At 72.3% G+C, this 56,425-nt stretch carries 53 protein-coding genes (1 of these 53 cut by a window edge); 30 read left to right on the top strand and 23 right to left on the bottom strand.

Features of this window, described 5'->3' with window-relative positions:
- Nucleotides 1–158: 158 nt before the first annotated feature.
- The 3 genes from HNR20_RS06510 (at nucleotide 159) to HNR20_RS06500 (ending at nucleotide 1,430) form a co-directional block, all read left to right on the top strand.
- Nucleotides 159–461, top strand: coding sequence for a hypothetical protein (locus HNR20_RS06510; protein ID WP_184177326.1), 303 nt, complete (start codon nucleotides 159–161; stop codon nucleotides 459–461).
- Between the two features lie 135 nt (nucleotides 462–596).
- A complete protein-coding gene (locus tag HNR20_RS06505; RefSeq protein WP_184189382.1) occupies nucleotides 597–800 on the top strand; it encodes a hypothetical protein in 204 nt (67 codons plus the stop codon).
- An 81-nt stretch (nucleotides 801–881) separates the two neighbouring features.
- The gene (locus tag HNR20_RS06500) at nucleotides 882–1,430 is read left to right on the top strand and encodes a hypothetical protein (protein ID WP_184177323.1); all 549 of its coding nucleotides are present in this window, start codon (nucleotides 882–884) and stop codon (nucleotides 1,428–1,430) included.
- Between the two features lie 52 nt (nucleotides 1,431–1,482).
- Here HNR20_RS06500 and HNR20_RS06495 read toward each other — a convergent pair whose 3' ends face one another.
- A complete protein-coding gene (locus HNR20_RS06495) occupies nucleotides 1,483–2,073 on the bottom strand; it encodes a TetR/AcrR family transcriptional regulator (RefSeq protein WP_184177321.1) in 591 nt (196 codons plus the stop codon).
- A 126-nt stretch (nucleotides 2,074–2,199) separates the two neighbouring features.
- Here HNR20_RS06495 and HNR20_RS06490 point away from each other — a divergent pair, with 126 nt between their 5' ends.
- The 3 genes from HNR20_RS06490 (at nucleotide 2,200) to HNR20_RS06480 (ending at nucleotide 5,398) form a co-directional block, all read left to right on the top strand.
- Nucleotides 2,200–3,060, top strand: a complete 861-nt coding sequence (locus tag HNR20_RS06490; RefSeq protein WP_184177319.1) for an SDR family oxidoreductase — start codon at nucleotides 2,200–2,202, stop codon at nucleotides 3,058–3,060.
- Between the two features lie 157 nt (nucleotides 3,061–3,217).
- Nucleotides 3,218–4,444, top strand: coding sequence for an epoxide hydrolase family protein (locus HNR20_RS06485; protein ID WP_184177317.1), 1,227 nt, complete (start codon nucleotides 3,218–3,220; stop codon nucleotides 4,442–4,444).
- Nucleotides 4,445–5,398: a redoxin family protein gene (locus HNR20_RS06480; RefSeq protein WP_184177315.1), complete on the top strand. Its 954-nt coding sequence runs from the start codon at nucleotides 4,445–4,447 to the stop codon at nucleotides 5,396–5,398.
- Here HNR20_RS06480 and HNR20_RS06475 read toward each other — a convergent pair.
- Nucleotides 5,385–6,269 (bottom strand): transglutaminase domain-containing protein, encoded by an 885-nt coding sequence (locus HNR20_RS06475; protein WP_184177313.1) that lies wholly within the window; start codon nucleotides 6,267–6,269, stop codon nucleotides 5,385–5,387. The two genes, HNR20_RS06480 and HNR20_RS06475, sit on opposite strands and share 14 nt — an antisense overlap.
- Nucleotides 6,270–6,335: 66 nt before the next feature.
- On the opposite strand from HNR20_RS06475, the gene HNR20_RS06470 reads away from it, so the two are divergent.
- The 4 genes from HNR20_RS06470 (at nucleotide 6,336) to HNR20_RS06455 (ending at nucleotide 9,193) form a co-directional block, all read left to right on the top strand.
- Nucleotides 6,336–6,923: a GNAT family N-acetyltransferase gene (locus HNR20_RS06470; protein ID WP_184177311.1), complete on the top strand. Its 588-nt coding sequence runs from the start codon at nucleotides 6,336–6,338 to the stop codon at nucleotides 6,921–6,923.
- 85 nt (nucleotides 6,924–7,008) lie between these two features.
- Nucleotides 7,009–7,881: an AraC family transcriptional regulator gene (locus HNR20_RS06465; RefSeq protein WP_184188080.1), complete on the top strand. Its 873-nt coding sequence runs from the start codon at nucleotides 7,009–7,011 to the stop codon at nucleotides 7,879–7,881.
- A 20-nt stretch (nucleotides 7,882–7,901) separates the two neighbouring features.
- Entirely contained in the window at nucleotides 7,902–8,234 is a 333-nt protein-coding gene (locus tag HNR20_RS06460; RefSeq protein WP_184177310.1) for a PadR family transcriptional regulator, read from the top strand.
- Nucleotides 8,228–9,193, top strand: coding sequence for a hypothetical protein (locus HNR20_RS06455; protein WP_221309725.1), 966 nt, complete (start codon nucleotides 8,228–8,230; stop codon nucleotides 9,191–9,193). Before HNR20_RS06460 ends, HNR20_RS06455 begins: the two co-directional genes overlap by 7 nt.
- A 10-nt stretch (nucleotides 9,194–9,203) precedes the next feature.
- Here the strand turns inward: HNR20_RS06455 and HNR20_RS06450 are convergent, their stop codons facing one another.
- On the bottom strand, nucleotides 9,204–9,701 hold the full coding sequence (locus HNR20_RS06450; protein WP_184177308.1) for an NUDIX hydrolase: 498 nt from the start codon (nucleotides 9,699–9,701) through the stop codon (nucleotides 9,204–9,206).
- Nucleotides 9,702–9,761: 60 nt separating this feature from the next.
- On the bottom strand, nucleotides 9,762–10,862 hold the full coding sequence (locus HNR20_RS06445) for a M48 family metallopeptidase (protein WP_221309724.1): 1,101 nt from the start codon (nucleotides 10,860–10,862) through the stop codon (nucleotides 9,762–9,764).
- A gap of 340 nt (nucleotides 10,863–11,202) precedes the next feature.
- On the opposite strand from HNR20_RS06445, the gene HNR20_RS06440 reads away from it, so the two are divergent.
- The 4 genes from HNR20_RS06440 (at nucleotide 11,203) to npdG (ending at nucleotide 14,732) form a co-directional block, all read left to right on the top strand.
- On the top strand, nucleotides 11,203–11,406 hold the full coding sequence (locus HNR20_RS06440) for a hypothetical protein (RefSeq protein WP_130403226.1): 204 nt from the start codon (nucleotides 11,203–11,205) through the stop codon (nucleotides 11,404–11,406).
- Between the two features lie 83 nt (nucleotides 11,407–11,489).
- A complete protein-coding gene (locus HNR20_RS06435; protein ID WP_229687205.1) occupies nucleotides 11,490–12,389 on the top strand; it encodes a histone in 900 nt (299 codons plus the stop codon).
- Between the two features lie 100 nt (nucleotides 12,390–12,489).
- Entirely contained in the window at nucleotides 12,490–13,920 is a 1,431-nt protein-coding gene (locus HNR20_RS06430; protein WP_184177303.1) for an RNB domain-containing ribonuclease, read from the top strand.
- Between the two features lie 113 nt (nucleotides 13,921–14,033).
- Nucleotides 14,034–14,732: an NADPH-dependent F420 reductase gene (npdG, locus tag HNR20_RS06425; RefSeq protein WP_184177301.1), complete on the top strand. Its 699-nt coding sequence runs from the start codon at nucleotides 14,034–14,036 to the stop codon at nucleotides 14,730–14,732.
- Between the two features lie 211 nt (nucleotides 14,733–14,943).
- Here npdG and panB read toward each other — a convergent pair whose 3' ends face one another.
- Together panB and HNR20_RS06415 are read right to left on the bottom strand one after the other, a co-directional pair.
- Nucleotides 14,944–15,789, bottom strand: a complete 846-nt coding sequence (gene panB, locus HNR20_RS06420; protein WP_184177299.1) for a 3-methyl-2-oxobutanoate hydroxymethyltransferase — start codon at nucleotides 15,787–15,789, stop codon at nucleotides 14,944–14,946.
- A gap of 200 nt (nucleotides 15,790–15,989) precedes the next feature.
- Entirely contained in the window at nucleotides 15,990–17,747 is a 1,758-nt protein-coding gene (locus HNR20_RS06415; protein ID WP_184177297.1) for an NAD+ synthase, read from the bottom strand.
- Between the two features lie 238 nt (nucleotides 17,748–17,985).
- On the opposite strand from HNR20_RS06415, the gene glnA (HNR20_RS06410) reads away from it, so the two are divergent.
- The 4 genes from glnA (HNR20_RS06410) (at nucleotide 17,986) to HNR20_RS06395 (ending at nucleotide 21,167) form a co-directional block, all read left to right on the top strand.
- Nucleotides 17,986–19,335: a type I glutamate--ammonia ligase gene (gene glnA, locus HNR20_RS06410; RefSeq protein WP_184177295.1), complete on the top strand. Its 1,350-nt coding sequence runs from the start codon at nucleotides 17,986–17,988 to the stop codon at nucleotides 19,333–19,335.
- An 89-nt stretch (nucleotides 19,336–19,424) separates the two neighbouring features.
- Nucleotides 19,425–19,850 (top strand): DUF350 domain-containing protein, encoded by a 426-nt coding sequence (locus tag HNR20_RS06405; RefSeq protein WP_184177293.1) that lies wholly within the window; start codon nucleotides 19,425–19,427, stop codon nucleotides 19,848–19,850.
- Nucleotides 19,851–19,942: 92 nt separating this feature from the next.
- Entirely contained in the window at nucleotides 19,943–20,635 is a 693-nt protein-coding gene (locus HNR20_RS06400) for a helix-turn-helix transcriptional regulator (RefSeq protein ID WP_184177291.1), read from the top strand.
- Between the two features lie 154 nt (nucleotides 20,636–20,789).
- A complete protein-coding gene (locus HNR20_RS06395) occupies nucleotides 20,790–21,167 on the top strand; it encodes a VOC family protein (RefSeq protein ID WP_184177289.1) in 378 nt (125 codons plus the stop codon).
- Between the two features lie 185 nt (nucleotides 21,168–21,352).
- Here HNR20_RS06395 and HNR20_RS06390 read toward each other — a convergent pair whose 3' ends face one another.
- Nucleotides 21,353–21,844 (bottom strand): hypothetical protein, encoded by a 492-nt coding sequence (locus tag HNR20_RS06390; protein WP_184188075.1) that lies wholly within the window; start codon nucleotides 21,842–21,844, stop codon nucleotides 21,353–21,355.
- A 182-nt stretch (nucleotides 21,845–22,026) separates the two neighbouring features.
- Here HNR20_RS06390 and HNR20_RS06385 point away from each other — a divergent pair, with 182 nt between their 5' ends.
- Nucleotides 22,027–22,914 (top strand): Vgb family protein, encoded by an 888-nt coding sequence (locus HNR20_RS06385; RefSeq protein ID WP_229687204.1) that lies wholly within the window; start codon nucleotides 22,027–22,029, stop codon nucleotides 22,912–22,914.
- 115 nt (nucleotides 22,915–23,029) lie between these two features.
- Here the strand turns inward: HNR20_RS06385 and HNR20_RS06380 are convergent, their stop codons facing one another.
- Nucleotides 23,030–23,962, bottom strand: coding sequence for a S66 peptidase family protein (locus HNR20_RS06380; RefSeq protein WP_373291054.1), 933 nt, complete (start codon nucleotides 23,960–23,962; stop codon nucleotides 23,030–23,032).
- Nucleotides 23,963–24,092: 130 nt separating this feature from the next.
- Between HNR20_RS06380 and HNR20_RS06375 the strand changes: the two genes are divergently transcribed.
- The 5 genes from HNR20_RS06375 (at nucleotide 24,093) to mptB (HNR20_RS06355) (ending at nucleotide 32,580) form a co-directional block, all read left to right on the top strand.
- Complete coding sequence (locus tag HNR20_RS06375) at nucleotides 24,093–24,860, top strand: type 1 glutamine amidotransferase (RefSeq protein WP_184177285.1); 768 nt, start codon at nucleotides 24,093–24,095, stop codon at nucleotides 24,858–24,860.
- Nucleotides 24,860–27,904, top strand: coding sequence for a bifunctional [glutamine synthetase] adenylyltransferase/[glutamine synthetase]-adenylyl-L-tyrosine phosphorylase (locus HNR20_RS06370; RefSeq protein ID WP_184177283.1), 3,045 nt, complete (start codon nucleotides 24,860–24,862; stop codon nucleotides 27,902–27,904). The genes HNR20_RS06375 and HNR20_RS06370 overlap by 1 nt, the downstream gene beginning before the upstream one ends.
- Nucleotides 27,897–29,528: a hypothetical protein gene (locus HNR20_RS06365; RefSeq protein ID WP_221309723.1), complete on the top strand. Its 1,632-nt coding sequence runs from the start codon at nucleotides 27,897–27,899 to the stop codon at nucleotides 29,526–29,528. The genes HNR20_RS06370 and HNR20_RS06365 overlap by 8 nt, the downstream gene beginning before the upstream one ends.
- Nucleotides 29,529–29,599: 71 nt before the next feature.
- A complete protein-coding gene (gene mptB, locus HNR20_RS06360) occupies nucleotides 29,600–31,000 on the top strand; it encodes a polyprenol phosphomannose-dependent alpha 1,6 mannosyltransferase MptB (RefSeq protein WP_184177281.1) in 1,401 nt (466 codons plus the stop codon).
- A gap of 14 nt (nucleotides 31,001–31,014) precedes the next feature.
- On the top strand, nucleotides 31,015–32,580 hold the full coding sequence (gene mptB / locus HNR20_RS06355) for a polyprenol phosphomannose-dependent alpha 1,6 mannosyltransferase MptB (protein WP_184177279.1): 1,566 nt from the start codon (nucleotides 31,015–31,017) through the stop codon (nucleotides 32,578–32,580).
- Nucleotides 32,581–32,867: 287 nt separating this feature from the next.
- Here the strand turns inward: mptB (HNR20_RS06355) and HNR20_RS06350 are convergent, their stop codons facing one another.
- From HNR20_RS06350 to glnA (HNR20_RS06340), 3 genes are all read right to left on the bottom strand, one after another.
- Nucleotides 32,868–33,851 carry a hypothetical protein gene (locus HNR20_RS06350; protein WP_184177277.1) on the bottom strand — a complete coding sequence of 328 codons (984 nt, stop codon included), beginning with the start codon at nucleotides 33,849–33,851 and terminating at the stop codon, nucleotides 32,868–32,870.
- Nucleotides 33,848–34,213: a PadR family transcriptional regulator gene (locus tag HNR20_RS06345; protein WP_184177275.1), complete on the bottom strand. Its 366-nt coding sequence runs from the start codon at nucleotides 34,211–34,213 to the stop codon at nucleotides 33,848–33,850. The genes HNR20_RS06350 and HNR20_RS06345 overlap by 4 nt, the downstream gene beginning before the upstream one ends.
- 105 nt (nucleotides 34,214–34,318) lie before the next feature.
- On the bottom strand, nucleotides 34,319–35,743 hold the full coding sequence (glnA, locus tag HNR20_RS06340; RefSeq protein WP_184177273.1) for a type I glutamate--ammonia ligase: 1,425 nt from the start codon (nucleotides 35,741–35,743) through the stop codon (nucleotides 34,319–34,321).
- Between the two features lie 264 nt (nucleotides 35,744–36,007).
- Here glnA (HNR20_RS06340) and HNR20_RS06335 point away from each other — a divergent pair, with 264 nt between their 5' ends.
- Nucleotides 36,008–36,406 carry an RDD family protein gene (locus tag HNR20_RS06335; protein WP_268240289.1) on the top strand — a complete coding sequence of 133 codons (399 nt, stop codon included), beginning with the start codon at nucleotides 36,008–36,010 and terminating at the stop codon, nucleotides 36,404–36,406.
- 228 nt (nucleotides 36,407–36,634) lie between these two features.
- Here HNR20_RS06335 and HNR20_RS06330 read toward each other — a convergent pair whose 3' ends face one another.
- On the bottom strand, nucleotides 36,635–37,321 hold the full coding sequence (locus HNR20_RS06330) for a DUF4191 domain-containing protein (RefSeq protein WP_184177269.1): 687 nt from the start codon (nucleotides 37,319–37,321) through the stop codon (nucleotides 36,635–36,637).
- A 207-nt stretch (nucleotides 37,322–37,528) separates the two neighbouring features.
- Here HNR20_RS06330 and HNR20_RS06325 point away from each other — a divergent pair, with 207 nt between their 5' ends.
- Entirely contained in the window at nucleotides 37,529–37,699 is a 171-nt protein-coding gene (locus HNR20_RS06325; RefSeq protein ID WP_184177267.1) for a hypothetical protein, read from the top strand.
- Between the two features lie 131 nt (nucleotides 37,700–37,830).
- Nucleotides 37,831–40,722: a helix-turn-helix transcriptional regulator gene (locus HNR20_RS06320; protein ID WP_229687203.1), complete on the top strand. Its 2,892-nt coding sequence runs from the start codon at nucleotides 37,831–37,833 to the stop codon at nucleotides 40,720–40,722.
- A 55-nt stretch (nucleotides 40,723–40,777) separates the two neighbouring features.
- Here the strand turns inward: HNR20_RS06320 and HNR20_RS06315 are convergent, their stop codons facing one another.
- A complete protein-coding gene (locus HNR20_RS06315) occupies nucleotides 40,778–42,511 on the bottom strand; it encodes a hypothetical protein (RefSeq protein ID WP_184177265.1) in 1,734 nt (577 codons plus the stop codon).
- Between the two features lie 38 nt (nucleotides 42,512–42,549).
- Nucleotides 42,550–43,545 carry a lipoyl synthase gene (gene lipA, locus HNR20_RS06310; protein WP_184177263.1) on the bottom strand — a complete coding sequence of 332 codons (996 nt, stop codon included), beginning with the start codon at nucleotides 43,543–43,545 and terminating at the stop codon, nucleotides 42,550–42,552.
- 454 nt (nucleotides 43,546–43,999) lie between these two features.
- Here lipA and aspS point away from each other — a divergent pair, with 454 nt between their 5' ends.
- Nucleotides 44,000–45,286, top strand: a complete 1,287-nt coding sequence (gene aspS / locus HNR20_RS06305; RefSeq protein ID WP_184177261.1) for an aspartate--tRNA(Asn) ligase — start codon at nucleotides 44,000–44,002, stop codon at nucleotides 45,284–45,286.
- Nucleotides 45,287–45,349: 63 nt separating this feature from the next.
- Here aspS and HNR20_RS06300 read toward each other — a convergent pair whose 3' ends face one another.
- From HNR20_RS06300 to HNR20_RS06280, 5 genes are all read right to left on the bottom strand, one after another.
- Nucleotides 45,350–46,594, bottom strand: a complete 1,245-nt coding sequence (locus HNR20_RS06300; RefSeq protein ID WP_184177259.1) for an RNA polymerase sigma factor — start codon at nucleotides 46,592–46,594, stop codon at nucleotides 45,350–45,352.
- Nucleotides 46,595–46,598: 4 nt separating this feature from the next.
- Complete coding sequence (locus HNR20_RS06295) at nucleotides 46,599–46,943, bottom strand: YciI family protein (protein WP_184177257.1); 345 nt, start codon at nucleotides 46,941–46,943, stop codon at nucleotides 46,599–46,601.
- 159 nt (nucleotides 46,944–47,102) lie between these two features.
- A complete protein-coding gene (gene lipB, locus HNR20_RS06290) occupies nucleotides 47,103–47,744 on the bottom strand; it encodes a lipoyl(octanoyl) transferase LipB (RefSeq protein WP_184177255.1) in 642 nt (213 codons plus the stop codon).
- A gap of 82 nt (nucleotides 47,745–47,826) precedes the next feature.
- A complete protein-coding gene (locus HNR20_RS06285; protein WP_184177254.1) occupies nucleotides 47,827–49,083 on the bottom strand; it encodes a WD40 repeat domain-containing protein in 1,257 nt (418 codons plus the stop codon).
- A gap of 57 nt (nucleotides 49,084–49,140) precedes the next feature.
- Nucleotides 49,141–50,973, bottom strand: a complete 1,833-nt coding sequence (locus HNR20_RS06280; protein WP_184177252.1) for a DUF6311 domain-containing protein — start codon at nucleotides 50,971–50,973, stop codon at nucleotides 49,141–49,143.
- A 234-nt stretch (nucleotides 50,974–51,207) separates the two neighbouring features.
- Between HNR20_RS06280 and HNR20_RS06275 the strand changes: the two genes are divergently transcribed.
- On the top strand, nucleotides 51,208–52,443 hold the full coding sequence (locus HNR20_RS06275; protein WP_184177250.1) for an extracellular catalytic domain type 1 short-chain-length polyhydroxyalkanoate depolymerase: 1,236 nt from the start codon (nucleotides 51,208–51,210) through the stop codon (nucleotides 52,441–52,443).
- Nucleotides 52,444–52,497: 54 nt separating this feature from the next.
- On the opposite strand, the gene HNR20_RS06270 is transcribed toward HNR20_RS06275, so the two are convergent.
- The gene (locus tag HNR20_RS06270; protein ID WP_184177248.1) at nucleotides 52,498–53,397 is read right to left on the bottom strand and encodes a TIGR01777 family oxidoreductase; all 900 of its coding nucleotides are present in this window, start codon (nucleotides 53,395–53,397) and stop codon (nucleotides 52,498–52,500) included.
- Between the two features lie 165 nt (nucleotides 53,398–53,562).
- Complete coding sequence (locus HNR20_RS06265; RefSeq protein WP_184177246.1) at nucleotides 53,563–54,561, bottom strand: aldo/keto reductase; 999 nt, start codon at nucleotides 54,559–54,561, stop codon at nucleotides 53,563–53,565.
- Between the two features lie 56 nt (nucleotides 54,562–54,617).
- Between HNR20_RS06265 and HNR20_RS06260 the strand changes: the two genes are divergently transcribed.
- The gene (locus tag HNR20_RS06260) at nucleotides 54,618–55,022 is read left to right on the top strand and encodes a MerR family transcriptional regulator (RefSeq protein WP_184177244.1); all 405 of its coding nucleotides are present in this window, start codon (nucleotides 54,618–54,620) and stop codon (nucleotides 55,020–55,022) included.
- Here HNR20_RS06260 and HNR20_RS06255 read toward each other — a convergent pair.
- Entirely contained in the window at nucleotides 55,019–55,528 is a 510-nt protein-coding gene (locus HNR20_RS06255; RefSeq protein ID WP_229687202.1) for a hemerythrin domain-containing protein, read from the bottom strand. The two genes, HNR20_RS06260 and HNR20_RS06255, sit on opposite strands and share 4 nt — an antisense overlap.
- A 91-nt stretch (nucleotides 55,529–55,619) precedes the next feature.
- On the bottom strand, nucleotides 55,620–56,425 hold the 3' portion of the coding sequence (locus HNR20_RS06250) for a low temperature requirement protein A (RefSeq protein WP_184177242.1). 532 nt of this gene lie beyond the right edge of the window; the window shows 806 of its 1,338 coding nt (coding positions 533–1,338); its start codon lies off the right edge, out of view — the gene reads right to left on this strand; it ends in the stop codon at nucleotides 55,620–55,622.

Genomic DNA, 56,425 nt, shown 5'->3' with positions numbered 1-56,425 from the left:
CACGCCTCAGTGTCACCCACGGCCAGCGTTCGCACGATCGGTCATCGTGTACAGGTCGTCACTCGGTCAGAGGCTGAGGTCCGGACGCTCAGGGTGTCTGATACGGGAGAAGAGCACGCCCTACAACGAAATGGCTGTGGGGTATTACGGTCCGTGCCGTGGACGAATCAGAGCCCCAGGTCGGCGAGAGACGGAGACTGCCTGTCAAGAATGTTGGGGACCAGGTGGTGTGTCTCTTCGTGGAGCCGTTCGGCGAGGACTTCTGGATGCAGCCGGAGGAAACCTTCGTCGTGGTCGGCGGCACTGTCGATCCGGAGTTCTCGATCAGCGTGATGGCTGGACACGTGATCGTCTGGGCCAACGCGGGGGACCCGTACGAGGTGCAGGTCGTCGACGGCGCGTCGGGCGACGTCCTGAACTGCGGACATAGGCGACCCGACGGTTGGCCACAGGCAACCTGAACGCCAGCGGAAGCGATCGCAGAGTTCGTACACGGTGCCACGCCGGCGGACCACGTGCGCGCCGTGCCGGCTGCCCCCGTCTTGGTTGTCGCCCCCGGGGATATCCGGCGGCGAGACTCGGCCTACGGGCCTAGGGTGCGATTCATGTCGGGCCGGCAGGAACGAATACGTCGAGAGCTTGGCGGCTTCCTCAAGCAGTACGGCCGCAGCTCTCGGTCCCGCAACGGGATGGATCCCAACGATCGCAATTACAGCCGCAAGTTGGAGACCCAGGTCAAGCGGTTGCGCCCAGAGGATCTCGACCGCCTGATGCGGGACGACGAGGGCGACGACCAGTAGTCACCTACCATCCAGTCCTGTGGTGGAGGGATTGTGCTGGGCGGTCGCTGTGTCGCTCGGCCCTGAGGAGGCATTGCCACAGTGGACATCGAACGGTGGGCCTGGGCGGGGCAGGAGCGCTTTCCGGGCTTCTGCTTCACTTTCGTCCAGGATCGTGATCCGGGCACGGTCGCGGCAGCGGTCGGCGCTGACTCCCTGACCGTGCTGACGCTGATCGAGGCCGAAGAGGCCCATCCGATCAGCAAGCCCGGCGCGTTGCTCCGCTTCGGGACGTACGGCCAAGGGGTTTTCTGCTTCGAGGACCGGGCGCCGATCGCGAACCGGGAACCGGCGATCACACGCCTGGCGCAGGGCACGCGACTGTTGCAGGTCACCAAGAGTGGTGACGGGATGGTCGTCGTTCGTGAGGTGGTCGACGGGCGGAAGGTCCAGCTGTTCGAGCCTGGTGAGGCCGTCTACGTCGACGGACCGCTACGGCCACGGGTCGCGGCCCTCCTGCCGGAGCACTCCAGGATCGTCGCGGCGCTCGCCGTGGTCGCCGACGAAGTTGGCGCCGACCTGGATCGCGCGACCCTGGATGGTCCGCTCGCCACGGCGCTGAGCATGCTCAACGAGCGGGCCAGCCGGTGAGGCCGCGGGCGCGGCACACCAGACTCCCTTGTGTGGAAGGGAGTGGCGGGCATTAGCGGGGGCGCAGTCCGTCGAGGGCGGTGGCGACGACGAGGTCGGCGTACTCAGCGGTGAGCGGACCGCTGCGTTGCAGCCATCGGTTGAGGACCGGCCCCCAGATCATGTCCACCGCCACGCCGAGGTCGATGCCCTCGGCGAGTTGCCCCGCCTGCTGGGCGCTGCGCAGGCGCTGCCGCTTGGCCTCCTTCAGCGGCCCGTCCAACCGTTCGGCGTAGGCCGCGGCCAACTCGGGGTCGAGCGCTATCTCGGTGGCCAGCGCGCGCATCGGTTGCTCGTAGCGGGGATCGTTCATCTCCTCGACCGTGGCGCGAAGCACCAGGGTCAGGTCCGCCGCCAGGTCACCGGTGTCCGGCAACGTCGGCGGCTCACCCTCGGTGCCCTCGCTGAGCATGAGGAAAGCGTCGAAGATGACCGCGCCCTTCGACGGCCACCAGCGGTAGATGGTCTGCTTGCCGACTCCGGCGCGCGCGGCGATGCCCTCGATGCTGACCTTCGCGTACCCGATCTCCTGCAGTAGCTCGAAGGCCGCGGTGAGGATGGCGCGTCGGGAGGTCTCTCGCCGGCGTGCCGTGTTGGGCGTCATGAACGAGCACCCTACCACCAACGAGACGAACCGTCTCGTCTTGACGGTGAACGCACGGTGGCCTAATCTCCTCCCTACAACGAGACGAACCGTCTCGTCTCGTATCAACGAAGCGGAGACGCCACCATGCGCACCTCATCCCACGCCGCCCCCCGGACCTGGTTCATCACCGGCGCCAGCCGCGGCCTCGGCCGCGCCTTCGCCGACGCCGCGCTGGAACGTGGTGACCGGGTGGTCGCCGCCGCCCGGACCATCGCCCGGGACGACTTCGACGAGCGGCACGCGGACCGGCTGCTTGCCCTGACCCTCGACGTGACCGACCGGGCGGCGGTCGTCGCTGCCGTGGCCACCGCCGTCGAGCACTTCGGACGGCTCGACATCGTCGTCAACAACGCCGGCACCCTGTCCATGGGCATGATCGAAGAGTTCACCGAGGCCGAGGCGCGAGCCCAGTTCGAGGTCAACCTCTTCGGCGCGCTCTGGGTCAGTCAGGCCGTGCTGCCGCACCTGCGCGCCCAACGGTCCGGTCACATCGTGCAGGTCTCCAGCATCGCCGCGCTCGGTGGCTTCCCGAGCACCGGCATGTACAGCGCGAGCAAGTTCGCCCTGGAAGGCATGAGTGAGGCCCTGGCCATGGAGGCGGCGGCCTTCGACGTCAAGCTCAGCATCGTGCAGCCGGGCGGGTACTGGACCGACCTCTACACCAGTCTGAGCGCCACCACCCCGCTGGAGGCCTACGCGCCGCTGCGCGCCGAACTGGAGCGACAGTGGGCGGAAGGCTCGATCGACAGCCAGCCACGGCTGGCGGCCGAGGCGCTGCTGCAACTGGTCGACAGCGACGACCCGCCGCTGCGGCTCCTGCTCGGCAGCATGGTGTACGACCTGGCGTTCGACGTCTCCCGCCGACGAATGGACACCTGGGCGCGCTGGGAGCAGGTCAGCCGAGCCGCCGAGCAGGCCGTCGCGGCCCCCGGACATGACCAGTAGGGACTCCTCGTATCGCCACGAGCCCGGGGCGCGGCGTTCTAGGCTCCGAGATATGGCGGCGGCGTGCCCAAATCGAATTGGCACATAAGTCCGGGCAGTGTCTTCACCCCATGATTTCTCCTCGCGAGGCGCAAACCTAGACGGAGAGGAAACACGCATGGCTGTCAAAACCAAGACTCGTCCGGGCACCACGGAGATTCGACCGTTCTCGGTCGACATTCCGCAGGCCGACCTCGATGACCTGAAGAGGCGCATCAAGGCCACCCGCTGGCCGGACAAGGAAACGGTGAACGACCAGTCGCAGGGCGTGCCACTCGCGACGATTCAGGCCGTCGCGCGCTATTGGGAGAACGAGTACGACTGGCGCAAGGTCGAGGCACGGCTGAACGCCGTACCGCAGTTCATGACCACGATCGACGGGGTGGACATCCATTTCATCCACGTGCGCTCGAAGCACGAGGACGCGCTGCCGCTCATCGTCAGCCATGGTTGGCCCGGATCCGTGATCGAGCAGATGAAGATCATCGAGCCGCTCACCGACCCCACGGCGCACGGCGGGAACGCGTCGGACGCCTTCCACCTGGTGATCCCATCGCTGCCCGGCCACGGTTTCTCGGGCAGGCCCACCATGTCGGGCTGGAACCCGGAGAAGATCGCGACGGCCTGGACCGAGTTGATGAAGCGACTCGGCTACTCCCGGTTCGTCGCGCAGGGCGGCGACTGGGGTGCGGTCATCGTGGATCAGATGGGGGTGCAGGCACCGCCGGAACTGCTCGGCATTCACACCAACATGGCGGGCGCGGTCCCACCGGAAATCGACAACCTGTTCCAGGGCGACGTCACCGCCGCGAACAACGCCATGGGTTCGCTGCCCTCCGGTCTGTCCGACGACGAGATGCGTGCGGCCACGGAGTTGGACTACGTCTGGAAGCACGTCGCCTACGCCCTCATGATGGCCACGCGTCCCCAGACGCTGACCGGGCTGGCGGACTCTCCGGTCGGCCTGGCGTCCTTCCTGCTCGACCACGACGCGAAGAGCCTGGCCCTGATCGCGCAGGTCTTCGACGGGGCCAAGGCGGGCCTCACCCGCGACGACATCCTGGACAACATCTCGCTCTACTGGCTGACGAACACCGCGATCTCCGCGTCCCGGCTGTACGCGGAGAACAAGCTCTCGTTCTTCGCCGCCAAGGGCGTCAACGTCCCAGTCGCCGTGAGCGTCTTTCCCGACGAGCTCTACGAGGCACCGCAGAGTTGGGCCGAGCAGGCGTACCCCAACCTCATCTACTTCAACAAGCTCGACAAGGGCGGGCACTTCGCGGCCTGGGAACAGCCGAAGATCTTCTCCGAAGAGCTTCGCACCGCCTTCCGGTCGCTTCGCTAGATGGCCGTTTTCGGGCGTCCGCACCTGCCCCCGCTCGACGGGGCGGCCGAGTGGCTCAACTCCGAGCCACTCGGCCCCGCCGACCTGCGCGGTCGCGTCGTCCTCGTGAACTTCTGGACGCTGACGTGCATCAACTGGCTGCGCCAGGAGCCGTACGTCCGTGCCTGGTCGCAGGCCTACCGCGGCGACGGGCTGGTCGTCGTCGGGGTGCACACGCCGGAGTTCTCGTTCGAGCACGAGGTCGACGGGGTGCGACGGGCCGTCGCGGCGCGATCGATCGACTACCCGGTCGCGGTCGACAACGGCTACGCGATCTGGCGGGCCGTCGGCAACCAGTACTGGCCGGCGCTCTACTTCGTCGACACCGACGGTCTCATCCGCGACGAGCACTTCGGCGAGGGGCGCTACGAGCAGTCCGAGCGTGTTCTGCAGCAACTGCTCGGCATCGAGCGCGACCTCGTACCCGTCGAGGGTTTCGGGCCGGAGGCAGAGGCCGACTGGGACAACCTGCGTACGCCCGAGACGTACCTCGGTTTCAGTCGCGGCGAACACTTCGCGTCGCCGAACGGCGCCGCGCTCGACGAACGCCGCGTCTACGAACTGCCCGAGAGCCTGGGCCTCAACCAGTGGGCACTGGCGGGCGCGTGGAGGATCGGGTCGGAGAGCGTCGTGCTCGACGACGCCGGCGGCAGCATCGCCTTCCGGTTCCACGCCCGCGACGCGCATCTCGTGCTGGCGCCGGGGTCGGGACAGCCGATCCCGTTCCGTGTGCTTCTCGACGGTGCGGCTCCCGGCCCGTCACACGGCGTCGATGTCGACGAAGACGGCAATGGCGTCCTGGAGGACGGCCGCCTCTACCAGCTCGTACGCCAGCAGGACGCGGTCCGTGAGCGAACCCTGGAGATCACGTTCGGCGAGCCCGGCGCCGCCGCGTACGCCTTCACGTTCGGCTGACGCGCAGATCGACCGTGCTCACCGTGCCGGAGACCGGTGAGATGCTGCGGACCTGAGCGCCGGGACGCAGACGGCTGTCTGTCGCGTACCGGTCGGCGAGTGCCTTCTCCGCGGTCTCGTCGCCGTCGTCGGCGGCGAGCAGTAATGCGGCGATCTCGTCCACGAGCGCGAGGTCGGCGGTGGCGAGGTCGTCGGTCATCGCGCCGAACCTGTCCCACAACAGCAACTCGTCCTTCTGTCGGTGGGCGAGCTCCTGTAGGACGTAGTCGTGGATGAACCAGGCACCGCGGATCGGCAATTCCGGGCTGACGCCGTAGACCTCGGGGTTGATCGCCCCCGCTCGGTACGCCGACCACACCCGCGCTGGCGAGTCGAACAGCCCTGCCGTCGGGTCGATGTCGTAGCCGTCGAACCCCCAGTCGCCGGCCGGGTCGAGCTCCGGGTCGACCCAGACCCACCGATGACCGTTCCAGTACTCCATCAGCACGTGATCGTGGTGCCAACCGGGCACGAAGTACGAGGCGAAACCGACCCGGCTGCGGCTGGGAATGCCGTGCTGGCGGAGCACCGCGACCGAGAGAAGCGTGTGGTCCCGGCAACAGCCCGCCACCCGGTCGATGGCCGGACGCTCGGCGGCGAGGGGTAGGGGAAATCGGGATTGGTCGGTGTCGAGGATGCGGTCCACCCAGCGGCAGTTCACCTCGTCCAGCCGGTCGTCGGGCAGCTCGACGCCGCCGGCCCGGTAGTGGACGATCACGTTGCGGGCGGTCGCCGCCACGGTGGGGATGTCGGTCGGTACGGCGTCGAGGAGTCCGCCGTGCCGACCGGGGTCGCTGTAGGGGGAGTGTCCCCGGTAGTCATCGAGGTCCATGAGACGAGTCTGCGGTCCACCACCGTGTCAGGGTCAAGGTGCTTTTTCGGGATAGTGTCGGCTGTTGTGACAACGCCCGAGATCACCATCGCCACGCCGACGGACCGCGACGCGGTAATAGGTTCACTGGTCGCTGCGTTCGTCAAGGACCCCGTGCTGCGGTACCTGTTCCCGGACGAGGAAACCTACCCGCGGTACGCCGCCACCTTCTTCGGGCGCCTCTTCGACAAGCGGGTGCACCGGTCATCGATCTGGACGATCGGGGGCGGCGCGTCCGTGGCCATCTGGGAGCCACCAGCCGAGCTGTCGGCCGGGCCACCGGCCGCTGGGCACGGGTCGCCGGAGGAAGCTCGATATCCCGACGATGTGCTGGCTCGGGTTCAGGGCTACGACGAGGCCGTGCACGCCGCGCTGCCGACCTTCCCGTTCTGGTATCTCGGCGTCCTCGGCACCCACCCCGACAGCGCCGGGCGTGGTTGGGGTCGCGCCGTCATGAGAGCCGGGCTGGATCGCGCCGCCGAAGAAGGCCTGCCGGCGATCCTGGAGACCAGCAACCCGGGCAACGTTGAGCTGTACCGTCGCGCCGGCTGGGAGGTGGTGGGTTCCCTGTCGGAGCCCGTGCCCACCTGGATCATGCAGCAGTCGCCGCGCTGAGACCCGATCGTTGCGGGCACCGGATGTCGGGTGAGCCCCTGCCCCTGCCGCCTAGCGTGACTGCTTGAAAGGGAAGGGGAACCGGGTGCTGGAGCGGCTCAACGAAGCCATGGCGTACATCGAGCGGCACCTCGACCAGCGGATCGAGGTGGCCGATCTGGCGCGGATCGCGCTGACGTCGGAGTACCACTTCCGGCGGCTGTTCTCCGCGCTGGCCGGCGTGCCGCTGTCGGAGTACATCCGTCGGCGTCGGCTCACCGTCGCTGGCGCGGACGTGCTGGCGGGGGAGCGGACGTTGCTCGACATCGCGGTCCACTACGGCTACGGGTCGGCGGAGGCGTTCGCCCGGGCGTTCCACGCCGTGCACGGCGTGGGGCCCGGAGAGGCTCGGCGTACGGGGGCAGCGTTGCGCGCCCAGCCCCGGATGTCCTTCCGACTCACCGTCGAAGGGAGCGGCAGCATGGAGTACCGAATCGTCAGCAAGGACGCGTTCACTCTGGTGGGACGCAAGGCCCGCGTCCCGCTGGTGCACGAGGGGATGAACCCGGCGATCGTCGCCTTCATCCGGAGCATCGACAAGGAGACGACCTCGCGGATCGAGGCGCTCTCGGATCAGGAGCCGGTCGGGATCGTCAACGTCAGCGACAACCTCGCCGACAGCCGGGCGGAGGGCACCGAACTGGACTACTGGCACGGGGTGGTCACGGGTGCCACGCCGCCGGAGGACCTGGACGGGCTGCCGGTATCGGCCGGGACGTGGGCGGTGTTCACCACCTCCGGTGCGTTCCCACAGGCGGTGCAGTTCCTGTGGCGCGACGTGTTCACCCAGTGGTTCCCGTCGAACCCGTACCGCAGCCGACCTGGACCGGAGATCTCCCGGGTCCGGGTGTCCGCGGACGGCACCGAGGCGGACGCCGAGTTGTGGATCCCCGTCGAGAGGGTCCCCACCCCTATGTAGAGTTCCGATACAGTGCCCGGATGCGGATCACCATTCCGGTCGCGAAGGTGCTCGCGGCGCTGCTCGCCGAGCCCGACGCGCAGCGCTACGGGCTGGACCTGATGCGGTTGACCGGCCTGCCCAGCGGCACCCTCTATCCGGTGCTGCACCGGCTGAGCGGGGCCGGCTGGCTGGCCGCCGACTGGGAGGCGATCGACCCGGTTGCGGCCGGGCGGCCGGCCCGCCGCTACTACCAACTCACCGCCGTTGGCGCGGCGCAGGCCCGCAGGGCACTCGCCGACCTGCGGGCCGCGATCCCCGACGGCCGTCCCTCGTGGGGCGGCGCCGAGCCCACCGGGGCACCGGCATGGTGACCCGCCGGGCCGCCGAACTGTTGTTGGAGCTGGCCGCGCGCCGCTGGCCCGCCGACCTTCGAGACGACCTGCGCCGCGAGTGGGCCGCCGAGTTGCACGTGCTCGCCGAGGGCGGAAGTCGGACGAAGATGGTCGGCTTCGCGGTGAGCCTCGCCGTCAGCCGGGCTGGCGCCCCGCTGGTCGACCGCAGCCTGCTGCATCGGCGGGCTCGCCGCACCGCGGCTGCGTTGCTGCTGTCTCCGATCGCCTGCGTCGGAATCGTGGTCGGCAGCGCGGCCGCCCTGTACCGGATGCAGGTCTGGCTGACGGGCGCGAACTGGTCGGACCAGGCGCAGACGCTGAACTGGACGGCGATCACCGTGGCGATGGCGGTGCTGCTGGCGGTGTTCGCCGCCCGATGGGCCCGGCACACCGCACTCGACGGTCCGCTGCGCATCGCGCTCGGCGTGGTGCTCCCCATCGGTGCGGTCGCGGTCCCGCTCCTGTACGTCATCTACCCGGACGACCTGCCCCGCGCCGTACCCGGTCTGCTGCTCTGGTTGGCCGGTCTGACGCTGGCGCTCTGGGCCGCGGCGAGCCTCGCCGCCCGGAACCGACTCCGCGCGGCCTGGTGGGTGGGCGTCCTCGGCGCGCTCGCCGCCGCCGACCTCGCGGTGATCCTCGCCGTCGTCGACGCCGTCTCGGCGGGCGTTGGCGCTGGCCCGGTCATCGGTGCGCAGCCGTTGGGCAGCGTCGACCGCATCTCCGCGCCGCTGTGGCTCTTCGTCGCCTGGACGGACTGGAACATCGGCCTAACGCGGCCCACCATCCCCTGGGGGATCTTCCAGATCATCACCAACCAGGTGCTGGTGGAACCGATGCTCTACCTGGCGTGTACGCCCTACGCGCTCGCGTACGCCATCCGGGCGGGCCGGTCGGCGCCCGCCGCGCCGGTCGCCCTAGCACCAACCCCGGTCTGATCCGCGTAGCTCAGTCGGGCACGTCGTCCCACGTCGCGCCCGGCTCCAGGTACCCAACCAACTGGTTCTCCCGCAGCGCGTAGGCGATGACCAGCAGCGCGTGCTTGTCCAACTCGGGCAGCCGGTCCAACGGGAACCACCCCACGGCCAGCGACTCGTCGTCGTTCACCCGGGCGGTGCCGGCCACCAGTCGGCACAGGAAACCCAGATTGAGGTACTCGCAACGGTCCCCATTGGGGTAGGTGTGCGGGTGCGAGACGGCGCTGGACATCCGCACCGGCACCACGTCCAGACCCGTCTCCTCCCGCACCTCGCGAACCAGCGCGGTGGCCGGCTGCTCGCCCGGCTCGACGAAGCCGCTGATCACCGACCAGCGCCCGTCGTCGGCACGCTGACCGAGCAGCAGCTCCCCGGCGTCGTTGCGGACCACCGCGCTGACGCTCGGCAGCCAAAGCAGGTCGTGACCGACGTGCTTGCGCATTCCCAAGATGTAGTCCGGTACCGCCATCCGGCGATCATAGGCCGCGACCCCACGGCCTGCGCCGGCGCGCGCCGGCGCCTCGCGAGGTCAGCCCGCCCAGGCGACGGTACGGCGGAAGCGGTCGTATTCCCTGGCCAACTCGGCGTCGATCCGTTCCATCCGGGCGGGAGTGAGCACCACCGCCGGGTCCTGCCACGCGCGTCCTGCGAGCATCTGGCGGCGCAGTCCGGTCGGTGGGTGGGCGGCGAACAGCGACGCCTCGTCTCGAACCGACAGTTGGCGCAGCAGCGGCAGTCGATCGGCGCTCGCGGCGCGGGCCTCGGCCAAGGCCGAACGCCACCGATCCGGGCCGTGCCCCGCCCGGGTCTCCCGGCGCACCGCCAGCGCCATCGACTCGGCCGCGAGCGTGGCGTCAAGGAGATCGGTCGCGGCAGCCGTGCCGGCCACCCGGGCGGAGAGTTCGTCGGCGAGGTACTCGGCGCGCTGGCTGTCCCGCAACGCCACCGCCACCAACAGCAGGTACGCGACGAAAAGCACCCGCGACACCACCCACTGGAACGCGCGGCCCAGGGCGTCGCCCAGCATCTCCACCAGCCCCGCGCCGACGGTGGTCCGCACCGGCCGGAACAGGTCGGCGGCCGAGGCGAGCATGTCGAACGCGGGCTGGGTGAGCAGGCCCCGGCGCGGGTCACCGTTGACGAAGTGACCGAGTTCGTGCCCGAGCAGCGCCACCCGACCACCGGCGGGAAGCGAACCCCACAGCGGAAGCCCGAGACCGAGCACCCTGCGACGTCGCAACCCGACCGCACCGGCGTACGCGTTGATGGCACCATCCACGCCCACCACGTCCGGCGTCGGCGCCCCGATGGCCGCGGCCACCTCGTCGATCAGGCCGAACAGCTCCGGCGCCTGGTCGCGGGTGAGCACCTCCAGTTCCGAGTCGAGTCGACCGAATCGGGGCCGCAACGCGATCGCGAGGCCGACCATGGCCACACCCGGCACGATCGCCAGGTTGGGAAACGGGAACGCCACGATCAACCACACGCCGACGCCCGCGAGTGCGAGCACCGCGGCGACAAGTGTCAGCGACGCGGCCGCGGTGAGCGTCCGCGCGGTTTCCGATCCGTTGGTGCCCAGCGGTCGCCCGGCCAGTTGGGTGAATTGCCGACTGGTCGCTCGGAACGCCATTCGGTAGGTCCACCGGTCGACCCAGCGCCAACCGAACTCACGTCGACGTCGTGCCGGGTCGTAGGCGTCCAGATTCCACTCGCAGCCGGGACACCACGGCACCGCGTCTCGTACCGATGCCGTTGTCGCCCCACACCCCGGGCACGCCCCCGTGCCGGTCACCGTATTGATCACGAGCGCAGATCATGCCTCAGCCCCGGATTGCGCAGGAACTGGCTGTTCGTCCGACCCTATTTCCGCATTCCGGCCCGACGAACCGTATGCATATCTACTGTGGAGATCGTCGGCGACTTGTGCGATCCGGTGGCGGCCGGCCGGATCGCGGTGCACAGTGATTCCCATGAGCGACAGCGGACGTGGTGGGCAGTTCTACTGGTGCACCCGGCATCACCGGGTCGAGACGGACGCCAACGTGTGTCCGGCGAAGCACGTCCTCGGCCCGTACGACTCGGCGGCCGACGCGGAGAACGCCCTGCAACGAGTGCAGGAGCGGAACGAGGCGTGGGATGCCGAGGACGCTCGTTGGGCCGGGGAAGACAGATAGGCGGCGCGGGACGGCTCGCGCCGAGGTACTTCGTGCTCCGCGAGGACGCACGCGAGAGCACGTCCCCCAAGGAGGGAACCACGATGGCCGAGACACAGCAGGCCACCAAGCGCCCGGCCGCCCGACGCACCACCGCGAAGAAGACCGCCGCGGCGGAGCGGAACACGGCGGCGAGCCGGACCACCCCCGTCCGCAAGTCCACCGCGGGCGCGAAGGCGGCGAAGGCCCCGGCCAGGAAGGCTGCCGGCGGCGCGGGGCGCGCCCCGGCGAAGAAGACCGCCACGGCGGCCAAGAAGGCCCCCGCGAAGAAGGCCACGACCAAGACCACCACGGCGGCGAAGAAGGCCCCCGCGAAGAAGACCACGACCAAGACCACCACGGCGGCGAAGAAGGCCCCGGCGAAGAAGACCACCACCCGCACGACGACCGTCGCCGCGAAGCGGGCTCCGGCGACACGCAAGAGCACCGTCGCGGCGACGCGACCCCCAGCGTCCGCGACGCGAAAGTCCACCGCTGCGGCGAAGAAGACCACCAGCGCCGCGAAGAAGACCGCGAGCGCCGCGAAGAAGACCACGACCTCGGCGGCGAAGAAGACCACCGCCGCGGCGAAGGCGCCGGCGCGTAAGACCGCGACCAAGGCGTCCACCGTCAAGCGGACAGCGGCGAAGAAGACGACCGCGACGAAGACGGCCGCCAAGAAGGCCCCGGCAAAGAAGGCGCCGGCGAAGAAGACCGCGTCCACCCGCCCCAGCGGCGGCGCGCGCAAGGCGCCGGCGAAGAAGGCCCCGGCCGCGAGGGTGACAGGCACCTCCTCGACCACCGCGCGCAAGGCGGCGGCGAAGAAGGCCCCGGCGAAGAAGACCGTCGCGGCCAAGGCGCCCGCCCGCAAGGTGACCGCGCGCAAGTCGCCGGCCCGCCCGGTCGCCGCACGGGCCACCGCCCCCCGGAGTACGCGCAGCGCCGCCCGGAAGGCGACTGGCTGAGAGAGCGGGTCACATCCACCCGCCCGGTCTGGTGGGCCGGCCGGATTTCTCGGCCGGTCACCGGAAGCGGATCACCCGCGGCGCTGTCAGGATTGACCCCGTGGTCATCCGACGCGTACTCGCGCCCCGCATCGACTTCGGCGCGCTGCGCCGCGAGCTCGGCCTGCCCGAGGGTTTCCCGACCGACGCGCAGCGTGAGGCCGACGAGGCTGCCGCGGCACCGCCGCGGCCGCCCGTCGACCGCACGGACGTACCGTTCGTCACGGTCGATCCGGCCACCTCCCGGGACCTGGACCAGGCGATGCACCTCTCCCGCCGTCCGGGTGGCGGCTACCGCGTGCGGTACGCGATCGCCGACGTCGCCGCCCACGTCACCCCGGGCGGCGCCCTGGAGGCGGAGACCTGGCGGCGAGGGCAGACCATCTACCTGCCCGACGGGAACATCCCGCTGCATCCACGGACCCTCAGCGAGGGCGCCGCCAGCCTGCTGCCCGACGACGACCGGGCCGCGGTGATCTGGACCATCGACCTGGACGCCGACGGCGGCACGGTGGCCGTGGAGCTGGAACGCGCCCTGGTCCGCAGCCGGGCCAAACTCGACTACACCGGGGTGCAGGCCGCAGCCGACGCCGGTCGGCTACCCGACCCGATCGCGCTGCTGCCCGAGATCGGCGACCGACTCACGGCCCGAGGGCTGCGGCGGGGCGCTATCAACCTTCCGCTTCCCGAGCAGGATCTGGAGCCCGACGGCGAGGGCTGGCGGCTCGTGCTGCGCGCGCCGGAGCCGATGGAGGAACACAACGCCCAGATCTCCCTGCTGACCGGGATGGCCGCCGCCGACATCATGCTGGCCGGCCGGGTCGGTGTGCTGCGGACCATGCCGGCGCCGAAACCGGAGGCGGTGCAGCGGCTCCGCGCCGCCGCCGCACCGCTGGGCGTGCACTGGCCGGACGGTGTCCACCCGGGGCAGGTCATCGCCAACCTGGACGCAGCCCAGCCGCGCGCCGCCGCGTTCATCGACCAGGCGGCCGAGCTGATGCGCGGCGCCGCGTACACCGCATTCGACGGGACGATTCCGGAGCACCCGGAGCACGGCGGGGTGGCAGCCGCGTACGCCCACGTCACGGCGCCCTTGCGGCGCCTGGCCGACCGGTACGCCACAGAGGTCTGCCTGGCCCTGCACGCGGGCCGGCCGGTGCCCGACTGGGCCCACGCGGCGCTGCCCCGGCTGCCCGAGGTGATGGCGAGCACCGACCGGACCGCCTCGGCGGCCGCCCGGGGCGCCGTCGAGCTGGCCGAGGCGGTGCTGCTGGCGCACCGGGAGGGCGAGACCTTCGACGCGGCGGTGCTGGACGTCGACGCCCCGCCCAACGGCCGGTCCCGCCCCCGACCGCCCGGCGGCACGGTGGCGCTGGACGCTCCGCCGGTACGCGGCCGATGCCTCGGCCAACTGCCGCTCGGCGAACGGGTCCGGGTCCGACTGGTCACCGCCGACCCGGCAGCCCGCACGGTCCTGTTCGAGCTGGCCTGACCCGGCCGCTTTTCCCGCCGCTGGTCGGGGCACTGTCGGCCCACTCGGGGGCAGCGGGGATTGTCACAGCGCTGGGCGCTCCTGCCGAGCTGGTGGTTTGCGAGGATGAACCCATGGCATACGACGCGAGCACGCTGCCCGACGTGTCTGAACTGACGGTCGGCATCATCGGTGGCACCGGCGACCAGGGGCGCGGACTCGCCTACCGGTTCGCGCGGGCCGGTCACACGGTGCTGATCGGCTCCCGGTCCGCCGAGCGGGCCGCCGAGTCCGCAGCCGAGATCGCCGCCCTGCCCGGGATCCCGGCCGACGGCAGCGTCACCGGTGCGGCCAACGACGAGGTGGCCCGCCGAAGCGACGTGGTGATCATCGCGGTGCCGTGGGACGGGCACGCCGCCACCGTCGCCGCCCTTGCCGAGCCGCTCGCCGGCCGGATCGTCGTCGACTGCGTCAACCCGCTGGGCTTCGACAAGCAGGGCCCGTACGCGTTGACCGTCGCCGAGGGCAGCGCCGTGCAGCAGGCCGCCGCGTTGCTACCCGACTCCCGGGTCTGCGCGGCGTTCAACCACGTCAGCGCACCGCTGCTCGCCGACCCCGAGATCGACCGGATCGACCTGGACGTGCTGATCTGCACCGAGGACCGCGAGTTGGTCGACATCGTCGGCGCGCTCGCCGCCCGGATCCCCGGGATGCGCGGCATCTACGCCGGCCGGTTGCGCAACGCCCACCAGATCGAGGCCTTCACCGCCAACCTGATCGCCATCAACAAGCGCTACAAGGCACACGCCGGCGTCCGCGTCACCGACATCTGACCAACTCGCGGCTCGGTTGGATTCCCGCGCGCGGGCTCGGCGGCCCGACCCGGTCGACTCCAGATCGCCGATGTGGCGGTATCCCCAAGGGCGGATGCCGCCACATCGGCGAAGCGGAGTGGATCAACGCCCGCCGGGCCGGACGGTCCAGTCGCTGTGGCGGCGGGGCCGGCCGGCGAACCGCGTGGCCGGCGGCCCCGCCGCTGCAGCTCTAGAAGGTGTGCTCGGCGGTCGGGAACTCGCCGCCTCGGACCTCGTCGGCGAAACGGCGGGTGGCGTCGGTGAGGGTGCCGGCCAGGTCCGCGTACCGCTTGACGAAGCGTGGCGCCTTGCCGGTGCGCAGTCCGGCCATGTCCTGCCAGACCAGCACCTGCGCATCGGTGTCCGGGCCGGCGCCGATGCCGACCGTGGGGATCGGCAGTTCGTGCGTGATCCGCTTGGCCACCTCGCCGGGCACCATTTCCAGCACCACCGCGAACGCGCCCGCCTCCGTCACCGCCCGTGCGTCGGCGAGCACCTCGTCGGCCGTGTCGCCCCGGCCCTGCACGCGGTAGCCGCCCAGGGTGTGCTCGCTCTGCGGGGTGAATCCGATGTGCGCCATCACCGGAATGCCGGCACCGACGATCGCGGCGATCTGCGCGGCGCAGCGGCGACCACCCTCCAGTTTCACCGCGTGGCAGCCACCCTCCTTCATGAACCGGACGGCGGTGCGCAGCGCCTGGGCCGGACCCTCCTCGTACGAGCCGAACGGCAGGTCACCGACGATCAGTGCCTGCCGGGTCGCGCGTACCACGGCCCGTACCAGCGGAAGCAGTTCGTCGGCGGTCACCGGCAGGGTCGTCTCGTAGCCGAAGACGTTGTTCGCGGCCGAGTCGCCGACCAGCAGCACCGGGACGCCGGCCTGGTCGAAGATCGACGCCGTGTACTGGTCGTACGAGGTGAGCATCGGCCACCGTTCGCCGCGCTCCTTGGCGGCGATCAGGTCGCGGGTGCGGACCCGACGGGTGGCCGGTCCGCCGTACAGCGCGGTCACCTCGTTCGGAGTGGACTCCACCATCTCTGTCTCCCTTCCTCGAGGCCGCCTGCGCGGTCCCCGGGTTCTGTCGCGATCGTCGCACCGCGGGACGGGGTGACGGCAGAGCCCAGTGCGAGATGTCACTCCACGGCGAGGCCGCCGCGAAAGCACCGCGCCGCGACAGCGCCGGGCCGGGGGACGGCGCCGGGCCGTCCAACCGACCCGACGCCCACGGGTACGGCTCAGCCGTGCTCGCGCCACCGGTTGGTGATCGGCAGACGGCGGTCCCGGCCGAACGCCTTCATGGAGATCTTCGTGCCCGGCGCCGACTGCCGTCGCTTGTACTCGGCGGTATCCACCAGCCGCAGCACCTTGTCCACCACCGCCGGGTCGTGACCCGACTCGACCAGCCCGTCGCGGCCGAGGTCGCCGTCGACGTACCCGATCAGGATCGGGTCCAGTACGTCGTAGTCGGGCAGGTTGTCGCTGTCCAGTTGGCCCGGGCTCAGCTCGGCGCTCGGCGGCTTGCCGATCGAGTTCTCCGGGATCGGGGCGGCCTCACCGCGCCGATCCGCGTCCGTGTTGCGCCACTTCGCGAGCCGCCAGATCAGCGTCTTCCAGACGTCCTTGACCGGGTTGAAGCCGCCCACCGAGTCGCCGTAGAGGGTGGAGTAACCGACCGCCAGCTCACTCTTGTTGCCGGTGGTCAGCACCAGGTGCCCCTCCTGGTTCGACAGCGCCATCAGGATCACGCCGCGAACCCGGGCCTGCAGGTTCTCCACGGCCACCCCGGACAGCGACAGGTTGGCCAGGAAACCGTCCACCATCGGCTGGATGGGCTCGACGCGGTAGTCCAGGCCGGTGCGCTTGGCCAGGTCGGCCGCGTCCTCCCGGGAGTGCTCGGAGGAGTGCTGGCTGGGCAGCGACACCCCGACCACCCGCTCCGGTCCCAGCGCGTCGACGGCCAGCGCGGCCACCACCGCCGAGTCGATGCCGCCGGAGAGACCGAGCACCACCGACGGGAAACGGTTCTTGTTGACGTAGTCGCGCAGGCCGAGCACCAGCGCCTGCCACACCTCGGCCTCGTCGGCCACCGGCTCGATCATCCCGCCGGTCGCGGCCGGGCCGGACGGCGTGGGCGGGATGCCGTCCAGCGCGCTGCGTACGACCCGCATGCCGTCCGCGACGATCTCCGTGGCGGGCGGTTCGGTGGCGGCCGGCAGCTCGACGTCGTGCACGAGCAGGTGCTCGACGAACTGCGGGGCCCGGGTGAGCAGCTCACCGTCGGCGCCCACGATCATCGAGTCGCCCTCGAAGACGAGCTCGTCCTGACCGCCGGTCATGTTGACGTACGCGATGGTGGCGCCCGTCTCGACGGCCCGGCGGCGGACCAGCGGCAGCCGGATGTCGTCCTTGTTCAGCTCGTACGGCGAGCCGTTGATGTTGACCACCAGGCCGACGCCGGCCTGCCCGGCGGCGGCGAACGGGCCGCCGGCCTGCCACAGGTCCTCGCAGATGGTCAGCGCGACGTCCACGCCGCCGATCCGCACCACGGTCAGGGTGTCGCCGGGAACGAAGTAGCGGTCCTCGTCGAAGACCCCGTAGTTGGGCAGGTGGTGCTTGAAGTAGCGGGCGGCCACGACGCCGCGGTGCAGCAGCGCGGCGGCGTTGCGGGCGCCCCGGCCGGGCTCGGCGTCCCCGCTGACCTGCGGCGGCCCGTCGGCGTCCAGATAACCGACCACCACCGGCAGCTCGCCGAGGCCGTCGGCGGCGAGGTCGGCGGCGAGCCGCTCGACGGCGGCCCGGGACGCGGCGACGAAGGAACGCCGGAAGACCAGGTCCTCGACCGGGTATCCGGTCACCATCATCTCCGGGAAGAGCACCAACTGGGCACCGGCATCGGCGGCCTGGCGGGTCCAGCTGCGGACCAGGTCGGCGTTTCCGGCGAGGTCGCCGACGCTCGGGTTGACCTGGGACAGGGCGAGACGCAGGGTGGGCATGTCCTCATCTTGCCCCAGCCTCCCGGGGAGAATCCGTACCCTCGGACGAGATGGCCGCCACGCCGCGGCGGTGCGCGCTCGCCGGGGGCAGGGGCACGCGCTCGCCGGGCGAGACGCGAGGGGACGACCGGCGACAGTTCGCGTAACGTCTGCGTAACCAGGCCCGGGAACACTGGGCGATCAGGTCGGGTGCAGCCCGACCAAGGCGGACAAAAGAGTGTCGCGAGGGGTTGGGGAAGTGGACCGTCAGCAGGAGTTCGTCCTCCGGACGCTGGAAGAGCGGGACATCCGGTTCGTCCGGCTGTGGTTCACCGACGTGCTGGGCACGCTCAAGAGCGTCTCGGTGGCGCCCGCCGAGTTGGAGGCGGCCTTCGAAGAGGGCATCGGCTTCGACGGTTCGGCGATCGAGGGCTTCGCCCGGGTCTTCGAATCGGACATGGTGGCCATGCCCGACCCGACCACCTTCCAGGTGTTCCCCTTCGAGGGCGGGGTCAGCGGCGAAAGCGCCCGGATGTTCTGCGACATCCTGCTGCCCGACGGTGGGCCCTCCTGGGCCGACCCCCGACACGTGCTGCGCCGCGCGCTGTCCAAGGCCGCCGAGAAGGGCTTCACCTTCTACACCCACCCCGAGATCGAGTTCTTCCTGCTGGAGAACGGCCCCCAGGACGGCTCGGTGCCCACCCCGGTCGACACCGGAGGCTACTTCGAGCACACCACGCACGCCGTGGCTCGGGACTTCCGCCGCCAGGGCGTGCTGGCGCTGGAGCGGATCGGCATCTCGGTGGAGTTCAGCCACCACGAGGTCGCGCCCGGCCAGCAGGAGATCGACCTGCGCTACGCCGACGCGCTGACCACCGCCGACAACATCATGACCTTCCGGCACGTGGTCAAGGAGGTGGCGCTCTCCACCGGTGTGCAGGCCAGCTTCATGCCGAAGCCATTCACCGACCAGCCGGGCAGTGGGATGCACACCCACCTGTCGCTGTTCGAGGGGGAGCGCAACGCCTTCCACGACGGTGGCGACCCGATGAAGCTGTCCAAGGTGGCGAAGTCGTTCATCGCCGGCCTGCTGGTGCACGCCCGGGAGTACACGGCGGTCACCAACCAGTGGGTCAACTCGTACAAGCGGCTCTTCCCGCAGGCACTGCCGGACCGGATCACCGAGAGCCCCGCGTACGTCTGCTGGGGTCACCTCAACCGGTCCGCGCTGGTCCGGGTCCCCGCGTACGGCAAGCCCAACTCGGCCCGGGTCGAGGTCCGCTCGCTGGACTCGGCGGCCAACCCGTACCTGGCCTTCGCGGTGCTGCTCGGCGCCGGCATGAAGGGCATCGAGGAGGGGTACGAGCTGCCGCCGGGCGCCGAGGACGACGTCTGGTCGCTGACCAGCGCGGAGCGGCGCGCCATGGGCTACGAAGCGCTGCCGGAGAACCTCGCCGAGGCGATCGACGTGATGGCCGGCTCCGAACTGGTCGCCGAGGTGCTCGGCGAGCACGTCTTCGACTTCTTCCTGCGCAACAAGCGGGCCGAGTGGGAGCAGTACCGCCGCGAGGTCACCCCGTACGAGCGGCAGCGCTACCTGGCGCTGTAACCGCAGGGGCTGACGGGCTTGCGCGCTGCCGCTATCGTCTCGATCACCGCGCCGGTACCCCCTCCGGGCGGAGAATCGGGAGGCAGTCGGTGCTGGAGGATCTGCTCAGCGGTGCCTGGCAGAGCGTCGTGTTCGGGATCGTGGGCGTGGGGCTCATGGCGGCCGGGTTCGTGCTGGTCGACCTGCTGACCCCGGGTCGGCTGCGGGACCTGATCTGGGTCGAGCGCAACACCAACGCCGGGCTGCTGCTCGCCGCCAACCAGCTCGGCATCGCCGGGATCGTGTTCACCGCGATCCTGACCAGCTACAGCGACTTCGGCAAGGGGATCGCCTCCACGGTGGTGTTCGGGCTGGTCGGTCTGGCCATCATGGCGTTGGCCTTCGTGGTGCTCGACCTGCTCACTCCGGGCAAGCTCGGCGAGGTCATCTGCTCGCCCGAGCCGCATCCGGCGGCCCGGGTCAGTGCCGCCACGCACTTCGGCGCCGCGCTGATCGTCTGCGCCTGCATCGCCTGAGCGCGGTCGCCTGCCTCGCCGGTGGGCGGTCGCCTGCCTCGCCTCTGGGTGGTCGCTGAAGGGCGTCGTACCCCGGCCGTAGCGTGCCGGGCATGAACCGCACGGACCGCCTCTACGCCCTGGTCGAGGAGTTGCGGGCGGTGTCGCCGCGGCCGCGCAGCGCCCGCTGGCTGGCCGCGCGCTTCGAGGTGAGCAGCCGGACCATCGAACGGGACATCGGCGCGCTGCAGGAAGCCGGGGTGCCGATCTGGGCCGAGCCCGGGCGCACCGGCGGCTACGCGCTGGACCGCGCCCGCACGCTGCCCCCGGTCAACCTGACCGCCGCCGAGGCCGTGGCGATGGCCGTGGCGCTGCACCGACTCGCCGGCACGCCGTTCGCCGGGCCGGGCGCCACCGCGCTACGCAAGCTGGTGGCGGTGCTGCCAGCGGCCGACGCCGCCGAGGCACACCGTCTCGCCGGCCGCGTGCACCTGATCGGCGACGGGCCGGCCACGCCCGTCCCGGCCACCGTCGCCGACGCGGTCGCCGCGCGGCGGGTGCTGCGCATCGGGTACGCAGATCGCGCCGGCGCCGACTCGATCCGTGACGTCGAGCCGCTCGGCTACCTCGGCAACCCCCGACACTGGTACCTGCTGGCCTGGTGCCGGATGCGCGACGAGCTGCGCTGCTTTCGCACCGACCGGATCCGGAGCGTCCGAGCGCTGCCCGACGTGGTGGTCCGGGAGTTCCGCCCGACGGATCTCGACATCCCGCACGGACGGGTCCGCTCGTTGAGCCTGGTCTGAAACGAGTCGGCGCGGCTCCGAACGTGCCGGGCCGGCCCGCCACCAAATCCGCCGGGGTGATCCGGAAACACCGACAGGACGGTGTCGCGGACGCCTCCGAGACTGCTCCAGACGACGGCCGTACGGCCGGCACGGGAAACTCTGGAGGCAGTAGATGTCCACGACACCCATCACGTGGTTCGAGATCGGCACCGACCAGCCGGAGGCGGCGGAGCGCTTCTACGGAGAGCTGTTCGGCTGGACCTTCGAGGAGCAGGGCTCGGCCAACGGCGGGTCGTACCGCGTGACCGGGGCCGGTGGCGACACCGGGATCGGCGGGGCGATCCGGGCCACCGACGGGACGTCGCCGAACTACGCGGTGTTCTACGCCGAGGTCGCCGACGTGGCGGAGACCTGCCGGCAGGCCGAGGCCGCCGGCGGCCGGGTGCTGGTGCCGGCGCGCACGGCACCGAGCGGGCTCACGCTGGCCCACCTACTCGACCCGGCCGGCAATCACCTGGGCGTCTTCGCGCCCCCGCCCGAGCAGGGCTGACCCCCCGAGCCGGCCTCATGGCCCGGGCCGGGCTGGCCGGCGCGCCTCGGGGGCGGTGATCGACTCCAGATCAGCGATGTGGCGGTATCCGAGTGCCCGGATGCCGCCACATCGCCGACATTGAGTGGATCAAGCCGCCCCCGCCGGCCCGACGGCCCTGCGGCGCCGTGGTCGGCCTTACGGGGTCACTTGCCGGGCGTACCGGCGGGAGCGCCGTGGTCGCCCGGAGCGCCGTGGCCGCCCGGACCGCGGTGGCCACCCGGGCCGGGGAAGACGCCGGCCTCGACGGCCTTGGTGATCGCGTCGGCCTGCTCCTGGGTGAGCTTGCCGTCCTTGACCGCCTGGTCCAGCCGCTCCTTGAGCGCGGCCTGCCGATCCTCGGCGGACGGGCGCTGCGGCCGGTCGGCCGGCCGGTGCTGGTCGCGGATCTTCTCCAGCGCGGCGGTCACCTTGTCGGCGGGGATACCCAACTCCTTGGCGAGGGCGTCGGCGAACGCACCCTGCCGGTCGGCCTTTGCTCCCGGAGCCGAAGCCGGAGCCGGGGCGGTGCTGGCGCTCGGTGTCGGCGTGGGGGTGTCCGCGGCGAACGCGATCGTCGGGGCCGCGATCCCGACGCCGAGGACGCCGGCGGTGGCCAGGCCGGCCAGCAGGTGCTTCCTACGGATGGTGCGGGACATGCTGTCCTCCAGATACTCGGTCATCGTGCGATGTCGTTACCGACAGTGACGAGGGAGTCTGGGTGCGGCCCGTGGCGAACCTGTCAGCGGGCTGGCAATCGAGGCGCGGGCGGTGAAATCGGTTGCGTCGTTGCCGGACGGGCGGTCAGGGTTGTCGATCTACCGGCGAAAGGACGCAGCTTGTGAGGACCATCGAGATTCGGGAGATTCCGCTGGCCGCGCCGGCCGCTGGCCCGTACGGCATCACGGCCGGCCCCGACGGCGCGTTGTGGCTGACGCTGGTCCACGCCGGTGAGATCGCCCGCTTGGGGGCTGACGGTGCGGTCCGCACCTACCCGTTGGATCCGGCCGGTGGCCGCCCGTTGATCATCACCACGGGGCCTGACGGCGCCCTCTGGTTCACGCGCTCCGGGGACGACCGGATCGGGCGGATCACCGTCGACGGCGAGCAGCGCACGATCGCCCTGCCGGCCGGCACCGGGCCGGGCGGCATCGCCGCCGGCCCCGATGGCGCGCTCTGGTACGCCGGGATGACCTCGGACACGATCGGCCGGGTGGACACCGGCGGCACGGTCACCGCATTCCCGCTGCCGCTGACCGGCGGGTTCGCCTCGATGATCACCGCCGGCGCGGACGACGCCCTCTGGTTCACCCTCAATCAGGCGAACGCGATCGGCCGGATCGACCTCGACGGCAGGGTGACGCTGCACCCGTTGCCCACCGAGAACGCCGGCCCGGTCGGCATCACCGTCGGCGGCGACGGTGCCATCTGGTTCGTGGAGATCGCAGCCGGTCAGCTCGGTCGGATCGACCCGGACGGCGGGATCGCCGAGTTTCCGCTGCCGGACCGGGCGGCCCGTCCGCACGCGATCGTGGCGGATCCGGCCGGTGGCGCCTGGTTCACCGAGTGGGGTGCGAACCGGATCGGTCACATCGATCCAGCCGGCCGGATCGACGGCTACGACCTGCCCACCCCCGACGCCGAACCGCACGGCATCGCACTCACCCCCGACGGCGTCTGGGCCGCCCTGGAGATCGGCGCGGTAGCCCACCTGACCCCCACCCGGTAACCCCCCACCTGACCTGGGTGATCAAGAGGTTTGCGTCAGGATCCCGCCCAGAAATGACGCAAACCTCTTGATCACCAGAGCCGGGGTGGGGTGGGGTGGGGTGGGGTGGGTGGGGTCACTGCACTGCTGGTTCTGCCTTTAAGTTGCCGGTGGTGGCGTCGAGGGTGGCTGTGGTGCCAAGGGGGACGGTCAACTGGCCGGGGCCGTGACCGATGGGCAGACCGCCGAGCACCGGTACGCCCAGGTCGCCGAGGCGTTCGGTGAGCACGTCGACGATCGTGGTGTCCCAGCCGTCCCCGCAGTCGGTGAACTGCCCGACCGCCACCCCGGCCAGCCCGTCCAGCGCGCCGGCCCGGCGCAGGTGGGTGAGCATCCGGTCGACCTTGTACGGGGGCTCCTGCACGTCCTCGATCAACAGCACCGCACCGGTCAGGTCGGGCAGGTCCGGTGTGCCGATCGACGCGGCGATCAGACACAGGTTGCCGCCGAGCAGGGTGCCGGTGGCGCGACCCGGGACGCGTACGCCGAAGGTGTCCTCGGTGGGCACCGCGGTGATCGACACCGGCTCGGTTGTCATGAGCGCGGCGTGCAGGGACTCGGCGGAGCGCAGCGGGGTCCGCTCGTCCCGCCAGGCCGCTCCCGGGCCGTGCACACCGGCCAGCCGGGCACTCCGCCAGAGCGCGAACTGCAGCGCGGTGATGTCCGAGAAACCGGCCACCACCTTCGGGTCGCGGCGGACGGCGGCCATGTCGATGGCGTCCACGATCCGCTGGGCGCCGTACCCGCCCCGAGTGCAGATCACCCCGCGTACCTGCGGGTCGGCGAACGCCGCGTTCAGGTCGGCGGCGCGCAGGTCGTCGGTGCCGGCGAGGTAGCCGTGGCGGGCGTACGCGTTCGGCGCCGGCACCGGCCGTAGGCCCCAACCGATGAGCAACTCCATGCCCCGGGCCACCCGCTCCGGCGAGGTCGGCCCGGACGGTGACACCAGAAGGACCGTGTCACCTGGTCGCAGTACGGGCGGGCGGACGGCGGCGGTGTCCTCGCTGATCACAACCGAAGAGCCTAACGACCCCGCCAGGTCCAGACCGCCAGCCAGTGGGCACCACCGGGCGGCGCGACGGCGGCGCGAGGCTGTGGCGGGGCGTGGCGCCGCGCGGTGCACCGGCTAGCCTCGACGGGTGGCAACCGCGCTGGTGATCGAGAACGACCCGACGGACGACGCGCGCCGGCTGGGTGAGTGGCTGACCGAGGCTGGGCTGGAGCTGTGGGTGGTACGCCCGCACGCCGGCGACGAGCTCCCCGCCGACCTGGAGGGGTACGCGGCGCTGGTGGTGCTCGGCGGCGACCAACAGGCGTACCCGCTGCCGGACGGCTCTCCCGGCGCACCCTGGTTTCCCGCCGTGGAGGGCCTGCTGCGCAAGGCGGTCCGGTACCGGGTGCCGACCCTGGCCGTCTGCCTGGGCGCGCAGCTGCTCGCCACCGCGCACGCCGGGCTGGTCGAGCGGAGCCCGTCCGGGCCGGAGATCGGCCCCGGCGTGGTCGGCCGGCGCGACGCCGCCGAGGGTGACCCGTTGTTCCGGTACGTGCCGTTGATCCCGGACGTCCTGCAGTGGCACTCCGACGAGATCACCGAGCTGCCCCGGGGCGCCACCCTGCTGGCCGCGTCCACCCGCTACCCGCATCAGGCGTTCCGGCTCGGTGACCGGGCGTGGGGGCTGCAGTTCCACATCGAGTGCGACGCCGCGATGATCGCCGACTGGGCCACCGACTCGACCCAACTCGCCGAGCTGGGCTACGACCCGGAGCTGGTGGTCGCGGCCTGCGCGTCGGTGCTGGCCGACGTCGAGGAGGTCTGGCAGCCGTTCGCCGCCCGGTTCGCCGCGCTGGCCCTCGGCGAGCTGGACGACAGCACGACGCGACGCGGCCTGCCGCTGCTCGGGCACTGATGAGCCGGCCGACCAGGGCACCGGGCCGGCTCGCCCGGTACGGGTTCGGCACCGCCGAAGGCGACGGCGGCGCGCGCGCCGCGGACCTGCTCGGCCCGGACGGGCTGCGCCTGTGGCAGCCGGTCGAGCAGGAGCCGGTCGACGAGGTGGCCGCCGAGCTGCTCGCCGCGCTGTCCCGGGCCGCCGATCCGGACCTGGCGCTGCGTCAGCTGCACCGCATCGTCGAGGCGGAGCGCCGCGCCGACGGAAGCGCCGAACGACGCGCCGACGGCGTCACCGCCGGGCCACGGTTGTTGACGGAGCTGCACACCGACCCGGGGCTGCGGCGGCGGCTGATCGCGGTGCTCGGCGCATCGTCGGCGCTCGGCGATCACCTGGTGGCCCATCCCGAGCACTGCGCGGCGCTGCGGACCGCGTCCGACGGGCTCGCCCCGACCGCCGAGGGGCGGCTGGAGCCGACCGACGGTGGCAACCCGGTGGCGGTGCTGCGGACCGCGTACCGGTTGGCGCTGCTGCGGATCGCGGCGGCCGACCTGACCGGCGGACGCGGCCTGGAGCAGACCATGGCCGCGCTGTCCGCGCTGGCCGACGCGACGCTGGCCGCCGCGTACGAGATCGCCGTCGCCGAGCTGGCGGCGGGCACCGAGCGGCCCCGCCTCGCGGTCGTGGCGATGGGCAAGTGCGGCGGCGGCGAGCTGAACTACGTCTCCGACGTGGACGTCATCTTCGTGGCAGCCGAGGACGCCGACCTGTCCGCCGCGACCCTGGTGGCGACCCGGCTGATCCACATCTGTGGGCTGGTCGCCTGGCCGGTGGACGCCGCGCTGCGCCCCGAGGGCAACCGGGGACCACTGGTGCGGACCCTCGCCAGCCACCTGGCCTACTACCGCCGGTGGGCGCGCACCTGGGAGTTCCAGGCGCTGCTCAAGGCCCGCCCGGCCGCCGGTGACCTGCCACTGGCCCAGGAGTGGATCGACCAGCTCGCGCCGCTGGTGTGGCGGGCGGCCGAACGACCCGAGGCGGTCGAGGACGTCCGCGCCATGCGACGCCGGATCATCGACCACATCCCGCCGAAGGAGCTGGACCGCGAGATCAAGCGCGGCCCCGGCGGGTTGCGTGACATCGAGTTCGCCGTCCAGTTGCTGCAACTCGTGCACGGCCGAGGTGACGAGCTGCTGCGAGCGCCCGGCACCATCCCGGCGCTGCGCGCCCTCGTCGCGGGTGGCTACGTCGGTCGGGCCGACGGCGAGGCCCTGCTGCGCGGCTACCGGTTCCTGCGCAGCGTCGAGCACCGGCTCCAACTGCAGGGCCTGCGCCGTACGCACACCGTGCCCGCCGAGCCGGGCGCGCTGCGCTGGCTCGCCGCCGCGCTGGGCTTCACGGCCGCGCCGGGGCGCAGCGCCGTGGAGAGCTTCCGGGCCGAGTGGGTCACCCACGCCGCCGAGGTACGCCGGCTGCACGCCAAACTGCTCTACCGGCCGCTGCTGGAGTCGGTGGCCCGGGTACCGGCCGACGGGCTGCGGCTCACCCCGGAGGCGGCCCGGCACCGGCTGGAGATCCTCGGCTTCGCCGACCCGGCCGGGGCGCTGCGCCACCTGCAGGCGCTCACCGGCGGGGTGAGTCGCACGGCGGCCATCCAGCGGACGCTGCTGCCGGTGCTGCTCAGCGAGTTCGCCGACGCGCCGGAGCCGGACCGGGGGCTGCTCAACTACCGCAAGGTCTCCGACAAGCTGGGCAGCACCCCCTGGTATCTGCGGCTGCTGCGCGACGGCGGCCCGGTCGCCCGTCGGCTGGCCCGGGTCCTCGCCCTGTCCCGGTACGTCGCCGATCTGCTCGCCCGCGACCCGGAGGCGCTGCGGCTGCTGGCCGAGGAGAACGAGCTGGCGCCGCGCTCCAGCGAGGTGCTCCGGGAGGGGTTCCTCGCGGCGGCGGCCCGGCACACCGACCCGGTCGAGGCCACTCGCGCGGTGCGCGCGCTGCGCCGTCGGGAGCTGGTCCGGGTGGCCTGCGCCGACCTGCTCTGCCGGGCGGGCGCGCTGGCACCCAGCCCGACCCGGCCGGACGGCGCGAACCGGCCCGCCCCCGGGCTGGGCGACATCACCGACGTCGGCACGGCGCTCGCCGACGTCACCGACGCCACCCTCGCCGCCGCGCTGCGGGCCGCCCAGGCCAGTCAGCCGGGTCCACCGGGGCTGCGGTTCGCGGTGATCGGCATGGGCCGGCTCGGCGGGTACGAGTCGAACTACCTCTCCGACGCCGACGTGCTCTTCGTCTACGACCCGCCCGCCGGCACCAGCGAGAGCGCCGCCAGCGCCGCCGCGCACGCGATCGCCGAGGAGCTGCGCCGACTGCTCGGCGTGCCCGCCCCCGATCCGCCGCTGGGCGTGGACGCCGACCTGCGCCCGGAGGGCCGGCAGGGTCCACTGGTTCGCAGCCTCGCCGCGTACGCCGCGTACTACGCCCGCTGGTCGCGGGTGTGGGAGGCGCAGGCACTGCTGCGCGCCCGATTCGTCTGCGGCGACGCCGACCTGGGCGCCGAGTTCGAGGCGATGATCGACCCGGTGCGGTACCCGGCCGAGGGGCTGACCCGCGAGCAGGTCGTCGAGATCCGCCGGATCAAGGCCCGGGTGGAGACCGAGCGGCTGCCGCGCGGGGCCGACCCGGCCACCCACACCAAGCTGGGTCGCGGCGCGCTCGCCGACGTGGAGTGGGCGGTGCAACTCGTCCAGCTCCGGCACGCTGGCGCGAATCCGGCGCTGCGCGGCACGCGTACCCTCGATGCCCTCGCGGCCGCCGAGCGGGCCGGCCTGATCGACCCGACGGACGCCGCGGAGATGGCCGCCGGCTGGTCCCTGGCCGCGCAGGTCCGCAACGCGTTGATGCTGGTGCGGGGCCGGGCCGGCGACCAACTGCCCCGGCACGGGGTGGAGTTGGCCGGCGTGGTCCGACTGCTCGGCCGCGACGACCCGGGGGAGTTCCTCGACGAGTACCTGCGCACCGGCCGCCGCTCGCGCGCCGCGACGGAACGCGTCCTCAATGCCTGACGCGTCGCCGCGCCCAACCGGGCAGCGCGCCGCAGGCGTGCGCACCGGCTGGGCGGCGGCCACCGGGGTCGCGGTGGTGCTCGCCGTCGCGTTCCTGCTCGCGCCACGGATGGGCACCGACCTCGCCGCCCAGGTGGCCCGTGCCGAGTTCGCCGACCGCTACGGCGTCACGCCGGTCGACCTCGGCTGGTACGGCGGCGTCAACCAGTACGGCTACAGCCTCTTCACCGCCAGCTTGGGCGCACTGATCGGGGTGCGTCCGCTGGGGGCCATCGCCGCCGTGGTCGGCGCGGCGGCGCTGGGTTGGCTGTTCACCCGGAACCGGGCGCGCCGGCCGTTGCTGGCCGGTGCCCTCGGCGCCGTGGTGCTGGTCGGCAATCTGGCGAGCGGCCGGATCACCTTCGCCGTCGGGCTGACGCTGGGGCTGCTGGCGCTCTGCGCGGTCAGCGCCCAACGCCCGCCGCGTCCGGTCCGGCTGGCGCTCGCCGCCGGCTGCGCCGCCCTGGCAACGGCGGCGAGCCCGGTCGCCGGCCTGTTCACCGGGCTGGCGGGCGCGGCGCTGCTGCTGGTCGCCCTGCGTCGCGGTGACGGGCCCGGCCGTCGCCTGCCGGGTGGATGGCGCCTGGAGCGACCACTGGCCGAGGGGATCGTCCTGGCCGTGGCACCCGCTGTCACGTTGGCGCCGATCGCGTTGTTCTTCGGCAACGGAGGCACCCAGCCGTACTCCGCCGAGTCGATGCGGATCAACGTCGCGCTCGCCGTGCTGGTGGCGGTCGTGCTGCCCCGTCGCCGCCGGGTGCTGCGCGTCGGCGCGCTGCTCACCGTGCTGCTCCTGGTCGGGGCCTACTACGTGCCCAGCCCGATCGGGTCCAACGCGCTGCGCCTGCCGCTGCTCTTCGCGCTGCCCGTGCTGGCCGGGTACGCGCCGCTGCCCGGGCCGTGGCTGGCCGGCCTGCTCGCCGCGACCGTGTGGTGGCAGTCCCCGGTGATGACGAGCGACGTCACCCGAGCCGGGGCCGCGGAGAGCGCCGCGCGGTTCCACCAACCGCTCGTCGCGGAACTCCAGCGGCGGCAGCCGGTCGGGCGGATCGAGGTGGTGCCGTTGCGGGACCACTGGGAGTCCGCGTACCTGCCACCGACCGTGCCGCTCGCCCGCGGCTGGGAACGCCAGGTCGACACGGATCGCAACTCGCTGTTCTACGACGGCACGCTGAGCGCCCAGACCTACGAGCAGTGGCTCCGCGACGAGGCGGTCACCTATGTGGTGCTCGCCCCGGACGCCCCCGTCGACCGGTGGGGCCGCGACGAGGCCGCCCTGATCCGCGCCGGCCTGCCGTACCTGCAAGAGGTCTGGAGTGATCCGACCTGGCGCATGTACGCGGTGGTCGATCCGACGCCGCTGGTCGGGGCCCCGGGCCGGTTCGTCACCGCCGACCGGGCCTCGGTCCGGCTGACCGCGACGCCCGGTGACGTGCCGGTCCGGGTGCGGTGGTCGCGCTGGCTGTCGCTCAGTGGCCCGGACGGCTGTGTGCGACCCGGCGCGGACGGGTGGACCGAGGTGCGAGTTCGCGCCGCCGGCGACTACTCGATCTCGAGCGGCCTCGTACCCGCGAACCACTGCTGACCGTTCGGGGGCACGCCTCGATCCGGTGCCTGCCGTCGGCCGCCGACCAACCGGCTGGCAGCATGTCGGGCGTGCCTTCCCACCTCGCGCGCTGGACCGGCCTGGTCGGCTCGATGCTGCTCGCGCTGTCCGCCTTCCTCGGAGGCGCGTTCCCCAGCGGCCCCCTGCGCAGCACCCCGGTCAGCATCTGGCAGGGCGCCAACGGCCCGCTGGTCCTGGCCGCCTGGGTGGTCGGCACGGGCCTGATGGCGTACGCCTGGTGGGCTCTGCGCGACGGAGGGCCGTCGACGCGCTGGGCCCTGGTCACCGTGGGGCTCTGGCTGCTGCCGTTGCTCGTCGCACCGCCCTTCGGCAGCCGGGACGTGTACGCGTACGCCTGCCAGGGCGCCAGCTTCACCGGCGGCATCAGCCCGTACGAGCACGGCGTCTCCGCGCTGCCGTGTCCCTGGCTGGACACGGTCTCCGTCATCTGGCGGGACACCCCAGCGCCGTACGGACCGCTCTTCGTGCTTGTCGCGGGCGCCGTGGTCAAGGTCGGCGGCTCGCTGAACGCCAGCATCGTGCTGTTCCGGGCGCTGTCGCTGCTCGGCGTCGTGTTGACCGCGTGGGCGCTGCCGGTGCTGGCGCGTCGGGCCGGAGTGCCGGCCAAGCGGGCGGTGTGGCTGGCGCTGGGCTCCCCGCTGGTCGCGGCGCACCTGATCGGTGGTCCCCACAACGACGTGCTGATGCTCGCCGCGCTGGTCGGAGGGTTGGCCGTGGTGGCGTCGCACCCGGGTCGGCGCGGAATGCTGCTGGTCGGCGGCTTGCTGCTCGGAGTCGCGGTGGCGATCAAGGTCACCGCCGTGGTGGTGGTCCCGTTCGCCGCGCTGGCGGCCACCGCGGGGCCGTACCGGATCCGAACGCTGATCCGCGACGGCGGCTGGGTGGTCGGCGGCGGCGCCGCCGCCGTCGTGGGAGTGACCATCGCCGGTGGGCTGGACTTCGGCTGGGTCGGCGGGCTGTCCCAGGGCGGCGCCGCCATCGCCTGGACATCCCCGCCGACCGCGGTCGGACAGACGATCGGGTACGTCGCGGCACCGTTCGGCGGTCACATCGACGCGCTGCCCGTGACGCGCGGGATCGCCGTGGTGCTCCTGGCCGTGCTGCTCGTCTGGCTCTGGTGGCGGGCCCGCACCCGCGACCCGCTGTTCCACGCCGGACTCGCGCTCGCCCTCACCGTCGCGCTCTCGCCCGTGGTGCACCCCTGGTACTGGACCTGGCCGTTGTTCGTGTTGGCAGCGACCGCCCGGCGGACCGGCTGGTTCATCGTGGTCGCCCTGGTCGGGTCCTTCCTGGTGCTGCCCGACGGCACGGGGCTGCCCCGGTACACCAAGACGGTCGGGGCGCCGCTGATGACGCTGTTGGTGATCGTGCTGGTCGTCCGGTTGGTACGGTCGGCTCGGGCGGCCCGTCAGCCGGTCGCCGCCGACTGAGGGAAGGTGCGCCGGTGACCGCTCCCGGCGCGCCTCCTGGTCCGCCTACGGCTGGTCCGCCGGCTGGTCCGTCTTCGGCTGGTTGGCGGTCGGCTTGCTTCGCCAGGTATGCGGGGCTGGCCGGGGCGATCCTGCTCGCCGTGGCCGGGTACCTCGGCGGGGCACTGCCCGACGCCCCGCTGGGCGCGACACCGGAGTCGATCTGGCAAGCCCCGGACGGCCCGGCGACGCTGACCTGCTGGCTGGCCGGAACGGCGCTGCTGGTCGGGGCCTGGTGGTCGTTGCGCGCGGGTGCCCCGTCGACCCGGTGGGCGTACGCCACCGCCGGACTGTGGACGTTGCCGCTTCTGGTCGCGCCGCCGCTGGGCAGTCGCGACGTCTACTCGTACGCCTGCCAGGGCTGGACGTACGCGCACGGCGTCGACCCGTACGCCGTTCCGGTGGCGGCGGCGGGCTGCCCGTGGCTGGACACGGTGGCACCGATCTGGCGGGACACCCCTGCGCCGTACGGGCCGGTGTTCGTGCTGCTCGCGGCCCTCGCGGTCAGTCTCGGCGGCGGGCTCACCGGCGCGGTCGTGCTGCTGCGCGTGATCGCCGTGGCGGGGCTGCTGCTGGCCGCGTTCTGCCTGCCCGGATTGGCGCGGGCGGCCGGGGTGCCGACCCGCCGGGCGGCCTGGCTGGCGCTGGCCGGCCCGCTGGTCGGGGTACACCTGGTGGCCGGGGCACACAACGACGCGGTGATGCTGGGCCTGCTGCTGTGCGGGCTGCTGATCGTGGTCCGCCGACCGGGTCGGCCGTCGGCGTTGCTGCTCGCCGGGGTGCTGCTCGGGCTGGCGGTGACGGTGAAGGCGAGCGCCGTGGTGGTGGTGCCGTTCGCCGCGCTGGCCGCCGTGCACGGCCGCCACACCGTACGGGCGCTGCTGCGCGACGGCGGCTGGCTCGCTGGCGGGCTGCTCGCCGCGTTGCTGGTCACCTCGGCGCTGTCCGGCCTCGGGTTCGGCTGGGTGGGCGGGCTGACCCACAGCGGTGACTCGGAGCAGTGGACGTCGCCGCCCACCGCCGTCGGCCTGGTCGTGGACTACGCGGGCGCGCTGGTCGGCCGGGACCCGCAGGCGGTGCCGGTGGTCCGGGGGGTCGCGTTGCTGCTGCTGGCCGGGGTGCTGGTGGTGCTCTGGTGGCGGGCCTGGCAGACACTGCGCGGGTTGAACGACGACCGGCCTCGGGTGGCGCGGGTCGAGGTGGCGCAGCCCTTGGTGGCGCGGGTCGAGGTGGCGCAGCCCTTGGTGGCGCTGCACGGTGCGGCGTTGGCGCTGGTCGCCACCGTCGTCCTGTCCCCGGTCTTCCACCCCTGGTACGCGACCTGGCCCCTGGCGCTGCTCGCGCTGACCGCCACGAGGACGACGTGGTTCGTGCTGCCAGCAGCGGCGGCGGCCTTCCTGACCCTGCCCGACGGCACCAACCTGGCCCGTTTCACGAAGGCCCCCGGCGCCGTGGCGATGACCGCCCTGCTCCTGTTCCTGCTCGCGCTCGCATTCGTGCTCCGCCGCCGCGCGACTGCGGGTCCAACCCGTCGATCATGAGGTTGACGGGCGACGAAACGGACGGAATCTCCGGGCAACCTCATGATCGTCAAGCTGGTGCGGTCAAGATCGTGCTCGAACATGGATGTAGTGGTGTCAGGCGCGCAGGATGCCACTACATCCAGGATCGAGCACGATCTTGGCGCGGGCGGGGCGGGGCGGGGCGTGGCGTGGCGTGGCGTGGCGGGGCGGGGCGGGGCGGGGCGGGGCCGCGCGGGGCCGCGCGGCTCGGGGCCGGGGGAGACTCCGTTGATCATGAGGTTGGCGGGCGTGCCGTCGGGGTGTGGTCAGGGTTGTGCGCCGCAGGTGGGGCAGGCTTTGCCGGTGTGCTGGGTGGCGGGGTTTCGGCGGGTGCGAGCGAGGATGGTCAGGAGCAGCACGGCGGGACCGGCGAGCGCGACGGCGACGGCGCTCCCGGCCAGCTGCGTGAAGGTGACGGCGCCCTGTATCCCGCCGATGCCGCCGGCAAGGGCGGGCACCGCCAGGAAACCGGCAGGGGTGAGCAGTGTGACGAGCGCCCAGCCGCCGCGGGCGTCCCCGCCCAGTGCCAGACCCATGGCTAGCAGGGCCGCGACGACCAGCAGCAGCCCGCCGACGGTAGGCAGGAAGATCGTCGGAGTGGTGCCGTAGTAGGTGCCAACCGTTTCCAGGCCTACCAGGAATTCCGTCGTCGCCGCCGCCAACAGTGCGGACAGCAGCGGCGCGAGGCGGATCGCCCTGGAGGGCCGGTCGGGCAGGGCGAGCCCCAACAGGCCCAGCGCCGCCTGCGGCAGCAGCATCAGCAGCGGTGGTCGGGGTGCGTCGAGCGCCGCTGCCACCGGCGGCAGCGCCAGCGTGAGCAGGAGCGCCAGGACGATGGTCAGCCGGGCGATCCGGATCGGCGCGACGGCGATCACCACCGCCGTCAGCAGCCACGCCGCCCACGCGACGACACCGAGCGAGACGAACGGGCCGAGATGGGGGACGCCCCACTCCACGGGCGGCGGATGCAGCTCCGCCACGCCCCAGACACCGGCGAGAGCGCTCGCGGTGACCATCGCCAGCAGCGCCGCGAGGCGTACCCCGGGGATCAGGTCGGTGACGCCCGCGGCCCGCAGCCGCTGGCGGAGGCCGCCGCGCAGCAGGTCCGCGGCGTCCGCCGGCGAGGGCCAGCGTCGGCCCGGGCCGGCGAGATCGAGGTACGTCCCGACGATCTCAGCGCCTCGGGCGCGCCGGTAGTCGGCGGGGTACGCACGCAGCAGCCGGAGGTACCGGCGTTCCAGGTCGTTCATGCCAGCCCTCCCGCCGTGCGCGGGGTGATCGGGCGGGCGGCGCGAGTCCGCGTGGACAGCCGGGTGGTGGCGGCTTCGACGTTGCGCCGCAGCCGCTCGGTCTCGGCGCTCAGGGTGGCCTCGCCGCCGGGGGAGAGGCGGTAGTAGCGGCGCAGCCGGCCGTCCACCACCTCCTCGCCGTCGACCTCGACGAGGCCGGCGTCGACCAGTCGGTCGAGCGCCCCGTAGAGCGTCCCGGGACGCAGCGACACGCGATTGTCGGAGAGGGTGGCGACCTCGCCGATCAGCCCGTAGCCGTGCATCGGCCCGACGGCGAGCGCGGTGAGGATCAGGAAGGTGGGTTCGCGCAGTGGTGTGTCCACCGCCGCAATATATCGGATACGAAGGTATATCGGGGGGCGTTACAAAACGGCTCGGGCCGGCTCCGCGATCGCGGAGCCGGCCCGAGCCGGTAGTGAAGCGACTGCTCAGCAGTCGTAGTACATGGCGAACTCGTGCGGGGTCGGGCGCAGGCGCACCGGGTCGACCTCGTTGGCGCGCTTCCAGTCGACCCAGGTGGAGATCAGGTCGGGGGTGAAGACGCCACCGTCGAGCAGGTAGTCGTGGTCGGCCTCGAGCGAGTCGAGCACGGCCGGCAGCGAGCCCGGCACCTGCTTGACGTCGCCCCACTCCTCCGGCGGGAGGTCGTAGAGGTCCTTGTCGATCGGCGTCGGCGGCTCGATCTTGCTCTTGATGCCGTCCAGACCGGCCATCATCATGGCCGAGAAGGCCAGGTAGACGTTGGCCGACGGGTCCGGAACGCGGAACTCGACGCGCTTGGCCTTCGGGTTGCTGCCGGTCACCGGGATGCGGGTGCAGGCGGAGCGGTTGCGCTGCGAGTAGACCAGGTTGACCGGCGCCTCGAAGCCCGGCACCAGACGACGGTACGAGTTGACCGTCGGGTTGGTGAAGGCGAGCAGCGACGGCGCGTGGTGCAGCAGGCCGCCGATGTACCAGCGGGCCATGTCGGACAGGCCCGCGTAGCCGGTCTCGTCGTAGAACAGCGGCTCACCGTTGAGCCAGAGGCTCTGGTGGGTGTGCATGCCGGAACCGTTGTCGCCGAACAGCGGCTTGGGCATGAAGGTCGCGGTCTTGCCGTTGGCCCAGGCCTCGTTCTTCACGATGTACTTGAAGAGCTGAAGCTGGTCGCCCGCGTGCAGCAGGGTCGAGAACCGGTAGTTGATCTCGGACTGACCGGCGGTGCCCACCTCGTGGTGCGAGCGCTCCACGTTGAAGCCGGTGTCGACGAGCCGGCGCACGATCGAGTCACGCAGGTCGGCGTAGTGGTCGACCGGCGGAACGGGGAAGTAGCCGCCCTTGTACGCGGTCTTGTAGCCACGGTTGCCGCCCGGCTCCTCGCGGCCGGTGTTCCACGCGCCCTCGATCGAGTCGATGTAGTAGAACGACTGGTGCGCCGAGGTCTCGTGGCGGATCGAGTCGAAGATGTAGAACTCCGCCTCGGCGCCGAAGTAGGCGGTGTCGGCGATGCCGCTCGCCGCCAGGTACGCCTCGGCCTTCTTCGCCACGTTGCGCGGGTCACGGCTGTAGGCCTCGCGCGTGAACGGGTCGTGGATGAAGAAGTTGAGCGCGAGAGTCTTCTGCGCGCGGAACGGGTCGATGAATGCGGTGGCGACGTCCGGGAGCAGGAGCATGTCCGACTCGTGGATCGCCTGGAAACCGCGGATCGACGAACCGTCGAACGCGAGGCCGTCGGTGAAGAGGTCGTCGTTGACGGACTCGACCGGCAGGTTGAAGTGCTGCATCACGCCGGGCAGGTCACAGAAACGAACGTCGACGAACTTCACGTCCTCGTTCTTGAGGTATCGCAGCAGTTCCTCGGGATTGGCGAACACACATCCTCCTGGCACGTCCACGGGGTGGCTAGGCTTCTGGCGACGCTATGGCCGTGGGGTTGCCCGGCCATGTCTCCGTTGTTTCTGCCGTGTTACGTCCCTCGCGGAGCGTCAGCGACGCTCCTGTCCACGCCTTCGGCCCGCCGCGAAGGCGGTACCGACTGTGCCAGTGTAATGACATCTGATGCCTTTGGCCTGAATCGGCACACCGTGGCGGCGGCACCCCGGCGAGCCCTCATCCCGGCGCGGATACCCTTGACCGCTGTGACCAATCCGCACGCCCCGGCAGCGCCGGCCACCGACCCGACCTTCACCCCGCCGAGCCTCGGAAAGCGGTTCGGTGCGCTGATCATCGACTGGGTGCTCTGCCTGCTGGTGTCCAACTTCTTCGCCGACCCGGTACGCGACGGCTGGGCGCCGGTGCTGGTGCTGGTGCTGGTCTACGGCATCTTCCTCGGCCTGTTCGCCCAGACGCCGGGCATGTACATCACGAAGGTCCGCTGCGTGAACTGGCACGACGGTGGTCGCATCGGCGTGCTCCGGGGGCTGATCCGGGGCCTGCTGCTGGCGCTCGTCGTCCCCGCGCTGATCATGGACGAGCACCGCCGCGGCCTGCACGACCGGCTCGCCGACTCGGTGATCGTCGACGCCCCCCGAGGCTGACCCGACGAACCTCGGGGCTGACCTGGACCGCCAGGATCCGCAAGATCGTGCTCGATCCTGGAAGTAGGGGCCTCGGGCGCTGCGGATGCCACTACTTCCTGGATCCAGCACGATCTTGACCTCCGAGGCCGCCGGGCGGCGAGAGCGACCGGGGGCGGGCGCAGTGGGGATGACGCGAAAGAGCCGGACCCGCGCGGGTCCGGCTCTTTTCGGCGTACGGCTAAGGGGTCAGCGGCCCCGCGACTGGCGGAAGGCACCCGGCGGACGCATGTTCTTGGGGATCGCGCCCTTGGGCATCTGCGGCCGGGCGGTGAGCGCCTTGAGTCGCTTGTCCAGCGAGTTGACGTCCTTGCCGGAGAGCGCGCGGGGCAGGCGCAGCAGCGTGGTCCGCAGCTTACGGATCGGCAGCTCGCCCTCGTCCTGCCCGATCACGTAGTCGTGCAGGGGAGCGGAGCCGATCACCTTCGACAGCCGCCGCTTCTCCTGCCCGAGCAGGCTGCGCACCCGCTGCGGGTTGCCCTCGGCCAGCAGGATCACGCCCGGGCGGCCGATCACCAGGTGGATCATGTCCATCTGGGTGGTCGAGCTGACGGCCGGGGTCACCCGCCAGTCGCCGCGCATGTTCTCCATGATCTGCGCCGCCGCGCCGGGCTGCCCCTCGGCGGCGTTCATCATCGCCTTGTTGGACCGGAGGTTGAGCACGATCAGCACCGCGAGCAGGACGAACAGGATGCCGATCGGCAGCCAGATCCAGCTCCAGAGGATGACCGCGACCACGGTGAGGGCGAGCGGGATGAGCACCGCGGCGGCGACCAACGGCGCGAACCACCGGTCCTGCTTGGCGGTGAACTGGAACACCATCCCGATCTGCTTCAGCCGCTGGCCGAACGAGACCTTCTCCTGGGGCTTTGCCATGCCGCAGAGTCTAGTGGTCGCCGCACGCCCGGTTGATCCGCGTCCGGGTGCCGGGGTAGCTGAGTACCTTACGTCGCCGTACGCGTCCGGACCGGGCGGGTAAGGAGGGCTGCGGTCGGCAAGATGAGGCGCTGTGCCCATGCCCGGGTGGGGCCTTCGCGCGAAGAGTCATCAGCAGAAGATGACAACGCCACGAAGGAGCCCGACATGTTCGGCAACGACGCTGAATTCCTGCTCACCCTGCACCGTACGCACGCCGCCGAGCTGCGCGCCGAGGTGGCCGCGGACCGGCTCGCCCGCGCGGTGTCGCGCAGCCCCGGTCGCAGCTGGCTGGGCCGCCGCCAGCAGGCCCGCCACGCCGGCGAGGACCGCCGGTGACCGCGCCCGCCCCGGCCGCGCCGCGCACGGCACCCGCCGTGCTGGCCGGTCGACCGGAGCCCGCCCCGCCGCTCGGTCACCGGCCGGTCGGCGGGGCCGGCGCTGGCGGCCGTCATGGCATGCTCGCTTCCGTGACCGTACGTGCTGCCAGTTCCGTCCTTGTCGGCCGCCACCGTGAGCTGACGACGCTGCGCGACGCGCTGGGCCGGGCACGGGCGGGGGAGCCCACCACCGTGCTGGTCGGCGGCGAGGCGGGCGTGGGTAAGACCCGGCTGCTGGAGGAGTTCGCCGGCTGGGCCACCGACGGCGGCGCGCGGGTGCTGGTCGGCCAGTGCCTGGAGTTGGGCGAGGCCGGTCTGCCGTTCGCCCCGTTCGCCGCCGCACTGCGCGCGGTGCTGCGCGTCGACGGCCCCGACGTGTTCGCCGGATACGAGGCGGAGTTCGCCCGGCTGCTGCCGGAGCTGGGCCGGGTGGCGTTGGCCGCGCCGAGCGCCGCCCCTGTCGGCGACGCCCCGCGCGGCTACCTGTTCGACCTGGTCGCCGAGCTGTTCCAACGACTCGCCGACGCCCGGCCGTTGGTGCTGCTCATCGAGGACCTGCACTGGGCGGACCGTTCCACCCGCGACCTGATCGGCTTCCTGGTCCGGGCGGCCCGACCGGGCCGGCTGCTGCTGATCTGCAGCTACCGCACGGACGAGTTGCAGCGCGGCCACCCGTTGCGCCCGTTCCTGGCCGAGCTGGACCGGGTCCGCGGCGTGGAGCGGGTCGAGCTGGGCCGGCTGGACCGCGACGGCACCGGCGCGATCCTCACCGATCTGCTCGGCGCCGAGCCGCCCGCCCGGGCCGTCGACGACGTCCACCAGCGCACCCAGGGCAACCCCTTCTTCATCGAGGAGCTGGCCGTCGCCGGCGACCCGATCGGCTGCGCGGCACTCCCCGAGACGCTGCGTGACCTGCTGCTGGCCCGGGTGGACCGGCTTCCTGAACCCGCTCAGCGGGTGCTGCGGATCGCCGCGGCCGGCGGCACCCGGTTCGCCCACGACCTGCTCGCCGAGGTCGCCGGCCTGGCCGAGGTCGAGTTGGAGGACGCTCTGCGCGCCGCCGTCGCCGCCCAACTGGTGGTGGCCGACCCGGACGGCGACTACGAGTTCCGGCACGCGCTCGTCCGCGAGGCCGTGCACGACGAGTTGCTGCCCGGCGAGCACGCCCGGCTGCACGCCCGCTTCGCCGCGGCGATCGAGGCCCAGCCGCACCTGGTCGCCGCCGGTCGCTCCCCGGCCGAGATCGCCCACCACTGGTACGCCGCGCACGACCACCCGCGCGCCCTCGTCGCCGCGCGAGCCGCAGCCTGCGCCGCCGCCGAGCGGTACGCGTACGCCGAGCAGCGTCGGCTGTTGGAACGGGCGCTGGAGCTGTGGGAGCTGGTGCCCGACGCCGCCGCCCTGCTCGAACTGGATCACCTGGCGTTGCTGGAGCAGACCCTGGACGCCGCGATCACCGCCGGCGACTTCAGCCGGGCGATCACCCTGACCCGGGCCGGGCTGGCCGAGGTGGACGCCGACGCGGCGCCGTTGCGCGCTGCCCGACTGTTGGACCAGCGGGGTCGACTGCTGGCCCTGCTCGGTAAGAGTGACGGCAGCCGAGAGCTGGGTGAGGCGTACCGGCTCGCGGCCGGTGGCCCGGCCGGCGTGGAGCGGGTCCGGCTGCTCGCCGACATCGCCACGCACCTCGTCAAGATCGATCCTGGGCAGGCCGCCCGGGTGGCCGCCGAGGCGAGTACGGACGCCGAGGCCCTCGGCGAGGAGTTGGTCCTGCTGCCGACGCGGATCGCCCTGCTCTGCCACGGCGAGCGGGATCTGGAGCGTGGGCTGATCGAGCTGGCCGAGGCCGAGGCCACCGCCCGCGCGGCCGGGGACGCACCAGCGTTGGTGCTCGCCAGGGTGTTCCAGTCGGACCTGCTCTGCGAGCTGGGCCGCTACGCCGAGTCCGCCGAGGCGGCCGAGGCCGGGGTGGCCGAGGCGCGGCGGGTGGGGATCAGCCGCTCGACCGGGGCGTACCTGCTGTCCAACCGGGCCGAGGCGCTCATCGCGTTGGGCCGGTGGGACGACGCCGAGGCGGTGTGCGCGGAGGCCGCCCGGATCGACCTGTCGGGCGTCACCGGCCTGCACTGGCTCCAGTTGGGTGCCGGGCTGCGGCTGGCCCGCGCGCACCCGGGCGCCGACGAGCTGGTCGGCCGCGCGCTGGCCTTCCTCGGCCGGCCCTACCTGTGGCCGAACCTGCGGCTGCCCCTGCACGAGCTGGGAATCGAGGCGGCGTTGGCCGCCGACGACAAGGTCGAGGCGGTGCGGGCGGCCCGCGTCGCGGTGGCCGACGAGCGTCTGCCGCAGCTGCCCCGCGAGGGCTGGCCGGTGCTCAGCGCCGTCGCCCGTACCGCCGCCCGGGTGGGTGACCGGGAGCTGGCCGCCGCCGTCACCGCGCTCGCCGCGGACCTGCCGGCCCGGCATCCGGCGGCACGGGCACATGCCGCCCAGGTCACCGCCCTGCTCGCGGTGGGCGACCAGGTCCTGCCGGCGTGGCGTGTGGCGGTGGACGCGTGGCGCGCCGACGGGCAGCCCTACCCGCTCGGTCGGGCGTTGCTGGCGCTGGCCGAGTCGGCCGCCGCCGCGGGCGAGCGGGACGAGGTGTCGGCGGCGGTCACCGAGGCGGCGGAGATCGCCCGGCGGCTGGGCGCGACGCCGCTGGCCGAGACGGCCGCAACCCTGGCGCGGCGGGTCGGCCTGCGCGGGGCGGGTCAGGGCGGGGCCGGCGCCGACCTGTTGACCGCCCGGGAGCGGGAGGTGCTGCGGCTGGTCGCCGAGGGGCACAGCAACAGCCGGATCGCCGAGCGGTTGTTCATCTCCCCGAAGACGGCAAGCGTGCACGTCTCCCGGATCATCGCGAAACTGGGCGTGACCAACCGGGTGGAGGCCGCCGCCCTGGCCCACCGCCTCGGCCTGCTCGCCGAGCCCGCAACCCCCCGCTGACGAGCGCGGAAACGCCAGGCCCGGGCGGCAGCAGGCCGGGGGCGGCCGGCCGCCCTCAGGTACGCGGTAGGTAGATCCGCCAGCCGTCGATCGTTACCAGGTCAAGGCTGCCCGGGGCGGCGCGCAGCCGCTCGTCGAGCACGTTCGCCAACGGCGAGCCGGCCGCCGCGACCCAGGCTGGCGCCGTCGCCCGGTCCACCTCCCGGCGGTACGCGGGGTAGCGGTCGAAACCGGGGCGCAACGTGTCGTCGACGACCGCGCAGACCACCTGTTCGGCGCTGGCGAAGGTGAGCCGGTTGCAGGTCCAGTAGCCGGCCCGCACGTGTCGTACGCCGAGCTTCCGCAGGGTGTCCACCAACTCGGTGTGCCGGGCCTCGGCGGCCCGTGTCGCCGGGACGGTCTGGGCCGCTCGCCAGGTGGCATGGGCGGCGGTGCCGATCGTCGCGGCGAGCACGACCAGCGCGACCGGCCGGGCCAGCGTCCACCCGGTGCCGCGCCGCTCGGACGTCGATGGGCGCAGACCGTGCCGGGCCAGTGTCCACACTGGCCAGAGCAGCGCCGGCAGAGAGATGAGCAGGCAGGACAGGTAGCGGGAACTCTCCACCGGGGTGAGCCCGGCGGAGCTGCTGAGCGTGTACGCGCCGAGGGTGCCCACGGCGGCCAGCACGAGCGCCAACCGCATCGCCGCCGCGACCCGGTCCGTCGGGCCAGCGCCGGCCGGGCTGGCAGGGTCGGCAGCGCCGGCAGAGCCTCCGAAGGCAGCGGAGGAGGCCGCAGAGACGGAGACGGCAGAGTCGCCGGGGGCGGCGGGGCCGGGCGACGGCCGGCGTAGGGTCCGCCAGGCGGTGGCGGCGGTGGCGGCCAGCAGCAGCGGCAGGGCGAGCGCCCACCACAGTTGCCAGGTGGCGCACTGCCCGGGAGCGCAGAAGCCCATGCCGAGCGCTGGGCCGAGCAGCAGGCCGCCGTGCAGCCGGTCCGCCCAGCCCGCGGTGGCGTTCGCACCGCCGGCGGCGAGCACCGCCTGCAGCGGGTTCCGCCCGTTCAGCAGGCTGTGCAGCAGCAGCGGGGCCGCTCCGAGCACGGCCGCCGCCCCGAGCAGTGCCCCGGCCGCCCCGCGCAGCTCCCGGCGGCAGAACGCGACGAGCACGGCGCCGGTCGCCACGACGTACGGCAGCACGAGCGGGTCGACCCAGAGCATCAGGCCGGCCAGGAACCCCCACACCGCCCAGCGCGTCGGCCGCCAGCCGGGCCGTCCACTGGCCAGATCCACGGCGAGCACGGCCAGCGCCACCCCGGCCGCGTTCATCTCGGGGTAGCCGCCGCCGGCGATCAGCTGGTTCTTGATGATCCGGTCGGAGCCGAGGGCCAGCAGCGTCACCACCAGCAGCCCGAACCACCGGTCCCCGGTCAGCCGCAGCGTCAACCGCCAGGCCAGCAGCAGGAACAGCACGTACAGGGCGAGCGTGGGCAGCCGCAGACCAAGCAGCGAGGGCCCACCGGCCAGGGCGAACACCGGCGCGGCCAGGTACGCCTCCAGGGCGCCCATGTACTGCTGGCCGTAGAACCAGACCGGAAAGCCCTCACCCCGGGCGATGTGCAGCGCGGCCAACCCCATGGTGGCCTCGTCGCTGTTCGTCGGAGGCGCGGCGTAGGCCAGCAGCCAGAGCCGGTAACCCACCCCGCTGAGCAGGACCAGCCCGGTGAGCCAGGCGACCAGGCCGGGGTGCGCCCCAGGCCGGGAGCGGGGCTGGCCCGCTCCGCGCGGCTGTTGGCGTACCCCGGCGGTCATCGCACGATCATGACATTCGGCCGCCGGGCCGGTGTGGATCAGGCGGTGGTGGCGACCGAGGTGGTGGCGCGGGCGTCGAGAGCCTGCTGGTACAGCCGGCCGGCCCGGTACGACGAACGCACCAGCGGCCCGCTCATCACGCCGGCGAAGCCGATCTCCTCGGCCTCCTCGCGCAGCTCCACGAACTCCTCCGGCTTGACCCAGCGGGTCACCGGGTGGTGCCGGGGGGAGGGGCGCAGGTACTGCGTGATGGTGATCAGCTCGCAGCCGGCCTCGTGCAGGTCGCGCAGCGCCTGCGAGACCTCGGCGCGTTCCTCGCCCATGCCCAGGATGAGGTTGCTCTTGGTGACCAGGCCGTCGGCGCGGGCCTGCCGGATCACGTCCAGGGAACGGTCGTAGCGGAACGCCGGCCGGATGCGCTTGAAGATGCGCGGCACGGTCTCCACGTTGTGGGCCAGCACCTCGGGGCGGGAGCCGAACACCTCGGCCAACTGCTCGGGGACGGCGTTGAAGTCCGGGATCAGCAGCTCGACGCCGCAGCCGGGCTGCAGGGCGTGGATCTGTCGAACGGTCTCGGCGTACAGCCAGGCGCCGCCGTCGGGCAGGTCGTCACGGGCGACGCCGGTGATGGTGGCGTAGCGCAGCCCCATCGAGACCACCGACTCGGCCACACGGCGCGGCTCGTCGGCATCGAACTCGGCCGGCTTGCCGGTGTCGATCTGGCAGAAGTCGCAGCGCCGGGTGCATTGGTCGCCACCGATGAGGAAGGTGGCCTCCCGGTCCTCCCAACACTCGTAGATGTTGGGGCAGCCGGCCTCCTGGCAGACGGTGTGCAGCCCTTCCCGCGAGACGAGCCCGCGCAGTTGGGTGTACTCCGGGCCCATCTTGGCCTTGACCTTGATCCACGGCGGTTTGCGCTCGATCGGCGTTTCGGCGTTGCGCGCCTCGATCCGCAGCAGACGCCGCCCCTCGGGGGCGGCCGTTGCGGTGCGCGCTGGCTGGCCGGTCGTCGGCGCGGAGTGCTCGATCGTCACGAAAATGAGCCTACGCCGGACGGCAGGCGTCTATGTGCGTCGGGCGACCGGCGTCACGCCCCAGACGTTGTGACGCCGGACACCGGTCTATCGAAAATGGGCGTCATACGCGGGGCTGCCGGGTGCTACGGTCACCGCCAACAGCGACGACGGAGCCGAGTAGCGCCCCGGACCCGCCAGCGCAGAGAGCCGCCGGTGCTGAGAGGCGGTCTGGTGCCGGTGCGCGAAGACCCTCCTGAGCTGCGGGAAGAACGGTTGCGGGTCACCCGCGCCCAGTAGAGCCCGCCCGGTTGGCCCCGGTCATCAGGCGACGAACGAGGCCCCCGCTTCGGCGGGGGTGAAGGTGTGGTGGCACCGCGAGGTTCCCGCTCGCCCACACCTCCCTGGGGCTGACGCGACGCTTCGCCACCCCAGGGCGGCGCAGGCGTGGCGATCGACCGAGGAGCAGTCCGCCATGCAACGAACCCTGTCCCACCAACTGCCCACCCAGGTCGGCGCGACCGTGCGGATCGCCGGCTGGGTACACCGCCGCCGACTGCTCAAGGCGGTGGCGTTCCTGATCGTGCGGGACGCCACCGGCCTGGCCCAGGTGGTCGTGACCGACCCGGCCGTCCGCGCCGAACTGGAGAAACTCACCGAGGAGACGGTCGTCGAGGTCACCGCGACGGTCACCGCGAACGAAACCGCGCCCGCCGGGGTCGAGCTGACCGACCCGACGGTACGTCCGCTCGGGCCGCCCGCCGTGCCGCCACCGTTCGACCTGTACCGGCCGGCGCTCACCGCGAGCCTGCCCACCCAACTCGACAACGCGCCGACCGCGCTGCGGCACCCCACCCGGTCGGCCGCGCTGCGGATCTCGGCGGCTGCGGTGGCCGGGTTCCGGGCAGCCCTCGACGCCCACGACTTCGTGGAGATCCACACGCCGAAGGTGGTCAGCTCCAGCACCGAGAGCGGGGCGAACGTGTTCGCGCTGGACTGGTTCGGCGGGCCCGCGTACCTGGCCCAGTCGCCGCAGTTCTACAAGCAGCTGATGGTCGGCGTCTTCGAACGGGTCTACGAGGTGGGGCCGGTCTTCCGGGCCGAGCCGCACGACACCGTGCGGCACCTCGCGCAGTACACGTCGCTCGACGCGGAGTTGGGCTTCGTCGCCGACCACCGCGACGTGATGCGCGTGCTGCGCGACACCCTGGCCGGGATGCTGGGCACGGTGGGCGAGCGGGCCGGCGCGGCCCTGGCGACGCTCGGCGTCGAACCGCCGCTGGTGCCGGCGGAGATCCCGGCGGTGCACTTCACCGAGGCGCTGACGATCGCGGGCGCGCCCGCCGACGAGCCGGACCTCGCGCCCGCCCACGAACGGGCGTTGAGCGAGTGGGCCCGCCGCGAACACGGTTCGGACTTCCTCTTCGTCACCGGCTACCCGATGGCGAAGCGGCCGTTCTACACCCACCCGGACCCGGCGCGGCCGGCGTACTCGAACGGTTTTGACCTGCTCTTCCGTGGTCTGGAGCTGGTCACCGGCGGGCAGCGGCTGCACCGGCACGCCGACTACCTGGCGGCGTTGGCCGCGCGGGGTGAGCCGGTCGAGCCGTACGCCGGGTACCTGGACGCGTTCCGGCACGGCATGCCACCGCACGGTGGTTTCGCCATCGGCCTGGAGCGTTTCGTGGCCCGCCTGGTCGGCGCGGCCAACATCCGGGAGGTCACCGCGTTCCCGCGCGACCTGCACCGCCTCACTCCGTAAGAGGAGGCACGGGCCGGCGTCGGACGGCGCCGGCCCGTGCACTGGGCACTTGTGAGGCCCCGGTCAACACTCGGCGAGCCGGTCGCGCAGCCGGGCGGCCTGCGGGCCGTTGAGGTCGAGCGCGAGCGCCGCCCGGTACGCCGTCGCGGCCTCGTCGACCCGGCCGAGGCGGTGCAGCAGCTCGCCGCGGGTGGCGTGGAACCACGGGTAGCCGGCCAGCCCGACGATCGCTCCCACCAGGGCCAGCCCGGCGGCGGGGCCGTCCCGCTCGGCGACCGCCGCCGCCCGGTTCAGCCGCACCACCGGGGTGTCGTGCACGGTGAGCAGCACGTCGTACCAGGAGATGACCGCATCCCAAGGTGTCCGGTGGTACGACGGGGCGAGGGCGTGGCAGGCCGCGATGGCGGCCTGGACGACGTACCGGTCGGGATTGACCGGGGTGCGGCGCAGCGCCTCGCCGACCAGCGCGACCCCGGTGGTGATCGCCGCCCGATCCCAGAGCGAGCGGTCCTGCTCGGCGAGGAGCAGCGGCCGGCTGTCGTCGTCGACCCGGGCCAGCCGCCGGGAGTCCTGCAGCAGGAGCAGGGCCAGCAGGCCGAGCACGGTCGGTTCGTCCGGCATCAGCTCGACCAGCAGCCGCGCCAGCCGGAGGCCCTCGTCCGCCAACCCGACCCGGACCACATCGTCGCCGGTGCCGGCCGCGTAACCCTCGTTGAAGATCAGGTAGACGGTGGCGGCGACCCCCGCCAGCCGGCCAGGCAGTTCCTCGGCCGGCGGTATCCGATATGGGATGCCCGCGCGCGTGATCTTCTGTTTTGCTCGGATGAGCCGCTTGGCCATCGTCGCCTCGGGCACCACCAGGGCGCGAGCCACCTCGGCGGTGGCCAGTCCGCCGAGGGTGCGCAGCGCCAGGGCCACCTGCGCGTCCAGTGACAGCGCCGGATGGCAGCAGGTGAAGACCAGCCGGAGCAGGTCGTCCCGGACGGCCTCGGGCGAGTCGGGTGCGGGATCGAGCAGTGCCACGGCCTCGGCCTCCTTCCCGGCGCGGTGGGCTTCTCGGCGGATCACGTCGACCGCCCGCCGCCGTGCCACGACCAACAGCCAGCCGCGCGGGTTGTCAGGTACGCCGTCGCGCGGCCAGGTCTGCAGGGCGCGGACGACCGCGTCCTGCGTGGCGTCCTCGGCCAGGTCGACGTTGCCGGTGACGCGGATCAGCGTGGCGAGAATCCGGGACCGTTCCGCCCGGATCACCTGCGCCGCCGCGTCGGCGGCCCGGTCCTGGCGCCTTGCCGCGTCACCGGTCAGCATCGGATCAGAGCGGAATGACGGGGCGTACCTCGACCGCGCCGTTCCAGGCCGCGGGCATCTTCGCGACCGTCGACACGGCTTCGTCCAGGTCCGCGCATTCCAGCAGGTAGAAGCCGGTCAGGGCTTCCTTGGTCTCGGCGTACGGGCCGTCGGTGGTGAGCACGTCACCACCCTTGCCGCCGGAGACCCGCACGGTGGTCGCCGTCGCCGTCGGGTAGAGCGCGCTGCCGCCGCGGATCACCGCGCGGGCGGCCGCACCGAACTCCCGGTACTCCGCCATCTCGGAAGCCTGCTCGGGGCTGCTCCAGTCGACGTCCGCGGTGTAGGTCAGCGCGATGTAGGTGGGCATGTCCGCTCCTCGCGTCCGGGCCGGGCAGTGGGCGCCGGCCTCAGGTGTCGAGCCGACGCCGGTCGCCGACTCCACCATAGGGACGATCGACCGGACGTCCCACGGGACACTTGGTGCGGAGAATTTCTTGCCGGCGACGTCTCGGCAGCGACGTGGGGCTCAGACCTCGACGAGGGTGGAGAGTCGGCGCTCGACCACCGGCAGCACGTCGGCGACGGTGATCGGGCGGCCCAGCTCGGCGGTGAGCGAGGTGACGCCGGCGTCGCGGATGCCGCAGGGCACGATCCGGTCGAAGTACGTGAGGTCGCAGTCGCAGTTGATCGAGAAGCCGTGCAGGGTGACGCCCCGGGCCACCCGGATGCCGATGGCGGCCACCTTGCGGGCCGGCCCCCGGTCGTCCTCGGGCACCCAGACCCCGCTGCGCCCCTCGACCCGGCCGGCGGCCAGCCCGAACTCGGCGCACACGTCGATCAGCAGCTCTTCGGTCCGGCGTACGTAGGCGACCACGTCCACCGGGTCCGGCAGCCGCAGGATCGGGTAACCGACGAGCTGCCCCGGCCCGTGCCAGGTGATCTTGCCGCCGCGGTCCACGTCGACGACCGGGGTGCCGTCCTCGGGCCGGTCCCACGGTTCGGTGCGCTTGCCCGCGGTGTAGACGCTCGGGTGCTCCAGCAGCAGCACGGTGTCGCCACGCTCACCGGCCACCACCGACTCGTGCAGGCGTCGCTGCTCGTCCCAGGCGGCCTGGTAGTCGAGCAGGCCGGCACGGACGGCCGTCAGGCCGGAGGTCGTCGTTGTCACGGCGTCCAGCCTAGTCCCGCTACCGGCGATCTTCCCTGGTGAGCCGCCTCACCAGGGCCCGGCGGCCGCGCTGCCGCGGGCTTCAGGCGCTCGCCGCCGGGCGGGATTCGCGGCGGCGCCACCGGCGGACGAGCAGGGCGACCGCGAGGAGCGCCGGCACGGTCAGGGTCAGGTAGAACCAGAGCGGGGCGGCGAACGGCGACGGCCGCCGCTCCGGACCACCGAACGCGGCCCGGGTCAGCAGGTCGCCCGGCACCGCCAGGTCGGTGGACCCGGCCGGCGCGGTCACCAGCACGTCGCGGCCACCATCGGTCGACAGCGCGGCGAGGATGGCCCCCCGATCCTCGCCCCGGTCCGCCGCCATCGACTGCTGCACGATCGGGTCGTCGCCGCGCCAGCCGACGATGTTCGACGTCGAGGCCGAGACCGGCAGCGGCTGACCGACCGCTTGGCCGGTGCCGGCGTCCAGGAACTCGATCCGGCGGGTGCGCGCTGCCGTCTGCTCCGGCGTGCAGCCGGGGCCGGCGCATCCGTCGAAGGCGAGCAGCGCGATGCGTCGGCCGTCCGGGTGCCAGGCGGCCGGGCCGGCGAGCCTCCGCCGATCGCCCAGGTCGACCTGCCACCGAATGCTGCCGCCGGCCGGGTCGACGACCACCAGCCGCTGCCGCTCGGCGACCAGCGCGGCCGGGTCCGGCGGTCCGGCCACCGCCACCAGGTCACCGTCGGGCGACCAGGCCCCCGCGGCGAACGCGGCGGAGGTGCCGGCCGCGACGACCTGCTCGGTGCCCCGGTACGGGTCGACGACGAGCACGTCGTCGGGCTTCTCCGGGTCATTGAGCTGCTGGTTGTCCGGGCCGAAGCTGATCACCGAGTCGTTGTTGCTGCGGGTGACCAGGACCCGTTGCAGGTCCGGCGACCAGGCCAGCGGCTGCATCCAGGTGTGGAGCGTGCGGCGCTGCCGGCCGGTGGTGAGATCCAACAGCTCACCGGACGGCCGCAGGTAGTGGCGCCCATCGGGGGAGAGCAGCCCGTGGTCCTCCGCGACCTGCAGCGGGATCAGCCGGTAACCGCCGTCCCGGCCGACCAGCACGCCTGTCGACTCCAGGTAGCGGGTGCGTGGGGTGAAGAAGACCAGCGAAGCCGGGCCGGCCGGGCTCTGCCCGACGGTGGCCTGCCACAGCCACGGGTTGTGCACCCTGGTCGGCACCGAGCCGCCCCAACGGTCCGCGGCTGTGCTGTCCGGGGCCGTGCCGGTGGCGGCCGGCGCGCTGAGCGCCACGAGCGCCAGCCCGAGGCAGACCGCGGCGCCGCGTCGGAGTCTCCTGCCGGTCCTTCGCATCGCCCCATTAGACCGGCCGAAGGCCGATCACGATGCCCCGGTCGGTCGGGCCGCTGCCTACTGGTCAACCGGCGGGATGCGCCAGAGCCAGACGTCGTCGACCCGCTGCGGCTCGCCGAAGAGGGCGGTGGCGGTACGTCGGAGCGCCTCCTCGTCGACCTCGAACTTCGCGCCGTGCACCTGGTCGGCGAGCACCACCGTCTCGATCCGCCAGTGCCGCAGGTCGGAGTTGACCTCTCGGATCGTTCCGTCGGTGACGATCGGCACCAACCCGGTACGGCCCGCCTGGTCCATCAGCGCGCTCAGAGTCCGCGGCACCGGGCCGATCCGGCCGCGCCCGTCCGGCCCGCCGGGGCCGAGGAAGAAGCCGCCCGGAATCTCGAACTCGCCCTGCCGGTGCGACAACGCGTACGCCTGCCAGCGCTGGCCGTCCGGGTAGATGTCGACGGTCAGCGGCACCGGGGTGAGCACCCCGTCCGGTGAGACGTAGTCCCGCCAGGTGCCTGAGGTGATGAACCGCGGGATGGGCTCCCGCTCGTCGGTGAGCAGCGGGGTGGGCAGCAGCGGCAGCAGGGCCACCGCGAACCCGACCAGCCAGACCAACTCCGTGGACCGGTGTCGGGGAGGTGCGGCGCGCAGTTGGTCGACGGCGTACGCCAGCAGCAGCCCGATCACCGGCGCGACCACCAGGGCCAGCCGGGCCGGCAGCGCGGCGTTCACCACCGGCAGTTGTCCGAGCAGGTCGAACGGCATGGGCAGGTCGGTGCGCTGCCCGTCGACCTTGGCGACCGGCCCGAAGGAGAGCACCGTGAAGATCAGCGCGAGGGCGCCCAGCGCCCAGAGCGTGGCGCGGCGGCTGGCGTCAGCCCGCCGCCAGAGCGCGACGAAGCAGACCACGGTGAGCACCAGCAGCGGGATGCCGAAGAACGAGTTCTCCTCGGTCGGGTTCGGTGCCAGCGAGGTGCCCAGCCCTGCCTCGCCGGCCAGTGAGCGGCGCGGGAAGGCGGCGAAGGCGGCGATGTCCTCGGAGTGGATCACCGGGTCGAAGCCGGTGCCGTGGAACCGTTGCGGCCCGGCGAAGTGCAGCCACAGCGGATACGACAGCAGCACGCCGGCCGTCACGGCGGTCACCCCGAGCCCGCGCAGGAAGGTGGGCAGCGCCGCGCGCGCCTCGGCCCGGTTGACCGGGTGCAGCGCCCAGATGGCGACGAACAACCCGAGCGCCACCGCCGTGAAGAAGAGCCCCTCGGCGGCGATCGAGAAGGCCACCGCCACCAGCACGCCGAGGATCACCCCGTCGCGGAGCCAGTGCCCGGGGCGGCGCAGAGCGAACAGCCGCCAGATCAGCAGCGGCACCAGCCAACCAGCGGTCCAGTTCAGGTGCGCGTTGGCATGCGACACCATGCCGGGGGAGTAGGCGATGAACAGGCCACCGACCCCGGCGGCCAGCCGGCTGCGGACCAGGTGCCGGGAGAGCAGCCAGTACCAGGCCAGCGCGGTGGCGAGCAGGTTCAGGGTGAGGATCACCAGGAACGTGGCCGGCGGCCCGATCAGGTACGTGAGCGGGGCGAAGACCACCGCGTACACCGTGATCGAGGTGTTGACCGCGAGGTTCACGCCGTCCGGGACGTTGATCAGGTACGTGAAGAGCGGGTTGTCCCCGTGGGTGACCGCGTGACCGCCGAAGGCCAGCAGCCACTCGAAGAGCGCCTGGTCGCTGGAGTTGACGGTGACGGTGCGCGCGTTCGGGTCCCGCCACAGCCCACTGGTCACCCAGACGGCGAGCGCGAGCGCCACCAGCACGACGATCAGGTCGGCCCGGCGGTCCCGGACGACGCGCGGTGGTGACGCGGGTGCGGGCCCGGTGGCCAGCGACGGGGAGGAGGGCACGCAGCGGACGTTACCAACCGGACCTGGACGGGCCGGTCATACATGCAAGGAGGGGACCCCTGTTATCGCCTGGGGTAGAGGAGGGATCCCCTCGCGTCAGTCGATGGTTCGACGTACACAGTGGTCGCCGTAAATGTGTAGGTGTGCCCCATGTCATGGCGGCGTCACATCGTCGTAACGTCTCGGCAATTCGACCGTGACCCAGTTCACAGTTCGCCCCCTCAGGAGGCCGCCGTGCGCCGCTCCTCGTCCATCCTCACCCGCCTGATCGGTGCCGGCGCCGGGCTCGTCCTCGCCGTGGCCGGCGCGGTCGCCGTCGCCGCACCCGCCCAGGCCGCCACCCTCACCCAGGTCACCGGGTTCGGCTCCAACCCGGGCAACCTCGCCATGTACGCCTACCGGCCGGACAACCTGCCCGCCAACTCCCCGGCCGTGGTCCTGCTGCACGGCTGCACCCAGAACGCCTCCGGATACTTCGCGAACTCGGGCTGGCAGAAGTACGCCGACCAGTGGAAGTTCGCCCTGATCGTCGCCCAGCAGCCCTCCGGCAACAACGCCAACTCCTGCTTCAACTTCTTCGAGTCGGGGGACACCACCCGGGGGCAGGGTGAGGCGCTGTCGATCAAGCAGATGGTCGACCACGCCAAGGCGAACTTCGGGGTGAACGGCTCCCGGGTCTTCGTCAGCGGTCTCTCCGCGGGCGGGGCGATGAGCGCGGTCATGCTCGCCACCTACCCGGAGGTCTTCGCCGCCGGATCGATCATCGCGGGCATCCCGTACCGCTGCGCCACCAGCATGGTCAACGCGTTCAGCTGCATGAACCCGGGCTCGGACAGGACCCCCGCGGCCTGGGGCGACCTGGTTCGGGGCGCGTACTCCGGTTACGCCGGCCCGAGGCCGCGAGTGGCCATCTGGCACGGCACCTCGGACACGACGGTCGCACCGCTCAACGGCACCGAGTCCCGCGACCAGTGGACCAACGTGCGCGGCGTCTCGCAGACCCCGACCAGCACCTCGTCGCTGCCTGGCAACACGAGCCTGGAGGTGTACGGCAACGACGACGTGCGGCTCTACCGGGTCTCCGGGATGGGGCACGGCACCCCGGTCGACCCGGGCTCGGGGGCCGAACAGTGTGGCACCGCTGGCGCCTACTTCCTGGACACCATCTGCTCGACGTACCGTGACGCGCTCTTCTTCGGCCTGAACAACGGCGGCACCACCCCGACCCCCACCCCCACGGCGACCCCCACCCCCACCCCAACGGCCACGCCGACCCCGACCCCCACCCCGACCACGCCGCCGACCTGCGTAACGGCGAGCAACTACGCGCACGTCGCCGCCGGTCGGGCGTACCAGTCGGGTGGCTACGCCTACGCGAACGGCTCCAACCAGCGAATGGGCCTCTACAACACCTTCTACACCAGCGCCCTCAAGCAGACCGGCCCCAACTACTGGGTCATCGGCTGCTGATCCCGCCCCCGCGCGAGGGCCCCTCCCGACCCGACGGGAGGGGCCCTCAACTCGTCAGTCGTCGAGGGCGGCGTGGAGCGCGCCGGGCAGGTCGGGGTGGCGGTACGGGAACTTGGCTCGGGTGAGGACGCCGGGCAGGACTCTGGTGCTGGTGAGGGCCTCGTGGGCGAAGCCGCCGAGGGCCACCTTGAGCGCCAGCGCGGGAATCGGGATGATCGCCGGCCGGTGCAGTTGCCGGGCCAACTCGCGGGTGAACTCGGCGTTGGTGACCGGGTTCGGCCCCACCACGTTGACCGGGCCGGCGATGTCGTCGTGGTCGAGCAGGAAGCAGATCGCGTCCAGCCAGTCGACCAACGACATCCATGGCAGCCACTGCCGACCGCTGCCCAACCGCCCGGCGATGCCCAGCTTGAACGGCAGCAGTTGTGGCTTGAGCAGCCCACCGTCGCGGTGCAGTGGCAGCCCGGTGCGCAGTCGTACGACGCGTACCCCGGCGTCCTCGGCCGGCCGGGTCGCGGCCTCCCACACCCGGCAGACGTCGGCCAGGAAGCCCTCGCCAGCCGGCGAGTCCTCCTCGACCACCCGGTCGCCGGTGTTGCCGTACCAACCCACGGCCGAGGAGTTGAGCAGCGCCCGGGGTCGGTCGGCGGCGGGGAGCCCGGCGAGAGTCGTCGCCAGCGTGGTGGTGCTGTCCACCCGGCTGGTGCGGATCAACCGCCGGTAGTCGTCGTTCCACCGCTTGTCGCCGACGCCCGCGCCGGCCAGGTTGACGACCGCGTCCGCCTCCGCGACCGCCGCCGGGTCGAGCTGGCCGGCAGCCGGGTCCCACTGTCGCTCCTGCGGCTCACGCGGCGTACGACGGACCAACCGGGTGACCTGGTGCCCGTCCGTCGCAAGCCGGTCGCCCAGCCGGGTGCCGAGAAAGCCGGACGCGCCGGCCAGAAGGATCCGCATACCCCATCTTCGCCCAATACACCCCCCACGGATGCGCCCCCACCCCGCTACCCGCCGATCTTGCACTTAGGGTCGCCGTTCTGCCCAACCACGTCCGTTCTGTCGGGACAGCAAGTGCAAGATCGGCGGGCGGGGGGTGGGGGCGGGGGCGGGGCGGGGTGGGGGTTAGGGCTTGAGGGCTGGGCGTAGGTCTGCCAGGAGGCGCTCCACTTCGGCGTAGGAGGCGGGGCTCAGCGGGCCCTGGGTCAGGGTGGCCAGGTTCTCCTCTGCTTGCGTCACCGTGCGCAGGCCGGGGATCGGCACCGTACGCGGACTGCGTGCGAGCAGCCAGCCCAGCGCACCCTGCGCGAGCGTTCGCCCGTCGGCGGTGAGCGCCGCGCGGACCTGCTCGACCCGGGCCGCCCAGCGTGGCGTCGGCCGGCCGTCGGTGAACCACTGCAGCCACTCGGGCGCCCGCCCGCGGACGTCGTCCGCGCCGACCGCCCGGGTCGACCCGGTGAGCAGCCCCATCGCCAACGGCCCGCGGTTGAGGCTGGCCAGGTCGTGGTTGTCGCAGACCGCCAGCACCGCCGCGTTGTCGCGCAGCACCGACTCGTCGTGCTGGATGGCGGCGCAGTGCGGGCCGGCAGCCGCGAACGCCTCCGCCGAGGCAGGGTCGTCGGTGCTCCAGCCGTACGCGCGAATCTTGCCCTGGTCGACCAGGTCCTCCAGGGTGCCGATCAGGTCGAGCGCGGCGGGCACCGGCAGCTCGTTGATGTGCAGCTGGTAGAGGTCGACGTAGTCGGTGCCGAGCCGGCGCAGCGAGTCTTCCAGGCTGCGGACCGCGAACGCCGGGCTGGCGTCGGTGCCGAGCGCCCGCCGGGTGGCCTCCCCGCTGACGTTGCCGAACTTGGTGGCGATCACCGCGCTGTCCCGCCGGCCGGCCAGGGCACGACCGAGGATCCGTTCGCTGTGCCCCGCGCCGTAGTTGCTGGCCGTGTCGAACAGGGTCACCCCGAGGTCGAGCGCGCGGTGGATGGTGCGGATCGACTCGTCGTCGTCCACCTCGCCCCAGCCGAACGGCTGCCCGTCGTCACCCCAGAGCGGCCCGCCGATCGCCCAGCATCCCATCCCGATCGCGCTCACCTTGATGCCGCTGCGTCCCAGCGTCCGTGTCGTCGTCATGCGGCTCAGCCTCCAACCTGGAGTGCGCTCCAGGTCAAGGACTAACATCTCGGGCCATGAGCGGATACGCCCCCTCGGAGGCCGCCCGCCGCAGCGGCTTCAGCCTGGACACCCTGCGGTACTACGAGAAGATCGGCCTGCTCGCCGACGTGGAGCGGACGGCGGGCGGGCAGCGGGTCTTCACCGATGACGACCTCGGCTGGCTGGTGCTGTTCCGCTGCCTGCGCGACACCGGGATGCCGATCGCCCAGATGTGCCGTTACGCGCAACTGGCCCGCGAGGGCGATCACACCGCCGATGAGCGGCGCGAGCTGCTGCAACGGCACGCGACGCAGGTCGAGGAGCAGATGCGTCTGCTCCAGCGGCAGTACGACCACCTTCGGGAGAAGATCCGGTTCTACGAGCGGCTGCCCGGCCCGGTGCCGGAGGTCGAGCAGGCCGGGACAGCCACCCGTCCCTAGGCGGGATACCCGTCAGTCGGTGGCGCGGTCAGGCCGAGGAGTTCCTCGGCCGTGCCGGGTCGACCGGTGAGGGAGTTCAGAGCGGTGACGAGCCGCTTCTCCTCGTAGCGGAAGTGCGACTCCAGCAGCGCGGCCAGGCCGTCCAGCTCGGCGCGCACCTGGGCGAACGGCGCCGCCCTGTCGCCGGCCAGCAGCGCCTCGACCCGCTCCAGGATCCCCGCCACCACCTCGTGATCGGTGATCAGGTTCGCGATGACCGGGCGCAGCTCAGGGACCTGCTCGGCCAGGACGCGAAACGCGCCGCCGTCCTCGCCGGTGTGGTGCCGGCCGAGTGTGGAGCAGAAGGTGAGGCAGTGCGCCCGCAGGTCCCGCGACGGGCGGGCGTCACCCGCGTGGTCGAGGCTTGCCCTGAGGCGGGCGAGTTCCGTGCTGAGCCAGAGGTGAATCTCGATCATCTGGTTGCCGACGGCAGCGAGCCGGCCGGCCGGTGAATCGGTTGGGTGCACGTTTGTCCCATGCTGTCCCCGCGCCTCCATGCCCACGGCGGCCTTCGTGCCGGGTGCACCGCGACGCTGCGCCGGAGTCTATACGGGTGGGTCATGGTGTGGTCGGCTCGTCGGTCTCCTCGACGTTGTGCCACCGTGCACGCCAGGCGGCCTCATGGGCCTCGTGGCTGGTGCGCTCCTCGAAGACGGCGGCTCGCAGCGCGTGCCGGGAACTCGACATCACCAGCACCTCCACGGCCACCAGCCCGACGCAGATCACGGTCGCGAGGGTGAGCGCGCCGAGCGCCGGCAGGTGCTGGGCGATCGGCAGGGCCACCGTGAGCACCAGGATGACGCCGACCCGGGACCAGCTGACGGTGTGCAGGGTGCGCAGTTGGAACAGCATGTTGACGGCGAAATAGCAGATCAACCCACCGAAGAACATCGGTACGCCCGGTCCCTCGATCTTCTCGGCGATCCCACCGGCCGGGTCGGTGATCTTGTGGAGGATCTCCTCGTTGCCGATGGAGAAGAGGATCACTCCGGCGATCATCGGCAGGTAGAGGTAGGCGTACGCGTCGCGAGCCATCGCCACCCGCGGGCCACCCTCCGCCGAGTGCAGGGCGATCCGGGCAGCGGGCCCGATGAAGTCGAAATGCGCCCACCAGAGGGCAGCCGTGATCACGATGCCGAGCGAGGCGGCCGCCACCGCCGGCCAGGTCACCGGCTTGCCGAGCAGGTTGCCGCCCACGCCCGTGGAGATCACCGACTCGCCCAGCGCGATGATCAAGATGAGGTCGTAGCGCTCCGTCCAGTGTTCGGCGCTGGTCACCCCCCAGCCCCAGGTGCCGACGATGAAGCCGGTGGCGTACTGCACGACCACCACGGCGATCCACAGGCTGTCGCGGACCGTGGCGG

The organism is Micromonospora parathelypteridis (genome assembly GCF_014201145.1).
Taxonomy (GTDB): domain Bacteria; phylum Actinomycetota; class Actinomycetes; order Mycobacteriales; family Micromonosporaceae; genus Micromonospora; species Micromonospora parathelypteridis.
Note: the sequence above shows the minus strand (reverse complement) of the source record. Positions and strands in the feature narration are given on the sequence as shown.

Excerpts from the sequence above, each read along its gene's own strand:
- HNR20_RS06495 (WP_184177321.1), bottom strand. The coding sequence starts at position 2,073 with ATGACGCCCAACACGGCACGCCGGCGAGAGACCTCCCGACGCGCCATC.
- HNR20_RS06490 (WP_184177319.1), top strand. The coding sequence starts at position 2,200 with ATGCGCACCTCATCCCACGCCGCCCCCCGGACCTGGTTCATCACCGGC.
- HNR20_RS06485 (WP_184177317.1), top strand. The coding sequence starts at position 3,218 with ATGGCTGTCAAAACCAAGACTCGTCCGGGCACCACGGAGATTCGACCG.
- HNR20_RS06480 (WP_184177315.1), top strand. The coding sequence starts at position 4,445 with ATGGCCGTTTTCGGGCGTCCGCACCTGCCCCCGCTCGACGGGGCGGCC.
- HNR20_RS06475 (WP_184177313.1), bottom strand. The coding sequence starts at position 6,269 with ATGGACCTCGATGACTACCGGGGACACTCCCCCTACAGCGACCCCGGT.
- HNR20_RS06460 (WP_184177310.1), top strand. The coding sequence starts at position 7,902 with ATGCGGATCACCATTCCGGTCGCGAAGGTGCTCGCGGCGCTGCTCGCC.
- HNR20_RS06455 (WP_221309725.1), top strand. The coding sequence starts at position 8,228 with ATGGTGACCCGCCGGGCCGCCGAACTGTTGTTGGAGCTGGCCGCGCGC.
- HNR20_RS06450 (WP_184177308.1), bottom strand. The coding sequence starts at position 9,701 with ATGGCGGTACCGGACTACATCTTGGGAATGCGCAAGCACGTCGGTCAC.
- HNR20_RS06445 (WP_221309724.1), bottom strand. The coding sequence starts at position 10,862 with ATGGCGTTCCGAGCGACCAGTCGGCAATTCACCCAACTGGCCGGGCGA.
- HNR20_RS06440 (WP_130403226.1), top strand. The coding sequence starts at position 11,203 with ATGAGCGACAGCGGACGTGGTGGGCAGTTCTACTGGTGCACCCGGCAT.
- HNR20_RS06435 (WP_229687205.1), top strand. The coding sequence starts at position 11,490 with ATGGCCGAGACACAGCAGGCCACCAAGCGCCCGGCCGCCCGACGCACC.
- npdG (WP_184177301.1), top strand. The coding sequence starts at position 14,034 with ATGGCATACGACGCGAGCACGCTGCCCGACGTGTCTGAACTGACGGTC.
- panB (WP_184177299.1), bottom strand. The coding sequence starts at position 15,789 with ATGGTGGAGTCCACTCCGAACGAGGTGACCGCGCTGTACGGCGGACCG.
- HNR20_RS06415 (WP_184177297.1), bottom strand. The coding sequence starts at position 17,747 with ATGCCCACCCTGCGTCTCGCCCTGTCCCAGGTCAACCCGAGCGTCGGC.
- HNR20_RS06400 (WP_184177291.1), top strand. The coding sequence starts at position 19,943 with ATGAACCGCACGGACCGCCTCTACGCCCTGGTCGAGGAGTTGCGGGCG.
- HNR20_RS06395 (WP_184177289.1), top strand. The coding sequence starts at position 20,790 with ATGTCCACGACACCCATCACGTGGTTCGAGATCGGCACCGACCAGCCG.
- HNR20_RS06390 (WP_184188075.1), bottom strand. The coding sequence starts at position 21,844 with ATGTCCCGCACCATCCGTAGGAAGCACCTGCTGGCCGGCCTGGCCACC.
- HNR20_RS06370 (WP_184177283.1), top strand. The coding sequence starts at position 24,860 with ATGAGCCGGCCGACCAGGGCACCGGGCCGGCTCGCCCGGTACGGGTTC.
- HNR20_RS06365 (WP_221309723.1), top strand. The coding sequence starts at position 27,897 with ATGCCTGACGCGTCGCCGCGCCCAACCGGGCAGCGCGCCGCAGGCGTG.
- HNR20_RS06350 (WP_184177277.1), bottom strand. The coding sequence starts at position 33,851 with ATGAACGACCTGGAACGCCGGTACCTCCGGCTGCTGCGTGCGTACCCC.
- HNR20_RS06330 (WP_184177269.1), bottom strand. The coding sequence starts at position 37,321 with ATGGCAAAGCCCCAGGAGAAGGTCTCGTTCGGCCAGCGGCTGAAGCAG.
- HNR20_RS06325 (WP_184177267.1), top strand. The coding sequence starts at position 37,529 with ATGTTCGGCAACGACGCTGAATTCCTGCTCACCCTGCACCGTACGCAC.
- HNR20_RS06315 (WP_184177265.1), bottom strand. The coding sequence starts at position 42,511 with ATGACCGCCGGGGTACGCCAACAGCCGCGCGGAGCGGGCCAGCCCCGC.
- aspS (WP_184177261.1), top strand. The coding sequence starts at position 44,000 with ATGCAACGAACCCTGTCCCACCAACTGCCCACCCAGGTCGGCGCGACC.
- HNR20_RS06300 (WP_184177259.1), bottom strand. The coding sequence starts at position 46,594 with ATGCTGACCGGTGACGCGGCAAGGCGCCAGGACCGGGCCGCCGACGCG.
- HNR20_RS06295 (WP_184177257.1), bottom strand. The coding sequence starts at position 46,943 with ATGCCCACCTACATCGCGCTGACCTACACCGCGGACGTCGACTGGAGC.
- HNR20_RS06285 (WP_184177254.1), bottom strand. The coding sequence starts at position 49,083 with ATGCGAAGGACCGGCAGGAGACTCCGACGCGGCGCCGCGGTCTGCCTC.
- HNR20_RS06270 (WP_184177248.1), bottom strand. The coding sequence starts at position 53,397 with ATGCGGATCCTTCTGGCCGGCGCGTCCGGCTTTCTCGGCACCCGGCTG.
- HNR20_RS06265 (WP_184177246.1), bottom strand. The coding sequence starts at position 54,561 with ATGACGACGACACGGACGCTGGGACGCAGCGGCATCAAGGTGAGCGCG.
- HNR20_RS06260 (WP_184177244.1), top strand. The coding sequence starts at position 54,618 with ATGAGCGGATACGCCCCCTCGGAGGCCGCCCGCCGCAGCGGCTTCAGC.